Origin of the sequence: Roseibium sp. AS2, assembly GCF_038900065.1 — a bacterium.
Classification (GTDB): Bacteria; Pseudomonadota; Alphaproteobacteria; order Rhizobiales; family Stappiaceae; genus Roseibium.
Map to the genome: position 1 here is coordinate 1 of NZ_JBBMQN010000006.1, position 56,759 is coordinate 56,759.

The following is a 56,759-nucleotide window of genomic DNA, read 5'->3' on the forward strand; positions in this document are numbered from 1 at the left end:
TGCCCCTGGAAGACATCAACAAGGGCTTCGACCTGATGCATGCCGGCGAATCGATCCGCTCCGTCGTGCTTTACTGAAGCGGGTATGAAATGGAAACCGTTTCCGAAAACAGATGCTTTGGTGGCATGCAGGCGGTGTACAAACACACCTCGAAGGTCTGTGCCTGCGACATGACCTTCGCGGTGTTCCTGCCTCCGCAGGTGTCCGAAGGACCGGTGCCGTGCCTGTGGTATCTTTCGGGACTGACCTGCAATCATGAAAACGCCATGACCAAGGCGGGCCTTCAGGCGCATGCCGCCGAACACGGCCTGGCACTGGTGTTTCCGGACACGAGCCCCCGTGGAGACGGCGTCGCGGATGACGAAGCCTATGATCTGGGGCAGGGAGCCGGCTTTTACGTCAATGCGACCAAGGCACCCTGGAATGCGCACTTCAAGATGTATGACTACATCGTCAGGGAGTTGCGCGACCTGGTCCAGGACACGTTTCCGGTCAATGGCCGTCACGGTATAACGGGGCATTCCATGGGAGGCCACGGGGCACTGATCATTGCCTTGCGCAATCCGGATCTTTACCAGTCGGTGTCGGCATTCGCGCCGATCACCAACCCGACGCAGTCCGCGTGGGGCCGCAAACAGCTGACGGCCTATCTGGGGGACGATGAGGCTGAATGGGCCGACTACGACGCAACCATATTGTTGCGCGAACGTGGCTGGAACGGCGAAATCCTCATCGATCAGGGTGCGGATGATCAATTCGTGAACCTGCTGCGCCCGCACGCCATTGCCGGAGTGGTCACCGAGACCTGCCAGCCCGCGGTGATCCGTTTGCAGGAACGCTACGACCATTCCTACTTTTTCGTATCGACATTTGGAGGCGACCACATTGCCTGGCATGCGGACAGGCTCTGCGGAAACGGCCAGGCTGCGGTCCCTGCCCGGGAGGCGGCGCAGTGAGGTTGAATGAAAGGATTGCACTCTCTTTAATTGTGCTGTCGTCGGTCTTGTGGCATTTTGGTCCGGCGCACGCGATTGAACCGGGAGACCCGGCGAAGGGCGAAAAAGTCTTTCGAAAGTGCAAGGCCTGCCATGCGGTTGGTGCCGATGCCAAGGCAAAGGTCGGGCCGGTCCTGAACGGTGTGGTCGGGCAGTCAGCGGCTGCAAAAAGCGGGTTCAAGTATTCCAAGGCGCTTTTGAAGGCTGCGGAACAGGATCAGCTGGTCTGGACTGTTGAAAATCTCAATGAATTTCTTACGAAGCCCAAAACTTTTCTGCCGGGAACGAAGATGAGTTTTGCAGGACTGCGCAAGGAAAAGGATCGTCAGAACATTGTCGCTTATCTCGCGACCTTCGAAGTGGAAGGAGGATCTTAGGACAGCTTTTGGAGGAGATGGCTGGATTTGACAGTTCGATTGAGTGCCGCGCGGTGGGAGTGACCGGTTCGGAATTCAAACAGAACGTCGACCCTGGTCAGGAGTTTGAATTGGACTTGTCTCGTTAAGGGAGGATTCGATGAGACGTTTACTCACTTCTGTCGCTATGCTTGTGCTGAGCGCCGGCACCGCATTCGCGGACGCGAATTTGCAAAAAATGATAGACGATCCAAACCAATGGGTCATCCAGACCGGCGACTACAAGAACCAGCGGTTCTCAAAGCTCGACCAGATCAACAAGGACAACGTCAAGGACCTGCAGGTTTCTTGGACGTTTTCAACGGGTGTCCTGCGCGGCCATGAAGGCTCTCCGCTGGTCATCGGCGACGTCATGTATGTGCACACGCCGTTCCCGAACACCGTTTACGCGCTCGATCTGAACGAAGACGGCAAGATCATCTGGAGATACGAGCCGAAACAGAATTCGGACGTCATTCCCGTCATGTGCTGTGACACGGTCAACCGTGGTGTGGCCTATGCCGACGGCAAGATCTTCCTGCACCAGGCGGACACCAAGTTGGTGGCCCTCGACGCCAAGACCGGTGAGGAACTCTGGTCTGTCGTAAACGGCGATCCGACGATTGGTGAAACCAACACGGCGACCGTGCTGCCCGTCAAGGACAAGGTCATCGTGGGGATTTCCGGCGGTGAATTCGGTGTTCGCGGCTCGCTGACGGCCTACAACACCGAGGACGGATCCCTCGCCTGGCGTGCCTATTCCATGGGCCCGGACAGCGATATTCTGGTCGACCCGGAAAAAACCACCCATCTCGGCAAGCCTGTCGGCAAGGATTCCGGCCTGAACACCTGGGAAGGCGATCAGTGGAAGATCGGAGGCGGCACCACATGGGGCTGGTATTCCTACGATCCGGACACAAACCTCGTCTATTACGGGACGGGCAACCCTTCGACCTGGAACCCTGCTCAGCGTCCCGGTGACAACCGCTGGTCCATGACGATCATGGCCCGCGACGTCGACACGGGCATTGCAAGCTGGTTCTACCAGATGACACCGCACGACGAATGGGACTACGACGGGATCAATGAAATGATCCTGACGGAGCAGGAATTCAACGGTGAAAACCGCAAGCTCCTGACCCATTTCGACCGGAACGGTTTCGGCTATACGCTGGACCGCGTCACGGGCGAGCTTCTTGTCGCCGAAAAGTATGACCCGACGGTCAACTGGGCCACGGAAGTCGTCATGGATCCGGACTCCGACCAGTACGGCCGTCCGCAGGTGGTGTCGCAATATTCGACCGAGCAGAACGGCGAAGACGTCAACTCCACCGGCATCTGCCCGGCCGCGCTCGGGTCCAAGGACCAGCAGCCTGCCTCCTACTCGCCGGAAACCGGTCTGTTCTACGTGCCGACGAACCACGTCTGCATGGATTACGAGCCGTTCCGCGTGAGCTACACCGCAGGACAGCCCTATGTGGGTGCGACCCTTGCAATGTACCCGCCGAGCGACAGCCATGGTGGCATGGGTAACTTCATTGCCTGGGACAACACCAAGGGTGAAATCGTCTGGTCCATTCCGGAGCAGTTCTCTGTCTGGTCCGGTGCTCTGGCAACCTCCGGCGACATCGTGTTCTACGGCACGCTGGAAGGCTACCTGAAGGCTGTGGATGCGAAGACCGGTGAAGAGCTTTATCGCTTCAAGACCCCGTCGGGCATCATCGGCAACGTCATGACCTACACGCATAACGACAAGCAGTATGTCGCTATCCTGTCGGGTGTTGGCGGTTGGGCCGGCATCGGCCTCGCGGCCGGGCTCACCAACCCGAACGACGGCCTTGGCGCTGTCGGCGGCTATGCGGCGTTGAGCGACTACACCGCACTGGGTGGTCAGCTGACGGTCTTTGCGCTCCCGAACTGATCGGTTTGGAACGACAACTGAACCGGCGCAGTCAACTCAGGTTGCGCCGGTTCGCGTCGAAGGCGGTGAATACCGCCGGACTGAATTCCCGGTTCTGCACAGCCCGGCAGCGCGGATTGCCGGCGGACCGGTTCTCAAAGGACAGGCGATGAGTAATATCAGACTGATCTGTGTAACTGCTGTGTTTGCAGCCACGGTTTCAATCGGGGCCCATGCAGTGGCGGAGCAGGCCTATGACGAGGCCCTGGTCGCGGTGGCCTATTCCGAAGATGGCATTTACTACACGGAAGATGACATCCCCACGTACAATGTGCAGGAAGACGGCACGATCGACTGGCCGACCTATTCCGGTTTCCGCCGGTATCATTCCGAATGCCACGTCTGTCACGGGCCCGAGGGCGAAGGCTCGACTTATGCGCCGGCCTTGAAGAAGTCCGCGCTCGACATGGACTATTACGACTTTCTCGAAGTCGTGACCAATGGCCGGAAAAAGGTCAACGCATCCGAGAATTCGGTGATGCCCGCGTTCGGCACCAATCCCAATGTGATGTGCTACATCAACGACATCTATGTCTATCTGAAAGCCAGGGGAACCGACGCGGTCGCACGCGGACGCCCGCGCAAGAAGGAAGCCAAGTCGGACGTGATCCGAGAGGAAGAAAATGCGTGTCTCGGTGGCTGATCTCCAGCGCCGGTTGTCGGTCCTGAACAAATGCGGCAAGGCTGCCGGGGCGGTCCGGCCGCGCTGGAAGCAGGTCGCCCGGGCCGTATCGTGGCCGCTCGCTGCGGCGCTCGTCCTGGGGTGGGGCGGGGCGGCCGGCGCCCAGACATCGGATCTCGTTTCCCAGACGGAGCTTCGTGTCTGCGCGGACCCGGCCAATCTTCCGCTTTCCGACAAGGCGGGCGCCGGATACGAGAACCGTCTGGCTGACCTGGTTGCGGCCAGGCTCGAACGGCCCGTCGCATATACCTGGTATCCGATGGCGACAGGGTTTGTCCGCAACACTTTGCGGGCGAACCTGTGCGACGTGATCATGGGGTATGCTCAGGGCCATGAGCTCGTCCTGAATACCAATCACTACATGACATCCGCCTATACGTTGATCGTCCCCGGCAGCAGCGGCCTGTCGGAGGTGAAAACGCTTGCGGATCCGAAGCTCAAGGGCAAGCGGATCGGGATCATTGCCGGGTCGCCACCCGCGTCCCACATGGCGCGCAACGGTTTGATCGCCGCCGCGAAACCCTACCACCTGATGGTGGACAGACGGCACGAATCCCCCGCGCTCGACATGCTTTCCGATCTTGAGCAAGGCGAGATCGATGCGGCGATCCTGTGGGGGCCGATCGGAGGTCCGCTGGTCAAGCAGGGGCATCCCGACTTCAAGGTCACGCCGCTGATCGCCGAAACCCTGCCGCCACGTCTGGTGTTCCGCATCACCATGGGGGTCCGCCAGGGCGAAAAGGTCTGGCAACGCCGGCTCAATTCCCTGATCCGCAGAAACAAGGATGACATCAACGATCTCCTGCAGACGGCCGGCGTGCCGCTGCTGAACGACATGGGAACGGCGCCTTACGGGGAAGAGTAGCTATGGGATCCATCCCGTCTGCAGGTCCGTTGCGCGAGGGGACGCTGCGTGCCGCTTTCATCGTCACTGCCTTGGCGCTATTGCCGGCGCCGCTGTTCGCGCAAGGCGTTCCCGAGCCGGAAGACTACCGGGAAGAACCTTACCGGGGGCCGGTTCCGGAGACGCTGAGCGGCGGCGCGGTCGTTTCCAGCGAAGAGGCGCACGCGCTCTGGCAGGCGGGCGCCACCGCCTTCATCGATGTTCTGCCGCGCGCCCCGAAACCGGAGAATCTGCCCGCGGGAACAATCTGGCGTGACAAGCAACGCCTGTCGATACCCGGAAGCCTGTGGCTGCCCAACGTCGGCTATGGACGGATCGCCGGAAAGACGGCGGACTATTTCCGCTCCGGCCTCGAAAAGGCCACCGGTGACGACACCGCGCATCCGGTGTTGTTTTTCTGTCTCGATGAATGCTGGATGTCCTGGAACGCGGCCAGACGCGCGCTGGAGTACGGCTACGAGACGGTCTACTGGTATCCGGAAGGAACCGACGGCTGGACGTTCGAGGATTTCCCGGTGACAGAGCTCAAGCCCGAACCGGAACAGTAGTGACCCTCTCGAGCGTGGCAACCCCACCGCTCAATAGTCAGCCAGATCGCGTTCCACTTCGGAAGCCGTGCCGTCGGTATCCGTCAGTCTTGCCCGGACGCGCCTTGTGCCTGCGGGAACCGAAACGGTGACCTGCGGGTTTTCGCTCAAGGAAATGCTGCCGGTCATCGTGGCAAAGGGCGCACCGTTCAGGTCGATGTCCAGGGTCTCGACATAGCGCATCGGAATGTAGAGTAGGGAGATCTGATCCCTTTGCATGCCCGAATGGCTCGGGTGGCTGATCTTCACATCCAGCGCGAGGCCGGCCGGCGGGCCCGCGCGGTAGGCCTTGACGAGGCTTGCGGCTCTGGTGCGCGGCCTGATGACGAGCTCCATCTGTCCAAGGGTCGCGAGCGCTTCGTCCGGATCGGTGCCCGGAGGCGCGGAGCACGCGCCCTGACCGGAGGTCTTCACGAATGTCTCGGCGACAAAAAGCTGACCGTTGTCGAGTTCGGCCACCGCATGGACGGGGGTCGGACCGTTGAAGCGCATGGTCGCGGCAAACTCGAAGGCGGTCTGCGGCCGGGTGAAGCTCAACAGGGCGGAGACCGGCATCGGGTTTTCATCCAGGATCAGATAAAGCTCCCTGAACGCATGTCCTTCCGGCGCGGCCAGCCGAACGGTGACACCGGTGCGGGCATCGTCGTAGGTGCGATAGGGCGTGTCGATGCTGATCACCTCGTCGGAAACCGCGAGAAACCGGTCTCCGAACAGCTCCGAGCGCAGCGCCGGCCAGGTGTCCTCGATTGCAGCGGCGGGTGCGGGCAGCAGGGCGGCAACAAGGGCGACGGCCATTCGGACCGGCCGGTTCATTCGATGCCCTGGGGGTCCTGACATGGCACATATCCTCCCGGAAATTCATGGATAAATCGTCCGACGGCGCGCGGACCGTCGCCGGTCTCTATGTCACCGACGACTTCAATGGTCGCCGGATCGATCAGGCTGACCGTGTTTGAAAACCAGTTGGTCGAGACGATCAGAGTGCCGTCCGGCGTGGCGTCGATGCCTTCCGGCGCCTCGCCGACTTCCAGCAATCCCGCGCGTTCGAAATCGGATAGCCGGTAGATGCTCACGGTGTCCGCATACTGGTCGGTCGTGAAGGCGTGCCCGCCGGCAAAGGCGATCCCGTAGGGGCGGTCGCCGACCGCCACCGTGGCGACAACCGCAGCGGACCGGGGATCGATGATGGTGACGGTATCCGAGCCGACATTCGCCACGTGAATGCGCCCCTGTGGATCCACAGCGATGCCGAAGGGGCGCTCCCCCACGTTGACGCGGGCACGCAGGGTCATGGCTGGCAGATCGAAGATCGAAACCTGGTCTGAATCCCGGTCGGCCGAGGCGATCCAGCTGCCGTCTCCGGCAACGATCAGCCCGGCCGGAGCGCCGCCTGTTTCCAGTTCGCCGGTCATCGCAAGGTTATCGGCATCGAGCACGAAGATGCGGGCGTTGTACCAGTCGGAGACGAAAACGAGGCCGGAGCGCGGGGCGGCCGCTATGCCCACCGGGCCGCCTGGCACGGTCGTTTCCGCCAGGACCTCGCAGGTCGCCAGGGAAAACCGGCGAACGGTCTTGCTTTCCGGGCTGACGGTATAAAAGGCGTTGAGCGCGGAGCTGACAGCAATGCCGGCGGGTTGCCCGGCCACCGGAACCCGGCGGACCTCGCGGCGCCGGTCAAGATCCAGCACGCTGAGATCGGAACTGCTCTGATTGGTCACGAATGCAAAAGACCCCGCGAACGCCGGAACGCCCGCGGGGGAGGTGAGGAGGACACACAACAGGGCAACACCGAAACTGCGGCGCTCAGTTCCCCGGAAAACGCTTTTGAAGGGCATCGAGACCGGCCTTGTAGACTGCTGTCACCGCCGCGATCGCGGCTTCGTCGTTCAGGTTTTCCGGCGGATCGTTGTTGGGGTAACCGCGATAGAAAGCGCCGCGCCACTCGACCAGGGAACCGCCGTTTGCGCCCGGCTTGACGGTCAGGTGGGAGGAGTAGTTGGTGACGGGCAGAACCTCCACCTTCACGTCGGTGATCCGGTAGGAATAGCTCATCTTCTCGTCGCTGAATTTGTAGAGCACTTCGGAGAGCGTTGGCCCGCCGTCCTGTCCGAGCGTAAGCACCCGCGTCGCGTCGATGTCGTTGCCGCCCGCGCCGGTCGTGCTGAACACCGCGGGATGCCAGCTCATGTCCTGAAAGTTGCCGACCACCGCCCAGACTTCGGCGGGCGGTGCGGCGACCTCTTGCGTGAGCGTGACCTTCTGGCGTGTGGGGCCGTGTGCCTGCGCGCTCTGGAACGCGAACGAGGACAGAAACAGAAAGGCGAGGATCCGAAGAGCAGTGTGCATTGTCGGTCTATTCCTTGAAGAAGGCGGTTTTCAGGATGTAATTCATGCCGCGGCTCCAGGACCGGTCGGTGTTGGTTCGGACATCGACCGCCCTGGCATACAGAACCTTGCCCGTCCCGGCATCGCGCAGGAACAGGTTCATCGAGATGATCAGGTTCGAGATCTTGTGGACGGCGCCCACGAGCGCGAAGTCGGCACCGAGCGCCTTGGCCATGCGCACATCGCAACCGTAGCAATTTCCGGGATTGGCGATGCTGTCGAGTTTGTCCGCGACCGGTGCAATATCGACCAGGATCATGCCCTCATTGCGAAACCGGTTGACGACAAGCTGTTCGAGAAGCGCGAGCCGCCGTGTCTCGTCGTCCCTTTCGCCGTTGAAGGCACCTTCCGTCGACATGTCGACGAAGCCGAGCCCCAGAAACGCGACCTTGCTGCCGCGCGGCAGTCCTTCCGCCAGCGCGCTGGCGTTGAGTAAAAGGACGACCGTGAGCACAATGAAAAGCTTCATCCGATTATAGTATGTCGCTCAAATTGCACGGCAATAGATCCTAAAGTATCGATTTGTTTCCCGTGGCGGCTTTGGCACACTCTCGAGAACCGGGAGGATCGGATACGTCCATGTTACAGTCCTTGATTGTGATTTCTGTGTACTGTCTTGTTTTCACTTTCGGATTTTTTCCTTTCGCAAAAATCCAGGCCGCCATGGCTCTCGACGTGACTGTCGGTGTTCTTCGGGTTGATTATCCCGAGCTGGCGCCCGTCTCGCGCTACGACCGCAAGCCGGAGGATCTGGGGTTCGCCGGTGCCGGGCTCGGCAACGAGGACAATCAGACGACCGGTTCCTTCCTGGGGCACGCATTCTCGATGGAAACCGCGACGTCCGCCCCCGGCGACATCGAGGAGGCGGTCGGCTCGTTCATCGGCAACGGCTTGAAAATTATCGTGGTGATCGGGCGTGGCGAGGATGTCCTGAAGGTGGCGGATCTCGCCGGCCCGGATGTCCTTGTTTTCAACGCGAGCGCTCCGGAAACCAGCCTGCGGGACCGGGACTGCCGGGCGAACGTGCTTCATGTCGCACCCAGCCGGGTCATGCTCGCGGATGCGCTGGCCCAGTTCCTGGTGTGGAAGAAATGGCCGCGCTGGTTCCTGGTCGAGGGCTCCAATCCCCGCGACGTGAAACTCGCGGAAGCCTATCGCCGGGCAGCGAAGAAATTCGGTGCGAGGATCGTCGAGGAGCGGGTGTTCGAGGACACAGGCGGATCGCGCCGGGCCGACAGCGGCCATGTGCTGGTGCAGCGCCAGATACCGGTCTTCACCCAGGAGGCCGACGAGCACGATGTCATCGTCGCGGCGGACGAGAGCGACGTGTTCGCGCTCTACCTTCCCTTCCATGCCTGGACGCCGCGTCCGGTCGCCGGATCCGGCGGACTGCGCCCGGTGACCTTTCACGCCGCCCATGAAGCCTGGGGAGCGACCCAGTTCCAGCGCCGGTTCGAAAAACAGAGCGGCCGGTACATCCAGCCGGAAGATTACAATGCCTGGGTCGCGCTGCGCGTCATCGGCGAAGCGGTCACGCGTGCGCAAAGCGACGATCCGCAAATCCTGAAGGACTATATACTGAGCGACGCTTTCGAACTCGCGGCCTTCAAGGGTCAGAAGGTCACCTTTCGGGCCTGGAACGGACAGATGCGCCAGCCGGTTCTTCTCACCGACAGCAAGATCACGGTCAGCGTGTCCCCGCAGGACGGCTATCTGCACCACCGGTCCCCCCTGGACAGTCTCGGCATCGATGAAGCGGAATCCGCCTGTGAGGCATTCAACAATTGAGAGACCGGAAATGATGCGGCACCTTCGAAAATTTTCGCCAACACCTTCCCTTTTTGGCCGCATGGCGCCTGCGCTCCTGCTGGCCGGCAGTCTTCTGGTTTCCGGTCCGGCGGTCGCGAACAAGGTGTTCGTGAGCAACGAGCGCGGCAACACGGTGACCGTCGTCGACAGCGCAACCTGGGAACAGATCGCCGAATTCCCCGCCGGCAACCGGCCAAGGGGCATCGGCATCAGCCCGGACGGCAAGCATCTTTACGTGTGCGCGTCCGACGACGACACCATCAAGGTGTTCGATACCGATACCTACGAATTCCTGTGGTCCCTGCCGTCCGGTCCCGACCCGGAACTGTTCGTCATCAGCCCGGACGGAAGCACGCTGTATGTCTCCAACGAGGACGACAACCTGGTCACCGTCGTCGATACCGCCAAAAAGACGGTGGTCGCGGAGGTTCCCGTCGGTGTCGAACCCGAGGGCATGGCGGTCAGCCCCGATGTGCGGTTTGTGGTCAACACGTCCGAGACGACGAACATGGCGCATTTCATCGCCACCGAAGACTACCAGATCAAGCACAACGTGCTGGTGGACCAGCGCCCGCGCTACGCCCGTTTCACCAATGACGGCAAGACGCTTTACGTCAGTTCGGAAATCGGCGGAACGGTGTCCGTCATCGACATGCTTGGCGAGGCCGGTCCCGAACTGGTCAAGAAGATCGGGTTCGAGGTTGCCGGCGTCCAGCCCGAGTGGCTGCAGCCGGTCGGCATGCGGATCACGTCGGACAACAAGTGGCTGTTCGTGGCCCTCGGGCCGGCGAACCGGGTCGCGGTCATTGACGCCGCCAGCAACGAGGTGGTTCGCTATATACTTGTCGGCCAGCGTGTCTGGCAGCTCGAGTTCACACCGGGCGAACAATACCTGTTGACGACCAACGGCAACTCGAACGACATCACCGTGATCGATGTCGCCGAACAGGAAGCGGTAAAGTCGATCCAGGTCGGACAGCAGCCCTGGGGGGTCGTGGTCGCACCTGACTGATCCGGCGGTCAACGCAAAATGAAATTGGAAGGGTTCCAGATGCACAGGCAGCAAACTGCGGTCTCGAAAATACGGCGATTTCTCGCCGGACGGACGCACAGGCGGCGGATCCTCGGGGGCCTGCTGTGCGCGGGCCTTGCGCTTGCGCTGTCTCCCGCGACAAGGGTCTCTGCCTCGGACCTGCCTGTCCTTCGTGCCGCGGTTCTCAAGATCGGGACCGTCAACTGGGAACTGGACACCATCAAGCGGAATGGCTTCGACACCGAAAACGGGTTCGAGCTCTCCGTCGTGCCCTATGCCGACAATGGTGCGACACGGGTCGCTCTCGAAGGCGGCGAGGCCGACCTGGCGGTCGCCGACTGGATCTGGGTCGCCAGGCAGCGCGCTGCCGGCAAGGACTATGTGTTCGTTCCCTATTCCAGGGCCGTCGGCGGGCTGGTGGTGCCCGGGGACAGCACGGCGACGACCTTGAAGGACCTGCGCGGCCAAAAGATAGGTATCGCCGGCGGGCCGGTCGACAAAAGCTGGCTCATCCTGCAAGCCTACGCGCAGAAGGAATATGGTTTTGATCTGGCCGCCGAGACCGAACAGGTGTTCGGTGCGCCGCCGCTGATCTTCAAGGCCGGTCTGGGCGGCGACACGGCCGGGGCCATAAATTTCTGGCATTTCCTGGCCAAAATGAAGGCCGCCGGCATGCGGGAACTGATATCCGTCGAAACCGCCGCGACCGCACTCGGGCTTGATCCGGACATTCCGCTGCTTGGCTATGTGCTCAAGGAAAGCTATCTGCGCGAAAACCCGCAGATGGCCAGTGCACTTTATGGCGCGTCGCGGGCCGCGAAAGATCTGCTGGCAGGGGACGATGCTGCCTGGGAGGTTCTGCGGCCGCGCATGAACGCGAAGTCCGATGCGGCCTTCGAGGCGCTTCGCCGGGATTTCAGGGCGGGCATTCCGGCTCCAGGCAATATCGACGAGGACGGTGCGGCAACATTCTTCAGCCTGATGGTCAGTCTTGGCGGCGAGAAACTTGTCGGCGGCGCCCGGGAATTGCCGCCCGGCCTGTTCGCAGAACTCGAGTAGAAGCACTTGGCGACGCCGATCATCCGCGCGATTTCCCTGACGGCGTTCCTGTGCGCCTGGTTCCTCCTGGCAGCGATTGGCAACGACCCGACGGTCCTGCCGTCACCGGCTGCGCTGGTGCAGCCGTTCTGGCAGGAGCTGATGTCGGGAGAACTGGCCTATCATCTGACGATGACGGTTGCGCGGGTGATCGCCGCCTTCAGCATCGCCCTTGCAGTGGGCATCGTTCTCGGGTTCCTGATGGGAACGCGCCCCGAACTCGACAAATGGCTGGACCCGTGGCTGGTGGTGTTCCTGAACCTGCCCGCCCTCGTTCTGATCGTGCTGTGTTACCTGTGGATCGGTTTGAACGAGACCGCGGCGGTCGCGGCGGTCGCGCTCAACAAGATCCCCGGCGTAGCGACGATCATCCGCGAGGGCGCGCGGGCACTCGACCGGGAACTGAAATCGATGGCGACGGTCTTCCGTGTCCGTCCGGTCACCTATCTGCGCCACTTCGTGGTGCCGCAACTGGCGCCTTATATCGCGGGCGCGTCGCGTTCCGGCATTGCCGTGATCTGGAAGGTGGTCCTCGTTGTCGAGTTTCTCGGCCGCTCAAACGGCATCGGGTTTCAGATCCACCTGTATTTCCAGCTGTTCGACGTGGCCATGGTGCTGGTCTATTCGCTGAGCTTCATCGCCTTGATGCTGACAATCGAATGGCTGTTGCTGCAGCCCGTTGAAAAACGGGTCCAGGCATGGAGGCAGGCATGATCTCGGTCGATATCAGGACCAAGAATTTTGGCCCGACCCGGGTCCTGAAAGATGTCGCCTTTGAGCTGCAGCGCGGCCAGTGCCTTGCCATTCTGGGCAAGTCCGGGATCGGCAAATCCACCTTGTTGCGGCTCGTCGCCGGGATAGATCCCGATTTCGAGGGAACGGTCAGTCGACCGGAAGCCATGGCGATCGTGTTTCAGGAACCGACGCTTCTGCTCTGGCGCAGGGCGATCGACAATATCCTGATCATTCATCCCCGGCTCGAGGAAACGGCGGCGCGGGACATGCTTGCCAAGGTGGGGCTGGCGGACAAGGCGGACATGTATCCAAGGCAACTGTCGCTGGGTCAGCAACGGCGCCTGTCGCTTGCAAGGGCTTTTGCGGGGCGCCCGGAGCTGTTGATCCTGGACGAACCCTTCGCTTCGCTGGACAAGGCGACGGCGGCGGACATGATCGCCCTGACCAGGACGCTGATTTCGGAAGTGGCGCCGGCAACCCTGTTCGTCACCCACGAAAAGGACGAGGCCCGCCAGCTTGCGGACCGGACACTTGAACTTGCGGGCTCCCCGGCAACAGTGGTTCCCGATTGCAGGATAATGGAATTTGATAGGGAGGAAGCATCATGAAAATCAACCTGAAAGGCATTCTGGGCGCCGGTCTGGCCGCGTTTGTCCTGTCTCTACCGGTCCAGGCACACGAATTCGGGTTCGCAGGGATTCTGGACAAGACGAACCGGGAAGAGCTGCCCGACCTGACCCTGTCTTCGGGAAAACCGATTTCCGACGGTCCGCTCGTGCTGAAATCCGGGACCATGTACGAGATTGAAATCGTCTCCGACGGCAGTGCTGAACTGGCCCTCGAAGGGTCCGGGTTCTTCCGGGCGATCTGGGTCAACGAGGTCGTCGTCAACGGTCTCGAGATCCGCCCGTTCGGTCTGGAAAGTGTCGAGTTCGATGACGAGGGCACGATGGAGATCGAGTTTCTGGCGATCAAGCCCGGTCGCTATTTCCTGCGCCAGCCCGGTTCCACGGGTGAGAACCAGCGTGTCGAGATCACCATCCAGTAAACCGGGTGTCCGGGGGCATCAGAGCGCATGACGATTTTTTCGGTCCGCAATGTCAGCTACAGTTACGGACCGAAAAAGGCTCTGGATGATGTCACCATCGACCTTGAAGCAGGGCGGTTTTGCGCTCTGCTTGGTCCCAATGGCGCCGGCAAATCCACACTCTTCAATCTGCTGACCAGGCTGTTCGTGACGCGGGAAGGCTCGATCCGGATCGCGGGTCACGATCTTGCGCGCGAACCGCGCAAGGCCCTGGCCGCGCTCGGGGTGGTGTTTCAGCAGCCGACCCTGGATCTGGACATGTCGGTGGCGTGGAACCTGAAATATTTCGCCGCCCTGCAGGGCCTGTCCGGGGCCCATGCGAAAAAGCGCATCGACGCGGCCCTGGAGCGTTTGGACATGTCCGAGCGCGCAAGAGAGAAGGTCCGCGAGCTGAACGGCGGCCATCGCCGCCGCATGGAGATTGCCCGCGCGCTGATCCATGAACCGAAGGTCCTGCTGCTGGACGAGCCGACAGTCGGGCTCGATATCGAAAGCCGCATCGCGATCACCGACCATGTCCACGACCTTTCCCAGACCGGGCTGCTGGTCTTCTGGGCGACGCATCTCGTCGATGAAATCAGGCCGTCGGACGACGTCGTCGTCCTGCACCGGGGGCGCATCCTCAAGCATGAGCGGGCCGACAGCCTGTGCGCGGGCGGCCGCCTTCAGGACGCCTTCAAGGCCTTGACCAGCAGGCAACAGGCAGAGGTGGACGCCGGGTGAAGAGCTATCTCGCAGCGCTGCAAGCCATTGTCTTCCGCGAGGGCTGGCGGTTCATCAATCAGAGAAGCCGCTTTTTCGCCGCCCTGGTGCGGCCGATGGTGTGGCTGGTGGTGTTCGCGGCCGGTTTCAGGGCGGCCCTCGGCCTGTCCATTATCCCGCCGTACCAGACCTACATCACCTATGAGGTCTATATCGTGCCCGGCCTGTGCGGCATGATCCAGCTGTTCAACGCGATGCAATCTTCGCTGTCGCTGGTCTACGACCGCGAGATGGGCTCCATGCGCCTGTTGCTGACCAGCCCCTTGCCGCGCGGCTGGCTCCTGTTTTGCAAGATCCTGGCGGGAACCATTGTGTCCATTGTTCAGGTGTACGTGTTTCTTGCCCTGGCGGCTCTGTTCGGCATCGACATGCCGGCGATGGGCTATGTCTTTCTTTTCCCGGCGCTTGTCCTTTCAGGGCTCATGCTCGGTGCGCTGGGGCTGTTCATTTCCTCCACGATCCGGCAACTCGAGAATTTCGCCGGTGTCATGAACTTCGTGATCTTTCCGATGTTTTTCCTGTCGAGCGCGCTGTATCCGCTCTGGAAGATGGCCGAGAGCTCTCCCCTTCTCAGGGACATCTGCGCCTTCAATCCGTTCACCTATGCGGTCGAACTGATCAGGTTTTCGCTGTACGGGCAATTCAACGGCGCGGCGCTCATGTGGGTTGCCCTGTCCTTCGCCGTTTTCATGACAGGCGCGCTGATCGGCTACGACCCCGCCCGCGGCATGCTGCGGCACCGCGCGGCGGGGCCGAAGTAGGGTAGATAGTGGCCGGAATACGCTTCAGGCGCCGCCAAGCAACCGACGGACGCGCTCGGGTGTGCCTGGGGTCGTAAGCCGTTCGTCAAGCTCCCCGGGCAGGACCCAGTCGAGGGCCGCGGCGTCGTCGCCGGCCGCGGGTGTTCCCGAGGCATAGGCCCCGCAAAAAACGGTCAGGATGAAATGGGTGGCGACGCGGCCGTCCGCGTCCCGCTGAATGGAGTCGAAGGTTTCAACCGGGTCGCCAAGATGCGCGGTCACACCCGTTTCCTCAAGGAGTTCCCGCGCGGCCGCCTGAACAAGCGTTTCTCCGAGTTCGATCAATCCGCCCGGCAGGCTCCAGTGATCCTTGTAGGGCGGTTTACCGCGCCTGACCACAAGTGCGCAGCCGTCGCGGTGACACAGGACACTGACGGCGGCACGGGGGGCGTCGGGATAAAACCTGGACATGGCATCCTCGGCAATCTGACGGGGTTGCGATCGGTGCGAAGGCTGGCCGCCCCGGTTCGGGGAGACCTGATCTCAAGCTACTCTGTTCAGGCGAACAGCGCGTCGATTTCTGCCTGGGCGCCGTCGCCCTCGTGCTGGGAGGCTTCCGCTTCGACGTGACCGTGGATGATGGCCCCGGCAAAGGCGATCAGGGGCTTGATCTCGTGCGTCGCCCTGTGGGCGATTTCCGCCGCCACCTGGGTCGGGTCGGCGGCTGAGCGCAACTGGTCCTGAATGCTGCCGACCACGCCGTTGATCTCGGCGACATGCACTTCCAGATGTTCGCGCAAGTGAGCAGGGGCCGCATGATAGGCCCGGATGGCGAGGTTCTTGTCCTTGAAGGTCGAGTTTTCGAAATGGCCTTCGTAGTCGAGCGGCTCCCACTCGAGCACATCCGCCGTGCAATCGGGCATGTCAGGCAGCATCTCGAGAAGCATCATCACTTCGTTGAAGTGGTTGAGATAGTCTGTGGCAAGGCCGGTTTGGGCGTTTATGTTTGCCTCCTCCAGCAGTTCGGCTGCCAGCTCACCGGCGCCCAGAACCGGGTGCAAACATTCCATACCTGTCCCCCTGTCATTGACTTGTAAGCCAAGCTACTTCTTTTTTGTTTCCAATTGCCTAACCAGACTGCAGCAAAACTACGATGTTCCGGCATCCGTATTAAGACGGAGGAGCGAGCCATGTGCGGACGCCTTGCCCTGACGACACCGCCCGACGCGGTGCGCAGTTTTTTCGATTACGTGGATCGTCCCAACTTTCCGCCACGCTACAACATTGCGCCGACGCAGCCGCTCGCCATCGTGCGCCAGTCCCTGGACGGGACGCGCCGCTTTCACCTTGTGCGCTGGGGATTGATCCCTTCCTGGGTGAAGGATCCGTCCGCCTTCACCCTTCTGATCAATGCCCGCGCGGAGACCGCGTCGCACAAGCCATCCTTCCGCAATCCCATGCGCCATCATCGCTGTCTGGTGCCGGCTTCCGGCTTTTACGAGTGGCGGCGCACGCCGGAAGGCAAACAGCCGTTCTGGATCCATCCGGCCGACGGCGACATCATGGGGTTCGCCGGATTGTGGGAAACCTGGTCCGATCCGGACGGCGGCGACATGGACACGGGCGCCATCCTGACGATCGAGTCCAACCGGATGATGTCCGCGATCCATCACCGCATGCCGGTGATCCTGAAACGGGAAAATTTCGGCACCTGGCTGGATGTCGCCAATGTGGACCGGGGCGAGGCCGAGAAGCTGCTGGTGCCTGTCGAGGATGATTTCCTGGTGGCGCGTCCCGTTTCGACCCGGGTGAACAAGGTTGCCAACGACGACCCGGATGTGCTGCGGGAGATTGCCGCCGACGAGATGGCGGTCCCCCTCGGAAAACCAACGGACAAGGGTCGGCGGCAAAAGACGGCTGAGGACGACAGCCAGCTTGACCTTTTCTGACGTGACAAAAGCACAGTTTTGTCGTGCAAAAGCTTCGGTGCCGGGGTAGGGCAGTGACAACGATACCGGCAGGCAGCACCTGATGCCGGGACGCATTTCTGCCGGGAAGCATTCATGATTGACGACGACACGACGAAGTCCTCGGACGACGATATCGAAAACGTGGCACTTGCCGAGGCTTACAATCGCGGTCTCGGGTTGCAGAAGGCCGGAGACCTCGAAGGCGCCGAACGCGCTTTCCGGGAGGCGCTTGCGCTGGACCCGAAGGACACCGGCGGCGTCAGCATCCGGCTTGCAGCGATCGGGGCAGAGCAGGCACCTCAAAAAATGCCGGATGCCTATGTCGCAACCCTGTTCGACCAGCATGCGGACGTGTTCGACGAGATCCTGGTCGATGAACTCGGTTACTGCGTGCCGCTGCTGGTGCGCGAGATGATCGCCCGCCTGGAGGCCGGTCCGTTCGACCGGCTCCTGGACCTGGGCTGCGGCACCGGCCTGACGGGCCTTGCACTTGCCGACTGCACGGTCCATCGAACCGGGGTCGACCTGTCCGAGCGCATCGTGGAACTCGCCTTTGACCGGGAGGTCTACGATGACCTTTATCTCGGCGAGGCCGTCGAGTTCCTGGCGGAGTTCGAGGAAGACGATGGCGTTCGGCCGACCTGGGACCTGATCGCAGCCACCGATGTGTTGCCCTATCTGGGCGCCGTTGAACCGTTCCTGCAAGGGGCTGCCGACCGTCTGGTGCCGAACGGCTTTCTGGCCTTTTCGACCGAAACCCTGCCGGAGGAGGTCCTCCAGGGGCGGTCCTTCATGGTCGGACCGAAAAACCGGTTTGCGCAGGGCGAAAGCTACATCCGTTCAGCCCTTGCCGCCGCCGGCTTCGAGATCCTGGCCATGGACCCGATCACGGTACGCCACGAGGAAGGCCAGCCGGTCCCCGGCCATCTGGTCATGGCGAGGCTGCGCTCCGGATAACGAAATGGATCGGCACCGGGATCCCCCGCGGAACCATCCTGAAGAAGCATGCCGCGGGGTGTCCGGCATGTCCCGGAATTGCGCATCGCGCCTGAGCCGGGATCCGGTGTCTGCCGGATCCCGCTCCGTGTGACCGGCTACTCCGTCCGTTGCAGCCTGAGATAGGGTTCGCCGTCCGAGGTTCTCTTGACGGCGATGCCGTCAGCATCGATGAGACAGGACACGCGGCTGCGATAGGCGGAGAAGCTGTCGAACGTCACCACGTCGACAGCGGTGTCGAAATGCAGGGTCACCCGGTAGTGTCCGGCCGGACCGACCCTTGAGAGCGACAGGACCTCGCCCTCGAAGGGCTGCTTCATGTAGGAGCCCGCCACCCGGTCCCCCACGGCAATGGTCATCCGGTTGGGCCGCGAGGCGGTCGCGCTGGCGGTGTTCCAGTCCTTGAAACCATGTTGGGCGGACAGAAGTTCAAGCGCCTGGCTGTGAGACAGTGTCTGCCCTTTGGCGGCAAGGGCGGATCTCAGGCGTTTTGCCTGGCTCTTGAGCTGGGCAATGCTGGGAAGCGTCATGATGGTTACCTTTCCGGGAAAGGCAGGTACTCAGGCAATTGCCTGTCATGGAGCCCGCATTGCCATCAGCCTGCACATTCCGGTGAAGGTCGGCACGATCGCAGAATTGCCTGCGCGAGAGAATTCACCAGGGGCAGGGCCCGCGGGCGGCCGGCTCTCTCTAGCCAGCCAGATCAATAGGGGCGCGGCGATCCGCTGTCAACGGAACAAAAAAGAAGCCGCAACTGCGGCTTCAAGGAGAGGAGGTTATTTTGAAGGCCCGGCGGCGCTCCCGCCGGGCGCATCCCGGTTTGCGAAAACCGGGACATGTCACCGTTCCGAAAAATGCCGGAACAGGCTGCGGCAGCGGGCGTGCCCGATGCCGCCGGTCGCCGGGGAGGAGGGGGATCCCCGGAAAACGGGTCAGGAATGGACCAGCCGCTTCAGCAGCTCGATCTCCTGGGCAACGGCCGCCTCCTTCTTCGTCATCGCCTCGATCTTGCGGACCGCGTGCAGGACGGTGGTGTGGTCCCGGTTGCCGAACCGGCGTCCGATTTCCGGAAGCGACCTGCCGGTCATCACCTTGGCGATGTACATCGCGATCTGGCGTGGACGGACCAGAACCCGGGCCCGGCAGGCGGACAGGAGGTCGGCCTTGGTCACGCTGAAATGCTTGCACACCACTTGCTGGATATCTTCCACCTTGATGGAGCGCGGTTCGCCGATCCGCACCAGATCGTGCAGCGTCTTTTCGGCCAGGTCCATCGTCACCGGCTGTTTGGTCAGCTGGTTGTGGGCGAACAGCCTGTTGAGGGCACCTTCCAGATCCCGGGCCGACGAAATCACGTACCGCGCGATATGATCGGCGACGTCATCGGGCACGGAGAAACCCGGATGGGTCCGGCGGGCCGTCGAAATGCGCTTTTCCAGAATGTCGTGGCGCAGGGCATAGTCGGTCGCCTGTATGCTGACGACCTCTCCCTTCTGAACCCGGCTGCGCATTCTTTCGCAAAGCGTGTCGAGCTGCTCGGGGGGGCGGTCCGCTGCCATGATGATCTGGGACGGGGCTTCCATCAGCATTTCGAGGGTCTTGCTGAATTCATCCTGGGCCTGCTTGCCGTGCAGGAACTGAAGGTCGTCGACAAGGAGCAGGTCAATGGATCTCATGGCCTGGCGCAGAACCGGGAACGCGGGCGTACGCAGTGCCGGCACCAGGTGGTACATGAAGAATTCGGCGGACAGGTAGGCGACATGCCGCCCTGTCTTGCGCGCCTCGAGCGCCGCGGCCTGCAACAGGTGGGTCTTGCCGATGCCGGTCGAGGAATGGATATAAAGAATGTCCAGCGTGCCCTGATGGCCGGCCGCCATCTGGCGGACGGCTGCGCAGGCGAGACTGTTCGAAGCCCCCTCGGCAAAGGTGTCGAAGGTCAGTTTCGGATTGAGCGCCGCGCCATTCAGGAAATCCAGAGCGGCTTCCTCACCGGTGTCCGCGAGACAGGGGATCATGGAAGCGCCGGCGGCGCCGCCGAACTGGGGCGTGCTGGAAAACGGTCCGGGACGGCCGCTGATACGGCGCACCGTCATCGGCTTGGGTGAAATTCCGGCCTTGACCTGGCGGGGCCGCAAGGCGCCGCGCACCGTCAATTCAATGCGATTGATATCGACCTGTTCGCGTTTCCAGAGGCCGACAAGCTGTTTTTCGTAGTTGCTCTGGATCCAGTTTTTCAGAAAACGGGTCGGAACCGACAGGCGTACCGCATCACCTGTGGTCTCCTCGTGATTGACTCTGCCGAACCAGTTGGAAAAGGCGTCTTCACCGAGTTCTATCCTCAGTTCCTTCTTGACGCGATCCCATTGATCCGAACCGGCTAAGTTCTGAACCTGCATTGAGGCCTCCATTTGAGGGACCGGATGGTTCAGTCCCCCCACGTGCACTGTGTGTGAGCAGCGATCGTCCGCCTTCACTGCTCGTTTGCTTTTATCCGGCCTTCTGACCGTATGGCTTTTGACGCCTATGAGATCACGTTAACTTTTTACTTACCATATTTACAAATAGCTTATTCTTATGACTTCATAGACGTTTCGTATTGTAACATCTGTAGATGTTGGTCGCCTTTCATGTAAATTTTACATAGTAATTCTGACATTGCTCTGATGTCGGCGAATTGTGAGGGTTTTGATTGTGATGTTTTCCTTCCGATGATTTGGTTGTGCCTGAGGGCGTGTAAATAACGTTAGGAAAAAATTAACTTTTAAGAATATTTTTCTGCGAGTTTTCAAACGCTTGATGAAAAAATAGTAAAATCCGACGAGGCAAGAATTTTTTCGCTGGAAAATTGCATGGTATTTATTCCAAGTACGCGCCGGGCGCCCTAATCCCGCCACGGCCTGATTCCCGGCCTCAGCAAGGCTGTGAACCGATTCAGGAGCGTCAACACGCTGTGGAAGTCGCGGAAAACCCGGAAGGCGTTGCGGCGGTTTTGACCGATCGATCAAGTTTGAACGGCGCAGGCCGTCTTGCATAAACCGCTGGCGGATCAGAAAGCTGGAACGGGTTCCGAAAGCGAATGCTTCACTGTCATCAGGAAAGGCCGGTGCCGGCCGAAGCCGGGTCCGGCGCTTTTTTCTGGCAACATGTCAATTCCGACAATTGATTTGGAAGTGTCCCCGGCCCTTCGGCGCGGCACGTCGCGAAAGCACGGATTCAAGCCGCAAGTCAGCCAGTTCCCATAACAGACCTGAAGTAATTCGAGGTCATGTCAAGGATACCGAAGATACTTCACTTGGCAGGCCGGACAAGCTGAACGGATCGACCGGCAGACCGGGGGCGGCGGCCTTGCTTTCGCGAGGCCGCCGCCCCCGGTCTGGCCAATCAGGCTGCAGGCAGGATCACAGGACCCGGCCGGGGCTCAGGAGGCCCTTGGGATCGAAAGCGGTCTTGATCCGCTGCATCAGGTCGAGCTCGATCTCTGACTTTGCCTGCCTGAGCAGGTCTTTCTTGAGACGGCCGATCCCGTGCTCGGCCGAAATGCTGCCGCCGAAATCGCCGACGATGTCATGGACGATGGTGTTCATCTCGTCCCATTTGGCAAGGTAGGCGTCCTTGTCGGCGCCAACCGGCTGGCTGACATTGAAGTGAATGTTGCCATCGCCGATATGGCCGAACGGGACAGGGCGGGAGCCCGGAACGAAAGCCTCCACCGCCGCCATCGCCTTGTCGAGAAATTCGGGTATGGAGGCGACCGGAACGGAAACGTCATGCTTGATCGATCCGCCCTCCGGCTTCTGCACTTCCGACATGCCGTGGCGAATGTGCCAGAAGTCCTGCACCTGGGACAGGTTCTGCGCGAAGGCGGCATCCTCCACCAGCCCGTCCTCGAAGGCGTTGCCGAGAACGCTTTCCATGAGGTCGCGGACCGGAAAGGCATCCGAGCCGCTGGACAGTTCCATCAGGACGTACCAGGGATGCGACCCTTCAAGGGGATCGCGCGCGCCTTCCAGGTGTTTCAGACAGAATTCGACACCGACGCGCGGCATGATCTCGAACCCGGTCAGCACCGGTCCAGCCTCTGCCTTTGCCAGCGTGAACAGCTTCAGCGCCGCGTGCGGATCGGGCAGCCCGACAAAGGCGGCTTCCAGCTTCCTGGGCTTTGGAAAGAGTTTCAGCGAAGCGGCGGTAATGATCCCCAAAGTGCCTTCGCCACCGATAAACAATTGTTTCAAATCATAACCGGTATTGTCCTTGCGAAGGGTCCTGAGACCGTTCCAGATCTCTCCGTTCGGCAGCACGACTTCGAGCCCGAGCACCAGATCCCGGGTGTTGCCGTAGGCGAGGACGGCGGTGCCGCCGGCATTGGTCGAAATGTTGCCGCCGATCTGGCAGGACCCCTGCGCGCCGAGCGAAAGCGGGAACAGCCGCTCCGCCTTTTCTGCTTCGTTTTGCAGAGCCTCGAGGACCACGCCGGCCTCGGCGGTGATGGTGAAACCGACGGGATCGACATCGCGGATCCGGTTGAGGCGGGACAGCGACAACACGATTTCTTCCCCGGTTTCCTGCGGAATCTGGCCGCCGACGAGACCTGTGTTGCCGCCTTGCGGAACGATCTTGAGATCATTCTCATAGGCGTAGGTCATGACCTGCGCGACTTCTTGGGTGGTGCCGGGGCGCAGCACAACGGGCGTGACACCCTGGTACAGGTCGCGCCATTCTCTCAGGTAGGGCGCCTGGTCGTCCGGGTTGGTCAGAACGTTGGCCGCGCCGATCAGTTCGGCAAAACGGGCGGCGTGGGGAGAGCGCTCCATGAGCGGGGTCCTCGTGCAGATTAACGGAGAAATTCGGGCGCCAACATAGTGTCTCGATGGGCGCGCGTCGACGCTTCATTCCGTCGCCGGGTCTCTTGTAGGAACAAATCCCTTGTGCCATAGGATGCCAGCCCGTTCGGGTGGAACTGGAATCCTTTTCGGAGATGACGATGGCGGAAACGCGCGGACTGATGAACGGCAAACGTGGCCTGATCATGGGCGTGGCAAACAACAAGTCGATTGCCTGGGGTATTGCCAAAGCACTGGCCGACGCGGGAGCCGAACTGGCGCTTACCTATCAGGGCGATGCCCTGAAAAAACGCGTTGAACCGCTTGCCGATCAGCTTGGCGCTTTCGTTGCCGGACATTGCGACGTGACCGATTCCGCGTCCGTCGACGCAGTTTTCAAGAACCTGGAAGACAAGTGGGGCAAGATCGATTTCCTCGTTCATGCCGTCGCATTTTCGGACAAGGCCGAACTGACCGGCCGCTTCGTCGAAACGAGTTCCGACAACTTCGCCCGCACGATGGATATCTCCTGCTATTCCCTGGTGGCGGTGACGCAGCGCGCTGAAAAACTGATGACCGACGGCGGCTCCATTCTGACATTGACCTACTATGGCGCCGAGAAGGTCATGCCGCATTACAACGTCATGGGTGTTGCCAAGGCGGCTCTGGAAACGAGCGTGAAGTATCTCGCCATGGATCTCGGACCGCAGAACATTCGCGTCAACGCAATCTCCGCCGGACCGATCAAGACGCTGGCGGCATCCGGCATCGGCGATTTCCGGTACATTCTCAAGTGGAACGAGTACAATTCACCCTTGCGCAGGACGGTCACCATCGAAGAGGTCGGCGACGGTGCGCTGTTCCTCCTGTCCGATCTGGGCCGCGGTGTGACCGGCGAAATCCAGCATGTGGATTGCGGTTACAACATCGTCGGCATGAAGGCGGTCGACGCTCCGGATATCTCGGTCGTCAAGGACTGACGAGTGTTCCGGCGACGCCGCCGGCGCTCTGCTCTCACAGGTAAACCACATGACTTCCGTTCCGACCTCGCCGGATCCCGCCCTGCTGCCTAAAGTTGCTGTTCCGGATCTGATGATCTTCGTGCGGCACGGTCAGACCGACTGGAATTTTGAAGGTCGGATGCAGGGACGCAAGGACATTCCTCTGAACGCGACCGGGGAAGGCCAGGCAGCCGGCAATGGTGCCCGCCTGAAGGCCTATCTGGCCGGGCATGGCATCGATCCGCAAACGCTGGATTTTGTCGCCTCGCCACTCGGCCGGACCCGTTCCACGATGGAACTTCTGCGCGGTGCCCTGGGACTGGAGCCGGGGTCCTACCGGCTCGAGGACCTGCTGAAGGAGATTACCTTCGGCGCCTGGGAAGGCTTCACGCTGGAGGAACTGGCCGACGAGGAACAGGATCTGCTGCTGCAGCGCCGGGCCGACAAATGGGGCTTCGTTCCACCTGGCGGGGAAAGCTATGAAATGCTGACGGAGCGGATCGGCGGCTGGCTGAAATCCGTCGACAGGCCCGCCGTCGTGGTCTCTCATGGTGGCGTCTTCAGGGCCGTGCGTGGCCTGCTGGAAGGCCGGGACAAAGTCTCGGTGCCCAGGCTCGACGTCCCCCAGGACAAGGTTTTTGTCTGGCGGGACGGGCAGTTTACCGCCGTCTGAGGCGCCGGATTTCCATCTGCATGGGGCGCAGGTTCATGAGAACCGGCGCCGACGGGAAGCAGTGTCGGCGCAGGGTTCCCTTCAGACGCGGACACGTAAAGTTGACCGAATTACGGACGTGCGCCCTGATCGGGATCCGCCGGGTCATGCGTATGAATGCCAATGCAGACAGGGATCTCGCCGATCTGGTGGCTTGCCGGCGACCGGATGCGGTCGCGGGGATCCCGATCGACTGCCTTGGTACAGACTGCGAAACAGTTCAGGATGGAACCCGTGGCCGCGGACGATTTTTACAGCGAATTACCGAGTTTTTCAGATTTCAGCGCGGTCGGCGCCCTGGATGAATACCGGCCTGTGCCGGACGACTGGTATGTTCTGGCCGCCGACATCGTCCAGTCGACAGATGCGGTCGCGGCCGGACGGTACAAGGAAGTCAACATGGTCGGCGCGGCGGTCATCGCGGCTGTCCTGAACCGCATCGGCCGCGACAGGGTTCCCTTTGTCTTTGGCGGAGACGGGGCCACGCTGGTGGTGCCGGCACGTCACGTCGCGGCGGGCCGGGAGGCGCTCGCCGGCGTCGTTGACCTGGCGCGACAGGTGATGGAACTGGACCTGCGGGCGGCGGCCATACCGGTGTCTCATCTGCGCGAACTGGGCACCGACATCCGCGTGCGCAAGTACCGGCTCAGTCCCGGCAACCATCTTGCAATGATCCTGGGTGACGGGCTGGCTGTTGCCGACCGGATCCTGAAAGACCCTGCGCAGTCGGCTCCGTTTGTCATTCCCGTCAGCCAGTCGGCGCTGCCGCCGCTGGACGGGCTGTCCTGCAGATGGGAGCCGCTTCCCGCGCTCAAGGGGCACATCGTCTCGCTGATCCTCAAGCCCGCCGGCGAGATCCCCCTTCCGGACGTCATGGAGGAGATTGCCGGTGCCCTCGGGTTCGACCCGCTCGCGGACGGTTCCAGGACGCGCCTTGCGGAGAAGAGCCGGCTCAGGTTCAGGTTTCCCCCCGCGGGCGCGAGCCTGGAGATCCGTATGGGATCCGCGGACAATCGTGTGCGCGGATGGGCCAGAACGCTGATCCAGTCGGTGTTGTTCGTGGTGTCCTGTTCCACCGGATTGCGCATTGGCCCGTTCGATCCGAAACGGTATTTTCCCGAACTCAGCACGAACACGGACCACCGGAAGGTCGGTGACAGTCTGCAACTGGTTCTGGATCTGACACCCGAAGAGCTGTCCTCGTTGAAAAACCATCTCGAGGCGGCGTTCAGGGCGGGCGCGGTTGTTTACGGAATGCACGTTTCCGACAGTGCCCTGATGACCTGTTTCGTGGAGGACATCGGCAAGGGTCACCACATTCATTTCGTCGACGGTGCCGACGGCGGGCTGTCGCTCGCCGCCGCGCAATTCAAGACACACTCGTCCGAACTGGGCGTGGCTGCGGTCCCTCGCCCCGGACGGTGAGGACCAGGTCGTCCGCGGGTGGCGATAGCAGGAAATTCTGCTTCAGGATCAAGGCCGCCAACGCCTCTTGCGGCACGGCTCTGGAAATCAGGAACCCCTGGATGACATCGCAGCCGTTGCCCTTGAGCCAGTCGCGCTCGCCTTCGGTTTCCACGCCTTCCGCGAGCACGCTGATGTCCAGGCTCTTTGCAAGGTTGATAAGCGCGCTGGTGAATTTCTGAAGGCCGGGGTCGGTATCCACGCCCGACACGAAGCTGCGGTCGATCTTCACGCGGTCAACCTTCAGGTCGCGCAGACTGGAGATGCTCGAGTGGCCGGTTCCGAAATCGTCCAGCTCGATGAAGAAACCCAGTTCCGACAGCCGGGCGATATTGTCCTTGATCGGGTCGGCCGTGATCTCGTCGATCATGACGGCCTCCAGGATCTCGAGACTGACGCTGGACGGCTCCAGGCCCAGGCTCCTGACCTGAAAATGCAAGGCGTCGACAGCCTTGGCGCTTGCCAGCAGGCTGGCCGTCACGTTCAGCCCGAGATGGATGGGCTGGCGTGTTTTGCCGCGCAGGGCGACGGCAAGTTGCAGGGCGCGTTCACGGACAGTCGCGTCGATCGCCTCCAGGTAACCTGCTTCGACGGCCGCCGGCAGGAAAGAGCCGGGATAGCGGACAGTTCCGTTGTCTATCCAGCGGGCCAGGGCTTCCGCCCCGACCACTTCACCGGTGTGAATGTCCACCTGCGGCTGGTACCACGCGACGATGTCGCCATCGTTGAGCGCTTTCTGCAGTTCCTTGGCGGTTTCTCCGTTTTCCTCGAAGGCCGTCCGCATCTCCGACTTGAAGAGATCGTAGTTGCGCGGCCCCTTCTGCTTGGCGGAGCGCAGCGCAAGGGCGACATCGGTGAGAAACTGGTCCGTGATGCGTTCGCCCGGCTGACTGACCAGAAGGCCCGCGTTGCATTCGATGGAGGTCTTCTGGCCCTGCAGGTTCCGTTCCTTGCCGAGGTCCCGAATGATATTGGCCGCAAGCAGCTCGAAATCCTCGGTATGCTCGATATTGGGCCGCAGAAGCGTGAATTCCGTGCCGCCGGTTCTGGAGATCAGGTCATCGGGTTCGGCATACTGGATCAGCAACTGGGACACCTCCCGCAGGATCGAGTCGCCGGCACTGTCCCCGAAACGGTCATTGATCTTCTTGAACTGGCGCAAATCGAGGACCAGAAGCCCGGTCGTCATGTCAGGGACCGGCTCGATGCGCGAGCGAATGGTGTTCAGAAGCGCCCGGCGGTTCGGCAGGCCTGTGAGCGGATCGTGGAAGCCGAGATTTTCAAATTCTCGCAGCGTCCTGGCGGCAAGGCTGCGCGACAGCAGGACCGCGATCGCAAAGGCCACAATGATGACGAGGCCGCCAAAGATGCCGGCGAGCACGACATCCCACTGCGTCGCGGATCGTTGCAGCAGAAGATCCTCGTTGAGATAATCCAGGCTGGCATTCCAAAGCATCAGGGTTGCGCGCACGAGATCGGGATGCGCCTCGAACACACCGTCGGCGTCGATGTCCGAGCCGCCGGTGGCCGTGATGGTCGACGACAGCAATTTGCTGCCCTGCGACTGAAACACGAAATTGGCCTTGCGAAAGGCCTGCGCCACCCGTTGAAGCTCCGCCGCGTGTGTACCGGTCAGCGCATCCAGATATTGCTCGGTCTTGAGAGCGGCACCATCTGCGGAGGCCTTGAAGCGGCCTCCCTGGACGGGGATCAGCATCTTCTCCCAGATATTGATCTTCGAGCGTTTGACAAGCTTGCGGGCACTGTCTGTTATTTTCGAGGATTCGATGATGACCGAAAACAGCAAGGAGTTCACGAGATCCGGAAGCGTGGAACTCTCATAGGAGACGGCCATGTCCAGTTTCGCCAGGTGGGACACGGCTGTGCTGAGCTGCTGGGCGTAGCCCAGCGACGTTTTCACGTCCGGCTCGTTGGTGAAAATATCCAGCATCCGGGTGAGGCTCTCGGTCTGGGCGGGGCCACCGAAGCTGATCAGGTCACGGCGCAGCGGAACCGGAAGCGCGCTCAGTTCTCCCGAAACGGCTTTCTCTTCGACCAGGGGGGTGAGCGCCTGAATAAGGTTCAGGCCGCTCAGGCTCCGGTCGATGGCGTTGACGTCCTCGAATTTGTTGTAAAACCAGAGCGAGGCAAACAGCAGACAAGGCGCCAGAAGAAATACGATCAGTCCCGTCAGCCAACCGCGGATGCGCACTTGTGAACCCTCAAGATTATCTTTTCCTGCCAAACAAGTATCGGGAAAGGTTTAAAAAAAAGCAAATTCAACATCTTGCCCCGGATGCGCGGAAAATCTGGAAAAAAACCGGCCACAATATTTGGTTGATCGCGCCGGTTGAACCGAAATGCTCCGGGTCTTGGTATTACTGATCAATAAAAAATCCTTGGGAACCGGCGCTGCATGGTGATTTCTGCGGTGGCCCGCGCTGCGGACTTGAGCTTGCGGTCCCGATGGCGTATCGCTCGGCACCTGACAGCAAACTATCAAGCCTCGGAAGCCTTTCATGTCGCATAACAGTTTCGGACACCTGTTCCGGGTGACAACCTGGGGAGAGAGCCACGGTCCTGCGATCGGCTGCGTTATTGACGGCTGTCCGCCGCTTCTTCCGCTGACCGAGACCGATATTCAGGGCTACATGGACAAGCGCCGTCCGGGGCAGTCGCGGTTCACGACCCAGCGGCGGGAGCCGGACGAGGTCAAAATACTTTCCGGCGTCATGGTCGATGACGACGGTGTCCAGAAGACCACCGGAACACCGATATCATTGCTGGTCGAAAACACCGATCAACGCTCCAAGGACTATTCCCAGATCAAGGACCGGTTCCGTCCGGGCCATGCAGACTTCACCTACAATGCCAAATACGGCATCCGCGACTATCGCGGCGGCGGGCGTTCCTCCGCACGCGAAACGGCAATGCGCGTTGCCGCCGGTGCGGTGGCGCGCCAGGTTCTGCAGGGCGTGACCATCCGAGGTGCTCTGGTGCAGGTCGGCCCGCACCGGATCGACCGGGGCAACTGGGACTGGGCGGAAGTCGACAACAATCCCTTTTTTGCACCCGATGCCGCCGCCGCGGCGTTCTGGGCCGACTATCTGGACGGCGTGCGCAAGGCCGGTTCCTCGGTCGGCGCGGTGGTGGAGATCGTTGCCGAAGGCGTTCCCGCCGGCTGGGGCGCGCCGGTCTACGGCAAGCTCGACACCGACATCTCCGCGGCGATGATGTCCATCAATGCGGTCAAGGGCGTGGAGATCGGCAACGGCTTTGCGGCGGCCGGCCTGACCGGCGAGGAAAATGCCGATGAAATCCGCATCGACGATGTCGGCCAGCCGCTTTTCCTGACCAACAACGCCGGCGGTGTCCTCGGCGGCATTTCCAACGGCGATCCGCTGGTCGCGCGGTTCGCGGTCAAGCCGACCTCGTCGATCCTGACCGAGCGCAAGTCGATCACGCGGCAAGGCGAGGAAGTCGACGTGATGACCAAGGGCCGCCACGATCCCTGCGTCGGCATCCGCGCGGTCCCGGTGGGCGAAGCCATGATGGCCTGTGTTCTCGCCGATCATTTCCTGCGCCATCGCGGCCAGGTCGGGTAGGGGCATTTCCGGCGATTACATCTTGTTACAATTCCGGGGGGTGGTTGCCATGGACCTTTCCGGGAAAGCAACTAGTTTCAGGATCTGCACAATAGATTGTGCCGATCAGGGAGCCTTGAGATGAATGACATGACACCGGTCCGCCGCATGACGGCGAAGGACTTTCCCCAGGAACTGCTCGATCTTTACGATTTCTATGCGCACGGCAAGATTACCAAGCGCGAATTCATGACGGGCGCTGCGAAATTTGCGGTTGCCGGCGTGACGGCGGCCATGCTGCTGGATCAACTGTCGCCGGACTACGCGCTTGCCCAGCAGGTGGCCCCGGACGATGCGGACATTGTTACCGAACGCATGACCTATCCCTCGCCGAACGGACATGGCGAGGTCAACGGCTACCTGGTCAAGCCGGCCGGTGCGACCGGCAAACTGCCCGCCGTTCTCGTCGTACATGAGAACCGCGGTCTCAATCCCTATATCGAAGACGTTGCCCGCCGTCTCGGCAAGGCCGGCTTCATGGCGCTGGCGCCGGACGGATTGACGTCCGTCGGTGGTTATCCGGGCACGGACGACAAGGGGCGCGAACTTCAGCGCACCGTCGACGGCACCCTGCTCATGAACGACTTTTTCGCCGGTTTCGAGTTCTTGCTCAACCATGACGACAGCACCGGCAAGGTCGGCGCGGTCGGCTTCTGCTACGGCGGCGGTGTCGTCAATGCAATCGCGGTCGCCTATCCGGAACTGGCGGCGGGCGTGCCCTTCTACGGCCGTCAGCCGGACGCCGCGGACGTCGCGAAGATCGAGGCGGCCCTGTTGCTGCAGTACGCCGAACTGGACGAGCGGATCAATGCGGGCTGGCCGGCTTACGAGGAAGCGCTCAAGGCCAATGGCAAGGACTATGTGGCCCATGTCTATCCGGGCGTGAACCACGGCTTCCACAACGACACCACGCCGCGTTACGACGAGGAAACGGCCAAGCTTGCGGAAGAAAGAACGATCGCCTTCTTCAAGGAACACCTGACATAAACGGCGGACAAGACGCATTCGGGCCCGGGCGCTGACGCGTCCGGGCTAGACGAACTTGTAGGCACGGATGCGTTCGAGGATCTCTTCGGGATCGGCGGACAGCGTGTGCAGATTGATCGCGAGCAGTTCCCGGCCATGCTCGCGCGGCGTCCGCTTCCAGTTGCGCATCATGAACTTCTTCCAGAACGGGACGGACTGGGCCTTGATCACGGCATTGTCCAGCGAGCGGGTCAGCAGCACGTCCAGCCTGACGATTTCTACGTTGCGGACGGTGCTGCGTTTGACGTCGGTCATCCGGATGGCCGCCCAGTCGATGAAGCCTATGCGCTCGACATAGAGCCCGTCCTCATTGGCGCCGAGTTGGGGCTTGCCCTTCTCGATCATCGGATAGTGCCGGTAGGCAATCGCGATCGGTGCAATCCCGGCGATGGCCAGAAGCGGCATGCCGCCGAAAATGCCGATCGCTGCGAACAAGACACCCAGCAGCAGGCTGCCATAGACCAGAATTTCGCTCTGGCTACGATTGAAGCCAACCGTGAAGGGAACCGGCTCCGGTTTGCTAGGCTCCTCGTTTGTCTGTGCCGCTTTCCTGGCCACCATGTAAGATCACCTCGTCAGGGATCCTCAAGTGTCGAGGATCTCGGTTTCGTCAATCTTGATGTCGAACCCCTCCAGCCCGACATAGTGCCGCTCACGCGATGCCAGCAGGCGAATGGAGCTGACGCCCAGGTCCTTCAGGATCTGGGCACCGAGTCCAACCTCCCGCCATTGTTCCTGTCTGGCTTGCGCGGAGCTGTGCTCTTCGGCTTCGGCGGCGTCCAAGTCGGTTCTCGGACGTTTCGACTGCCGGGCGACCCCCACCGAGCCTTCCCGCAGATAGACGATGACACCCCGGCCGCGCTCGGCGAAATGCCGCATGATCTGATCGAGAGGCTGCGCCTCTCCGAACACGTCGTCGAGGACGGATTCCAGTTGCAGCCGGACGGGTACGCTGCGGCCGTCGAGAATGTCGCCATAGACGATGGCCACATGATGCATCGGGTCGTAGGGTGTCGAATAGGTGGTCGCATAGGCCGGCCCGAAAATCGTTTCGACGGGCTGTTCGTTCACCCGCTCGACCATGCGTTCGGTGCGCTGGCGCCACGCAATCAGGTCGGAGACCGACACCATTTTCAGATCGTGCTCGGCCGCGAATTCCGCGACCTGCTGACCGCGTTTCACAGTGCCGTCGTCGTTGACCAGCTCACTGATCACGCCAACCTGCTCCAGACCGGCCAGGCGGCACAGGTCGACGGCGGCCTCTGTGTGGCCGGAGCGCATCATGACGCCGCCTTCCTTGGCGACCAGCGGGAAGATGTGGCCGGGGCGAACGAGATCGTCGGCGCCGACATTCGGATTGGCCAGCGCGTGCACGGTCGCGCAGCGCTCCTCCGCGGAGATCCCTGTCGTGAGACCATGGCGGTAGTCGACCGAAATGGTGAAGGCGGTCGACAGCGGGGCGTCGTTTTCCGCCACCATCGGATCAAGCCTGAGCCTGCGCGCCTGGGCAGCGGTCATCGGCGCGCAGATGATCCCCGAGGTGTGGCGCACCATGAAGGCCATCTGCTCGGGGGCGATCTTGGCGGCGGCGACGATCAGGTCGCCTTCGTTCTCGCGGTCGTCATCGTCGGTCACGACAACCATTTCACCACGTTCGAATGCGCGGATTGCTTCAGCGACACGGGCCTGGGACACGGGATGCTCCTTGGTAGTGGACAGTCCGAGAAAATCGTTCGGGGTGACCCCGCCATTGGTGGCGATGGCGATTTTGCGGGCCATGTCCCGCGAGACCCAGACATTCGGGTCGTTGCACAGGGCTGTGACCGACGCAGGAGACAGGCTTGCGCGCCGCGCGAAGGCGCTGCGGCTTTCTCCGGTCTGCAAGAGCCATTGATCAAGTCTCATACCCGATCATATATGCGCGTTCGCATTCAGCCTCAAGAGAAGGCTGTCAAAAAATTCAGTATGGCTGAAAGATCAGGTGGGTTTCACGAATTCCACGGCCCGGGAGACGAAGGCCGGGGTCATCCAGCGCTGCTCCAGACCTTCGCTTGCGCACAGGCCGGTCAGGTCCTCGTCGAGGTAGGACGTGAAATAGGGCTCGTGAAATTGCTGCGGAAACACCGAAAGCAGGCCGTCATAATCCGGCATGTCCCCGGTCTGCAGACTGTCGACGAACAGAAAGGACCCGCCGGGTTTCAGGACCCGGGCCACCTCGGCGATCACCTGGCGCCGAACCTTGGGCGGCAGTTCGTGGAAAAGATAGACGCAGGAGACCACATCCACAGAACCGTCCGGAAAGGGCAGGGCCTCGGCCATGGCCGTCACAAACCGCGCGCGGCGCGTGGTCGTTCTTTCGCGGGCGACGTTGAGATAGGGCTCGGACAGGTCCAGTCCCGTGCCGGTCAGGCGTGGAAACGCGGCCAGTGCCGGACGCAGCAGCCCGCCGGTGCCGCAGGCAATGTCCAGATAGGCGACCTTGCGTTGGTCCTTGTGCCGGAGAATGCGCGCGAACGGCACCAGCGCGCGCCGGCGCATGGCAGCGGTGGCGCCGGAAAACAGCACATCCACCTGGAAATCATACAGCCGGGCGCTGTCTTCCGACAGCCAGCCGTCTGTCTGGAAATGGAAATTCTGGCGATAATAGCGCGGCAGGGCGGCGGCGAACCCGTCAGGCTCCGCATTGACCTCCTGGTGCGCGCCGGTGGCCCGGCGGCGGGCGACTTCCGGAACATCCTTGAAGAACGCGCGGCTGGTGGCAAGAAGTTCGCGCGGGCTCATGGTGCCGTCTGAAGGCATCGGATAGTGCCCGGCCTCGACGGCCTTGAGGTCTTCCGCGAACAGGGCCGCGATATCGGCGAGCATGCGCCTCTCGCCCGGTATCGGCCCGTCGGGCACGATCCGGGGCGTGTCGGGGAGATCCTGCTGCAGGCGCCTGTGCATGCGGCGCATGAGTTGCGAATGCGCGGTGTACAGCGCCACGCGGCTGCCCTGATGGAGCGCGTAGCGCGTTCTGAGGGCAAGACGCCCGAGCGAGGGCAGTTCCCGGTGTTTACCGGCAGGCCTGAAATCCCCGTCCGCCGCGCTCATGGCTCACTCCCGTGTCAGTACAGCAACCGCTTCTATATGGGGCGAGTAGTGGAACTGGTCCACCGGTGTGACGCTTTGCAGCACATAGCCGCCGTCGATCAGGATCCTGAGATCCCGCGCGAGCGTTGCCGGATTGCAGGAGACGGCGAGGATGGTCCTGACCTTCGAAAGCGCAAGTTGCTCGGCCTGGGCTTGCGCGCCGGCCCGGGGCGGATCGAAGACAACCGCGTCGAAGGCTTCCAGTTCGTCGCGCACAAGCGGGCGGCGGTAAAGGTCGCGCCGCTCGTAGGTGACCTTCTTCAGCCCCTGGGACTTGCGGAGGGCCTTGTCGAAGCCGGCAATGGCGGCCGCGTCGCCCTCGACGGCGTGGACATTGGCCGACCTGGCGAGGCGCAGCGCAAAGGTGCCGGCTCCGGAAAACAGGTCCGCCACCTTTTTTGCCTTGCCGGCGCCCGCCATGACCAGCCTGGAAAGGGTCTGCTCCGCCGCAAGTGTCGCCTGGGTGAAACCGCCCGGGGCGGCGACCAGTCCGATCCCGCCCATGTCGAGCAGGGGTGGACGGACCTCCAGGATCACTTCGCCGTTCACGGACAGGCGGGCGAGCCCAATGTCGACGGTCTTTTGCGAGAGTCCCGGGATCTTGCGTTCATAGCCCTTGTCGGCCTTGTCGATGGCCACATCCAGGCCGGTGGTCGTGCACAGCACCGTCAGGCGCAGCTCGCCCTTCTTGGGCAGCACCTCGGATGCAAGGGCCTTCAGTCCGGGCAGGGCGCTGACGATGGCCGGGTCCAGAACAGGGCATTCCTCGATATCCACCAGGCGGTGACTGGCCTTCTCGTGATACCCGAGCAGCGTATGGCGTCCGGCCCTTGTGGCCGTCAGCACCGCCCGCCGGCGTCCGCCCGCAGTCGCGGCAATGGTGTCGGACACCGCGAATTCTATTCCCCGGTCGCTGAGCGCGTTGGTCACAAGATCGCGCTTCCAGGCCAGATAGGGCTCTTCGGCCAGATGCTGCAGCGAACAGCCGCCGCAGGCGTCGTAATGCTTGCAGACCGGCTGTCTGCGATCCTTGGAGGGCGTCTCAATCACCGGGTCAAGCGCGCGGCCGTTTTCAACCCGCGCACGTACGACCTCGCCCGGCAGTGCGCCTGCGACGTAGATCGGGCCGGTGTCGGTCCGGGCGATGCCATCGCCGCGGTGACCGAGCTCGGAAACAGTCAGTTCTCTCTCACTCATGGCAGAGCGATAGCGCCAAGCGCAAGGATGAGCAAGCCGTTTGGCCCGAAGGAGCGGAAATGCATTAAGATAACCGCAAGTTGTCTGCCATAATAATTAACCGAGGGGAAAAACAGTTTTTACCTTGGGTTGTCAATCCTGTTGAGGAATCGACGTTGAAGTCGGGAAGATAAAAATCTAGCCTCGAATAAGTCGGGAAAAGAAAACAGAAACTTGTCTACCCGGCTTTTGGGAGGAAGTAATGAAGATTATCTTGACGACACTGGCCGCAGTCTCGCTGCTGGCCGGTAACGCACTTGCCCAAACAGCGGGCCTGCCGGACAATCTGGCGAAGCTTGGCGCCTTCAAGACAACGGGCGTCACGGATTTCACCGTTGTCGAACAGACCGGCGCCTTTGCCGACGGCATCAGGAAAAACCTGGAGCGGATCAAGCTGCCCGACGGGTTCAGGATCGAGCTTTACGCGGTCGTACCCGATGCACGTCACATGGCCGTCGGGCCTCAGGGGATCGTGACCTTCGTCGGCACCCGGAAGACCGAAGTCTGGGCGGTCACCGACCGCAACAAGGACCGGGTCGCGGATGAGGTCAAGAACTTTGCACCGTCCCTGACCAAGGCGATCCCGAACGGCCCCTGTTTCACCAGGGACGGGTTCCTGATCATCGCCGAGCAGAACCGCGTGTTGCTCTATCCGGCAGCCGAATTCTTCTATGAAAGCCCCGACGTGGTCGCCGTGCCGATCGTTCCGGCCGGTCAGTTGGTGCCGGTTGACGAGGAGAGCTACAACCACACCGCCAGGGTCTGCAAGATCGGCCCGGACGGCAAGGTCTATATCTCGCTCGGGCAGCCGTTCAACGTCTTCGCGCCGGAAAAGATGGAGCTTTACAACGAAACCGGGATCGGCGGCATGATCCGGATGAACATGGACGGGACCGACCGCGAGGTCTACACCCGCGGCATTCGCAACTCGGTCGGCCATGACTTCCATCCGGTGACCGGCGATCTGTGGTTCACCGACAACCAGGTTGACGGCATGGGGGACGACATCCCGCCGGGCGAGCTCAACCATCAGACCGAGGCCGGTCAGCATTTCGGCTTCCCCTGGTACGGCGGCGGCAGCGTCCGCACCAACGAGTACAAGGATAGCGAACCGCCGGCGGATGCCGTGTTTCCTGCCGTCGAAATGGTGGCTCATGCGGCCGATCTCGGCATGACCTTCTATACCGGCAAGATGTTCCCGGAGAAGTATAAGAACGCGATCTTCTCCGCCCAGCACGGGTCCTGGAACCGGACGACACCGGTCGGCGCACGCGTCATGGTGACCTTCATAGATGACGAGGGCAACGCGACCAGCGAGCCGTTCGCCGAAGGCTGGATCGACGAGAACGACGAGTATCTCGGCCGTCCGGTGGATGTCGCGCAGCTTCGCGACGGCTCCATTCTGGTCTCCGACGATCTGGCCGGTGCGATCTACCGCATCAGCTACGGCCAATGATGCGAGCTGCACTCCTGAGCCTCGGCGTGGTGTTCCTCGCCGGGGCCGTTCCGGCCGCCGAGTTTCCAAAGGGAGATGCGCAGGCCGGCAGGAAACAGGCGGGACAGTGCCGGACCTGTCACGGGCTCGACGGGTTTGCAAGAATTCCGATTGCGCCGCATATCGGCGGGGAGCCCGCTGACTACATTGCGCAGCAGCTCACGGCCTTTCGGGACGGAACGCGCACACATGAAATGATGAGTGTCGTGGCCAAAAGCCTCGACGATGAAAAGATCGCCGATGTCGCGGCCTGGTATGCCGGACACCGGATTGTCGCGACGCCGACCCGGGGCGAGGACGGCGCGCCGCCGGACTGTGTCTCCTGCCACGGCGTCGATGGCATTGCGGTTATCGAGGAAGCGCCCAATCTGGCCGGGGAATCCACGATCTATATCGACACGCAATTGAAAGCGTTCCGGACAGGCAAACGGGCCCATGAGATCATGAACGAGATTGCCGCCGGCATGAGCGATGCGGACATCCGGTCGGCTGCGGATTGGTACGGATCGGTGAAGATCGAAATCCTGCCCCCGGCGACACAGTGACCGGGCATCGGACTGGCCGGTCTTTCAGGTCCGGCCGGTCCTCTCCCCGCAAAGCAGCCATTCCGAATTGCCGTCGCCGCCCTTGACCGGGGAGGGGACAAGCGTGCCTGCCTGCCAGCCGGGCACGGTGCCGAGCCAGGCCTGAAGGTCTTCGGCAACCGTTTCAGCGACAGCAGCATCAACCAGCCCGCCCTTGCCGATCCTGTCCTTGCCGGCCTCGAACTGGGGTTTGACCAGAAAGAGGCCTTGTGCTCCCGGAGCTGCCAGCGCGAGAGCGGGCGGCAGGGCGAGTTTCAGGGAAATGAAGCTGACATCGGAGACCAGCAGCTGCGGATGGTCACCGTCGAGATCCGGCAGCGTCAGATCACGGGCATTGAGCCCTTCGCGAACCCTGACAAGGGCGTTCTGGCGCAGGCTGTCGTGCAACTGGCCATGGCCGACATCGATTGCATGAACCCTGGCGGCGCCACGTTCCAGGAGGACCTGCGTGAAACCGCCGGTCGAGGCGCCGATGTCGAGACAGATCCGCCCGGCCGGGTCGATGCCGAAGCGGGCAAGGCCCTCGATCAGCTTCAGCGCGGCCCGGCTGACATAGCCGGAGGCCGGGTCCTGAACGATGATGGCGGACGCGGGCGAGGTCTTGTGCGCCGGTTTGGTGCATAGGGCGCCGTCCACGGACACCGTACCGCGCAGGATCGCGTCCCGGGCCCGGGCCCGGCTTTGAAACTGGCCCGTGTCGACGAGATGCTGGTCAAGGCGTTGTTTCGGCATGGGTGAGGCGGTCAGAAGCAGCCGGCGATCGCCGAGATCAGGCGATCGACATAGACCCGCTCACCGGCATAGAACCACAGCGCCGCCGCCAGCGCGACGATCCCCGTCGCACCGGCTGCCAGTCCTATGAAAAGCGGTTTACCCATGCTCTCCGGCTCGCTTTCCGACCCGCTCCCAATCTATTTCAAGCCCGGTTTGCACTTATGAGGAAGCGGGGGCGTTCTCGATCAAGCGGCGCAGCTTCTGCAACGCGGTTTCCTCTGCCTCGCCGTAGGCGATGGTGCCGACAAACTTGTTGTCCGCATTCATCAGATAGACGGCGGCGGAATGGTCCATCGTATAGTCGCCATCGTCAAGGGGCACCCGCTTGGCGTAGACCCGGTAGGCCTTCAGCATGGCGTCGACCTGTTCGCGCGAACCGGTCAGAGGCGCAATCCGCTTGTCGAAGGCCCAGACATAGTCGCGCATCACGTCCGGCGTGTCCCGTTCCGGGTCGACCGTCACGAATGCATAGTTCAGCTTGCCGGCATCCGGACCGAGTTCCGCCATCCAGCCCTGCAGTTCCGACAAGGTGGTGGGACAGACATCCGGGCAGAAGGTGAAGCCGAAGAACATCACCGTCGGTTTGCCGGCAAATGTCTCTTCCGTCACCGTTTCACCCGAGCCGCTGACAAGTTCGAACGGGCCGCCGATGGACGCAAGTGGCTCGATCAGCGCACCTGAATTCTGGTTGCCCGCGGTTTGCTGGTAGACCAGCCATCCGGAAACGACGGCAAGGGCGGCAACCGCCGCCCAGGCCCCGTACCGGAAGAGTTTCAAACCAGACATGGGTCGTATCCTCTTCAGGGTGTGATCAATTGGTGCTGTGGTTCATGTGGCCGCCATCCGGGCTTTTTGCGCCCATCTTGGCAACCGGCAGCTCCACCGCAACGTCGCCTGCTTTTTCGAACGTGAGTACCACGGGCACGTTGGTGCCTTCCTCAAAAGACTCCTTCAGTCCCATGAACATGATATGGAGGCCACCGGGTTTCAGGGCAACGGTTTCCCCTGCCGGGATTTCGATGCCGTTCTCCAGTTCACGCATTTTCATGACGCCGTCGGTGACGGACATCTCGTGCAACTCCACCTTGGCGGCAACGTCGGAGCTGGCGGCGATCAGGCGGTCGGCGTCGGAGCCGCCATTGACGATCTCTATGAAACCGCCGCCTGCTTTCGCCTTCGGCGGGGTCGCGCGTGTCCATGCGTGGCTCAGCGTCAGGTCGCCGACGGTGGTGTCCTGCGCCAGCGCTGACAATGAAACAAGCGAAACGACCGCTGCTGCGGCGATGGATTTTAAGAGGCTCATGATGAGTATCCTTGATATCTGAGAACTTCGGGGTTTGTCAGATCAAGGAGAGCGGCGGTGCTCTGATGGCCCTGGTACGCTCGAATTGCCGGTGAAGAGTGGTTGTCGTGGCGGCTGCCTCAGCGCCGGCTCCGGAGAACGGGTCGGGATTCGTGGCAGCGGACAGCGTCAGAAGTCCCGGTCCGAACACGCAGCCGTGGCTGCAAACGGGACCGCACTGACAGGTGAGGGGATCGTGGGATGCCGGAGAGGTCCGCTCCAGGCCGGATGACTGGCACAGTCCGGTCAGACCGGTCGCGACGGCCGCATCCGGTGTGAGGGCGCTGGCAAGAATGAGAAGACACAGGCGCGCGGCGAAGGCAACAGCGGTCAGCGCCACCAGCGGGTGGCGCTCTTGCCGGAGCATTTGCAATCGTGTCATGCGCGGGGTCATGGAGCGGCTATAGGACGGATCCGATGCGATGTCGAGCGGCGAAACGGCACAGGCCCCGCCGCCCGTGCCATGCGGCCGGCAGCCGCTTAAGCCGTTGTGTCGCTGTCACGGACGGGCTGTGCGGTCTCGTCCGCCAATGCCTCGGAAGGATCGGTGCCGTCGTCCTCGGCGGTGTCGAAGTTGTAAATGTCGTCCTCGTAGGCCGGAAACTCCTCGGGCGGGATGACATATTCCTCCGTTTCCCAATCGAGCGGCTCAGGCGAGATGACCGAACCGACCTGGGCAGTGGAGGTGTATTCGAAGTCCGTCTTTTCCTCGGACGTGAGCGCCTGGTAGACGAAAATCCGGAAGACGATGAAGGCGACCATGACGATATTGGAGCCGATCACCATGACAAAGAGGCCGGACGGTCCGATCTGCCCCATGATGACGGACGCAAGCAGGGGCCCCACGATGGAACCGATGCCGAAGGAAAGCAGCATGCCGGACGAGGTTTCGACAAACGCTTCCGACGGTGCGTGGTCGAACGCATGGGCGACGGAAATCGCGTAGAGCGGCTGTGTCACCATGCCCAGGATGACGGCCAGGGCGATGGCGATGATGAAGGTGTTCGGCGAGAACAGAACGATCGCGAAAGACGCCGCGATTGCGGCCACACCCAGCCCGACCAGCACCAGGCGCCGGTCCATCCGGTCCGAGAGACGGCCGACCGGCCACTGGGCGATCACGCCGCCGCCGATGATGGCGGCCGCGTAGAAGGCGGACTGATTGGTCGACAGGCCGATCTGTGAGCCGTAGAGCGGTGACAGCGACAGCAGTCCGCCCTGCGTCGCGCCGATGAACAGAACGCCGACAAAGGCGGCGGGCGAGTTCTGGTAGAGCTGCTTCGGGCGGAAACGCACCAGGGTGATCGGCGCGGGCTGCGCCGATGTCGTCAGCGAGATCGGGATGACCGCGATGCTGACCGTGACGGAGGCGATCACGAAGGGCACGAACGAAGCGATGCTCATCGTCGCGATCGAGATCTGACCCATCATCAGGGCGGCAAACAGGATCACGATGTAGAACGACATGATCGTGCCGCGGTTTTCGTTGGTGGCGCTTTCGTTCAGCCAGCTCTCGACAATCATGTAGAACCCGGCAAGGCAGAAACCGGACACGATGCGGATCAGGAACCATGCGTAGGGATCGACGATCACCGGATGCATGATCGCGGAGGCCGACATCAGCGAAACCAGCGCGGCGAAGGCGCGAATATGGCCGGCACGCATGATGATCAGCGGTGCGCCGAGACAGCCCAGGACCAGGCCAATGAAGTAGGACGACGACATCGCACCGATCTCGAGATCGGAAAAATAGAACCGGTCGGCGGCAAGGGGCAGAAGCGTGGTCTGCAAACCGTGCCCGAAAATGAAGAGGGCGACGGAAATCAGGAGAGCGGACACGGAAAGAAGCGTCTGAGCCATGACGGCATCCTGGAAAAGACAACGGTCGACAGCCCTTTCCGGAGCTGCTCGTTGCGATGCATGGTATAAAACAATAGCGCCGTCGAAACGCGGCGCCATTGATGTTGCAATCCAGCATTTTCAGGTCTGGTGGCAGCTGTCAATCACCAAAAACCGCCGCTCCCCCGGCCACATCGGGCAGCGGGCGGGTCCGGGGGCCGCGCACAAGGCTCATGCGAGGCGGGGGGCGCTCACGGTGTGCTTGCCGAGGGCGGTGAACACCGTCTTCAGGATACCGTCGCGATCGAGCCCGGCCTGGGCGTACATGACATCCGGCTTGTTCTGGTCGATATAAATGTCCGGCAGGGCGAGCGTGCGCACTTTCAGGCCGTTGTCGAGCAGGCCCTCCTGCGCCAGGCGGGTCAGCACATGGCTGCCAAAGCCGCCGGCGGAGCCTTCCTCGATCGTCACCAGGACCTCGTGTTCGCGGGCGAGCCGCCGGATGAGGTCGATATCGAGCGGCTTGGCGAACCGGGCGTCGGCCACGGTCGTCGACAGGCCGGCCGCGTCGAGTTCCTCCGCCGCTTTCAGGCATTCGTTCATGCGGCCGCCAAAGCTCAGCAGCGCGACCTTTGTCCCCTCCCGGCGGATCAGGCCCTTGCCGATTTCCAGGATGCTGCCGCGCTCCGGCATTTCAAGGCCGACGCCCTCGCCGCGCGGGTAGCGGAAGGAAATCGGACCCTCGTCATAGGCCGCCGCCGTGGCCACCATGTGCCGCAATTCGACCTCGTCGGCCGCCGCCATCACCACGAATCCGGGCAGACAGGACAGGAACGCCGTGTCGAAGGCGCCCGCGTGGGTCGGCCCGTCGGCGCCCACCAGTCCGGCGCGGTCGATCGGAAAGCGGACCGGCAGTCCCTGAATCGCGACGTCGTGGATGACCTGGTCGTAGGCGCGCTGCAAAAAGGTGGAGTAGATGGCCGCGAAGGGTTTGAACCCCTCCGTCGCCAGTCCGGCGGCGAAGGTGACAGCGTGCTGTTCGGCAATGCCGACATCATAGGTGCGTTCCGGAAAGGCCTCGCCGAAAAGGTTCAGGCCGGTTCCGTCGGGCATGGCCGCCGTGATCGCAACGACCTTTTCGTCTGCTTCCGCTTCCTTGATCAGCGATGTCGCGAACACATTGGTGTAGCTCGGTGCATTGGCCTTCGGCTTGGCCTGCTTGCCGGTGATGACATCGAATTTGGCGACGCCGTGATACTTGTCCCTTGCCCCTTCCGCCGGTCCGTAACCCTTGCCCTTCTGGGTGACGGCGTGGATCAGCACAGGCCCGTCGTGGGTGTCGCGCACGTTTTTCAGAACAGGCAGCAGGTGCTCGAGATTGTGGCCGTCCACGGGGCCGACATAATAGAAGCCGAGTTCCTCGAACAGCGTTCCGCCGGTCCAGAATCCGCGCGCATATTCTTCCGCCCGCGCGGCTTTCTCGAAAACCGGCTTGGGCAGGTTCTTGGCAAGGGTTTTCGCAGCATCGCGCAGCGTCCGGTAGGTCGGGCCGGAAACAAGCTTGGCAAGATAGGCGGACATGGCGCCGACGGGCGGCGCGATCGACATGTCGTTGTCGTTCAGGATCACGATCAGACGGGAGCCGAGATGTCCGGCATTGTTCATCGCCTCATAGGCCATCCCGGCGGACATGGCGCCGTCACCGATGACGGCGATGACATTGTTGTCGCCGCCTTTCAGGTCCCGGGCTGCGGCCATGCCGAGTCCGGCGGAAATCGAGGTCGAGGAATGGGCAGCGCCGAACGGGTCGTAGATGCTTTCCGCTCTCTTGGTGAATCCGGACAGTCCGTTGCTCTGACGGAGGGTGCGGATCCGGTCACGGCGCTCGGTCAGGATCTTGTGCGGATAACACTGGTGACCGACGTCCCAGATGACCTTGTCTGCGGGCGTGTTGAAGACATAATGCAGCGCCACCGTCAGTTCGACGACCCCAAGTCCGGCTCCCAGATGTCCGCCCGTGATCGACACGGCATCGATCGTCTCGGCCCGCAATTCCTCGGCAAGCTGCTGCAACTGGGTTTCATCGAGTTCGCGCAGGTCGGCCGGCGACAAAACCTTGTCGAGAAGGGGGGTATCAGGCTTGGAAGACACTCTGCAGATTGCTCCACGAATTTGAATCTGGCGGGCAGGCATACACCAACCCGATATAGGGCGCAAATTCGCTGAGGGGAATGTGACGGAATGTTACCGGGAGGGCTCCCGTGCCGAAAGTGCGTCGGGATCGGCGCGATGACCAAAAAGGGCTAAATTTCTGGTTGGTGCTGCAGTATTTATGCAACTTTGCAAGAAATTGCTTTCAGTCACCCGTTTGGGTGATGCTTTGCGTACTGATCTATCTTAATTGAATGGGTGTGGTCGATGGGGCCACGTGCACAGTGATCAACTTGGGGTCGCATCTCGCGGCCCCTTTTTTTGTGCCTTGCGGCTTCCGAAGCGTTTTTTTCTGCAGTCATTGCGGGGCGGCGGGGGCGAACAGATCCCTGCGGAAACTCTCTAAAACAGCTGCGCCAGCCGGTGAACCAGCTTTGCAAGTTGAAGTTGCGTGTTGACGCCGGTTTTTTCATAGATGCGCCGCAAGTGGGTCTTGGCCGTATTCCGGGTGATGCGAAGATCGCTGACCGTGGCACTCATGGATCCGGTCATGGTCAGATGCCGAGCCAGATGAGCTTCCGATTGCGACAGGTCGAAATGGTCCTGCAGCCATTTTTCGAGGTCCTCCGGCACCTCCCGGGCCTCCGAAACCTTGAGGACGAAAAACGGGGCCGGTGTCTGCTCCGGCGCGGCGCGAGACGGGTACACGGTGCTGATTGAAATACGTTGGGGAAAGCTGTCCACTTCGTCAATGACGAGGGATCGCTGAAGCTGGGTGTGTGCGCAGGCGGGGGGGGGCTGCGGGACTGCTGCCGAGGTCAGGTCGGCAAGCGCCGTATCAAGCTTCATGCAGGAGGTTGTGAGCCTTTGACCATTTTCGGTCGCAGCCCCCATTCTGGCCAGGGCCTTCATGACGTTGCCGGACTGCGCCAGAATATCCCGGTCCGCGTTGATCAGGACAGCGGGTCCGTCCACTTGCGACAACAGCAGGCGTTGAAACGCGTGGTCCCGGCGTTCCCGTTCAAGCTGGAAACAGATGTTCAGGCCCGGGGTGAGCGCTTGAACGATCGTCCGGAAGGTTTCAGTGGCGACCGAGATGTCGATGGTGTTCGGATTGCGGCCTGTGAACAGGCAGCCGAACAGGATCGTGGAGGTGTCGGTGCGCCGGATCGGCGAAATCAATCCTGGCGCCACAAGCAGGCTGTCTTCCAGCCCCGGGCGCATTGCGGTGGCGTCACGGCCGGGTGTTCCGGCAGTTGTTTTGCCCGCCGGGTCGATGTTGCCACCCGGCCCGGCTGTTCTGCCCCTTGTCATGTTTGTCTTGCAGTAGGGATAGAAGAGAGACGCCTCCGAGAGCAGGAACTGAAGCGCGCTGCGCCCGCCTTCCATCTCGATCTGCTGCAGCATGTTGGCGAAATCGAAAGCCGGTTGCTGACCGCCGAATCGAGCGGCCGGCGCGCCTTGTCCGTCGAACTCGGCCAGAAAAGACCTGCAATTGAGGGTTTCGTCGATGAAGCCAAGAACCTGCGGCCAACCATCGGTTTGTAACGGGCACTCCAGGACGCGCATAAGTAGTTTTGACTGGTCTGTTTCGCTAAGTGCCGGCATATCTTTTTGTATCTACTAACCTTTACATACGTTTCTCTTCTCTTGATAAATTTACTAACAGTTTTCAGTTGGCAAGGCAACAGTAGCTTGACAGTTCAACTGGAGAATAAACTTCAGGCGAAGATGTCCCGCCACCGGGCGGACCGGTTCGGCCAGGTTGCTTTCGGCCCGTTGCAAGATGCGAGCTGGATGGAGACCGGGGCTGTTCGGGAACCTGCGAAGGAACACGTGGAACGCGACCGGACGGCAGGACCCCGGATCAGACGGCGACAGCCGTTTGTGGAATTCTGTCTTCGGGCGTCACCTGGTCGCAGAGAGCAGAGGATTTGCTGCACTGGCCCGTCTGTTGCACGGGCTTCCGAGGAAAATCCGCTACTGCGGATCGAGAGCCACTGTGCCACCGGCTTCACCGTTCTGGTCGAGCTGGATCTTCTCAACCTTGGCTTCGGCGGATTTCAGAAGCGTGTCACAGTGTTTGCGCAGCGCGTCGCCGCGCTCATACATGTCGATGCTGCGCTCCAGCGGCACATTGCCCTGTTCCAGCTCGCGCACGATTGTTTCCAACTGCTTGAGTGCGTCCTCGAAGGAGAGGCCGGAAATATCGGTCGCGGCATCGGTCATTTGCGGGGTCCCGTCTGTCAATTTGGCGTTCGATCCAACTACGCAAACTTGCGGGACGAAACGCGAACGTCAAGGCATCAAATGCAATTCGGACGCCTCATCCCCTTGGTTTTGGGGCGCGTCGGGCACATCGGCAGGCCTGCCCCGCCGGTGAAACGGCTGGATGCGCGGTTCCGGAGCCAGTCAGCCCGTCATCAGGGTCATGACGTGAGCGGCGACCGAACGGGCAAGTCCCTCAAGATCATAGCCGCCTTCCAGCAGGGAGATGAGATGTCCGTCGCTGTGTTTGTCGGCAACATCCATGAGCGCGCGCGTTGCCCAGGCAAAATCCGCCTCGACCAGATTGAGGCCGCCGAGGGGATCCCGGGCGTGGGCATCGAAACCGGCAGACACGATGACCAGTTCAGGCGCGAAATCCTGCAGCCGCGGCAGGATGACGACCTCGAAGGCCTCCCTGAAGCCGGCGCCGTCCTCGCCCGGGGCAAGCGGCGCGTTCACGATCGTGTTGGCCTCGCCGGTCTCGGACGCGGCGCCGGACCCGGGATAAAGCGGCATCTGGTGGGTGGAGCAATACATCACGCTCGGATCCTCCCAGAAGATGTCCTGGGTTCCATTGCCGTGGTGAACGTCGAAATCGACGATGGCCACCCGGTCCATGCCGTATTTCGCCTGGGCGTAGCGTGCCGCAACGGCCGCGTTGTTGAAAAAGCAGAACCCCATGGCCCGGTCTTTTTCCGCGTGATGACCCGGCGGGCGGGAAGCGGAAAAGGCGTTGCTGACCTTTTTCGTGAGCACTTCGTCGACCGCCCTGCAGGCGCCGCCGACACCGCGCAGGGCGGCTTCCCAGGTTCCCGGCGACATGGTGGTATCCGCATCGACACGGGCGGTGCCTTCTTCGGGCGCCAGCAGGTGTATCTGGTCGACGTAGCTCATCGGGTGCGCGCGCGCGATGTCCTCGACCGCGCCCATCGGCGCCATGTCACGGACCACGGGCTGGAACTTTTCATGTTCCAGGATCCGGTCGATGGCGCGAATCCGGTCGGGACGCTCGGGGTGGCCCACGGGTGTCAGGTGGTCGAGAAAGGCGGGATGATGCAGGATCAGCGTGGACAAGGAAGCGTTTCCGGAAGACTTGTTGTTTTCTGTATCTCTTGCCGTCATCAGACCGGTTGCCGCTGGTGCTGTCAATTGCTCCGAAAGACCGAGGGAGTCTGCGCGCGGTTTTCCTGCTTCCGGAGAGTTTTGCCCGGTGGCCTCAAATCAAAAAGCTCTGGAAAAAAAAAAGGGGGCCGGCTGTTCTAGCCGGCCCTTGCTGAGGTGCGAGCACCGCAATGCCCGAGGGGAGGTCCGCTGCATCTCAATTCTGATTATCAAACTACGTGATTCCAGTAGGGGAATGCGAGCATTTTACGGTAATGGTCGTGAGCCGGCTTGTTGAAAAGTTGTGAGATTTTGGCGAGCACCCGTATTTGTTGCATGGTGCGTTTAACCGGGAACCGGTTTAGGAATATCGATTTTATTTGGCCGCATCAGCGCAGGAATTGTCTGCAATTTCGTGGAATGCGGACCGGCCACACGGCCGCCTGCGAAGCGCTTCCGGGATCTGGAATGCTGTTTTTTAAGGACTTTTCGAGTGCTGCCCAGGAAAGCGGCACCAGGAACACCTTGGCTTCTAGTGCAGTCCCGATACACGTGGCCCGTCGTTTGTCAGTCTCTTGGAGCCGCAGCGCGCCGGAGCCGGTCGTTGATCGCCTCGCCAAGTCCAAAGCTGGGGATAAACTGCACCCGGATCGTGTCGGCTCCGCTGGAATCCAGGTGCCGCATGGCCTGAAACAGGTTTGCCGCCGCCTCCGTCAGGTCACCCGACGCGCTGAGATTGACTTCCGCACGGGCCTGCTGCGCTCCCGGCAGGGGGGACGGGCCGAAGGAGAGCAGGCCGTCCTCGGGGTCCGCTTGCTGTGCGTTCAGAAGCAATCGGGCGTTCGGAGCATAGTGGGACAACAGCATGCCGGGCGCGGCCGGGGCGTCCGGCTGTGCATCGGCCGCGGGAGATTTCAGGTCTGTGCCCAGAACCTTTTCGATGTCTTCCCGGGCAATGCCCCCCGGCCTCAACAGCCGGGGCGTTGCGTCGGTCAGGCCGACAATCGTGCTTTCTATGCCGACCGCGCAGGGGCCGGCATCGATGACAAAGCTGAGCGCTTCTCCCAGGTCGGAGATGACGTCTGCGGCGCGGGTCGGACTGATCCGGCCGGAGCGGTTGGCGCTCGGCGCCGCCAGCGGGCGTCCGGTCCGTGCCGACAGGAACCGCATCACGGCGCCATCGGGCACACGCAGGGCCACGGTCTCAAGACCCGCCGTCGCAAGATCGCAGATCGCGGACGACGTGCGCTTGGGAACGACCAGTGTCAGGGGACCCGGCCAGAAGGCATCCGCCAGTGCAAGGGCCCGGTCGTCGAACCGGCCATGCTCGCGGGCAGCCTCGAGCGTCGGCACATGCGAGATCAGCGGATTGAATTGGGGCCGGCCCTTGGCCGCGAAGATCCGTGCGCAGGCCGTTGGGTTGGTCGCATCCGCGGCAAGTCCGTAGACGGTCTCGGTCGGTACCGCCACCAGCTCGCCCGTCAGAAGCGCGGCGCAGACCGCCTCTGCTTCCGGATCGCTCTGCCAGTCCGGTGAATTGATGTCGAGTGTCCAACGCTGCATGCCGCGAGCCTTATCCAGCCGGTTCCCGCGGATTGACCTAAAAGACGATGACCTGCCGCTGCGACATGGGTTGACGTTAACGTCAACTGGTCTATTGTCCGTTCAAACCGCTGCCGATAGCGCCTTTTGCGGAGAAGCCGCGCCGCCGTCAAGCTCGGAACAGTGAAAACAGTCAATTGCCGGCATGCGCCAAGCCGGCTGGTTTGGGAGGACCTGAATGTATCGCGCCCCTGTCGATGAGATTGCCTTCACGTTGAAACACGTCTGCGGATTTGGAGATCTGCGGAAAAGCGACCGTTTTGCCGAACTCGGCGACGATCTTGTCGACGCCATCGTCACGGAGGCGGGCCGGTTCGCCGCCGACGAGATCGCACCACTCAACGCGGTGGCCGACAAACACGGCACTCAGCTTGCCGATGGCCGGGTGACGACGTCTCCCGGATGGCGCGAGGCCTATCGTGCCTGGATCGAGGGGGGCTGGAACGGCTTGACCGCCGATCCCGAATTCGGTGGCCAGGGGCTGCCGCAGATGCTGTCCGCCGCCGCGCTGGAAATGTGGAATTCAGGCTCCATGGCGTTTGCGATCGGACCGACCCTCACGATCGGCGCCGTCGAGGCGATGGAAAAGCATGCGTCGCCGGAGCTGAAGGCCAGATATCTGGAAAAGCTGGTTTCCGGCGAGTGGATGGGCACAATGAACCTGACCGAACCTCAGGCCGGTTCGGATCTCAATGCCCTGAAAGCAAAGGCGGAACGCCGGGACGACGGCACCTACCGTATTTTCGGGCAAAAGATTTTCATCACCTATGGCGACCACGACTTGACCGACAACATCGTTCACATGGTGCTGGCCCGTCTGCCGGATGCGCCTCCCGGAACCAGGGGCATCTCCCTGTTTCTGGTGCCCAAGTTTCTCGTCAATGACGACGGCTCTCTGGGTGCGCGCAACGATGTCCGGGTTGCCGGGGTCGAACACAAGATGGGCATTCACGGGTCGCCGACCTGCACCATGATCTATGGCGACGAAGGCGGTGCCGTCGGGTGGCTTGTCGGCGAGGAAAATCGCGGGTTGGCCTGCATGTTCACGATGATGAACAACGCGCGCCTTGCCGTCGGCATCCAGGGGCTCGGTGTTGCCGAACGCGCCTGTCAGGATGCGCTCGCCTATGCGCTCGACCGCAAGCAGGGACGGGCTGCGGGAGACAAGGGCGAGGGCATGAGCCCGATAGCCCGCCATCCCGACATCAAGCGCATGCTGCTCGGCATGAAAACGAGAACCCAGGTCGCCCGCGCGATCTGCTACTCCTGCGCCCATGCGATTGACATGGCGCATGCGGCCGAAGACCCGGACGCGGCAAAATTCTGGTTCGAACGGGCCAGTCTGCTGACGCCGATTGCCAAGGCGCTTTCGACCGATTTCGGCGTCGAGGTGGCTTCGCTCGGCATCCAGATCCATGGCGGCATGGGGTTCATCGAGGAGACCGGCGCGGCCCAGCACCTGCGCGATGCCCGCATCGCCCCGATCTACGAGGGAACCAACGGCATCCAGTCCATCGATCTTGTCATGCGCAAGCTGCCGCTCTCCGGCGGCGAGCATGTCAGGGGCTTTATCGCGGAGTTGAAGGACATAGCCGGGGAGGTGGCCGCCTCCAACCGCCCGGAATTCGGTGCGGCGGCGGAACGTCTGTTGGTGAGCATCGGCGATCTGGAAGAAACCACGGACTTCATGCTGAGCGCACAGTCGGAAGGGCGTGTCGCGGAGGCGCTGGCGGGGGCGACGCCCTATCTGCGCGTTGCCGGGCTTGCGCTTGGCGGCGCGTTGCTCGCCAGGGGGGCGTTGCGCTCCGGCGCGGAACCGGCAGGTAAACTTGCCGAACGCACGCTGCTGGCCCGGAATTTCTGTGAAACCACGCTCGGGGAAACGGCGGGTCTCAAGTCGGACATTCTCCTGTCTGCCGCTTCCGTGCTGGCCTTCGATGCGGAAGCCTCGGCGTCCTGACGTTTTGGCATTGTGAAATTCTGGCGTCCTGATCCGCCCACAGGAGTTGACTATGATCCGAATATCCCAGGAAAACGGCGTCCGGACCCTGCGTCTGGACCGCCAGGAGAAGAAGAACGCTCTGACGGGACAGATGTATACCGATCTGGCGGAGGCGCTTGAGAGCGGCAACTCGGATGACACCGTCCGCTGCCATCTGGTCTGCGGTCAGCCGGAAGTCTTCACCGCCGGCAACGATATCGGCGATTTCCTGCAATATGCCGGCAAGTCCGGTTTGGGCGAAACGCCCGTCGTCCGTTTCCTGCGCGCGCTGGTGAGGAACGAAAAGCCGCTGGTGGCCGCGCTCGACGGCATCACCATCGGCGTCGGCGCCACCTTGCTGATGCATTGCGACATGGTGTTCGCCAGTCCGCGCACGCTCATCCGCTCGCCCTTTGTCGATCTCGGCCTGGTGCCGGAGGCAGGCTCCAGCCTTCTCGGGCCGCAGCTCATGGGTCATGCGCGCGCCTTTGAACTGCTCTGCCTCGGCCGGGCGTTTTCGGCGCGAAAGGCGGAGATGGCCGGTCTGGTCAATGAAGTGGTCGAAGGCGATGTCGATGCCGCCGCTCTGGCCTGCGCCGAAGAGATCGCGGCGAAGCCGCCCGAAGCAATGGCGCTGTCGCGCAAGCTTCTGCGCGGCGATACGCAGAAGCTTTCCGAGCGGGTCGAAGAGGAAATCCGGATCTTCGCAAGCCGTCTGAGCGCGCCGGAGACAATGGCGGCGTTTCAGGCCTTCATGACGAAAAAGACCGCCTAGCATACGGACCGGGGAAACGTCATCGGTCCTGAGGGTGGCAAGCGCAGAGCCGGGAGGCGACGGCGCGAAAAAGACAATGCTTGCCGATGTCTCCGGCAGGCGGGGAATGACCGGCCGGCAAATTCGAGCGTTCCAAGGCATCACTCCAGAGGAGGAGAAAACATGTCCCTGAAGGGCAAGACCCTGTTCATCACCGGTGCCTCGCGCGGCATCGGCAAGGCAATCGCGCTGAGAGCGGCTCGCGACGGCGCCAACATCGCCGTTGCCGCCAAGACCGCCGAGCCGCATCCCAAGCTGGAAGGCACGATCTATACGGCGGCGAAGGAAATCGAGGCCGCCGGCGGCAAGGCGCTGCCGCTGGTTGTTGACGTGCGCGACGACGAAGCCGTGAAGGCTGCAATCGACAAGACCGCCGCACATTTCGGCGGCCTGGACATCCTGGTCAACAATGCCAGCGCCATCCAGTTGACGCCGCTCGCCCAGACCGACATGAAGCGCTTTGACCTGATGCACCAGATCAACACGCGCGGCACGCTGGCCTGTTCCAAACATGCGATCGAGCATCTGAAAAACGCCGGAAATCCGCACATTCTGATGCTGTCGCCACCGCTCGACATGCAGGAGAAATGGTTCGCGCCGTTCACGCCCTATTCGATCGCCAAATACGGCATGAGCCTGACCGTGCTCGGTCTGGCCGGTGAATTGCGGTCCAGCGGCATTGCCGTCAACGCGCTGTGGCCCCGCACGACCATCGCCACGGCGGCGATCAGGAACATCATCGGCGGCGACAAGCTGATGCAGCAGAGCCGGACACCGGATATCCTCGCCGATGCCGCCCATGAAATCTTCACGTCGCCGTCGAAGGAGCTATCAGGTCAGTTTCTGATCGATGATACTTTCCTGGCAAGCCGGGGCGTCACCGATTTCGACAAATACAGGGTCGATCCGCGCCAGGCACTGGCCCCGGACTTTTTCGTGCCGGAGGACAGCGCAGCGCCCTGCGATCTCGGACCGCTCAAAGGCTGAGCGCCGGCGCCAGAAAAACGGCTGGACAGGCTTGCATTGACGAGCCTGTTCATGCAATTTCCCCGGTGCCGATGAGGGCGGCAACCGGATCCGCGGAAAGCGCAAGCACCCTGACGACTGACGACATATGCCGGTTTTTCACCTGCGCCCGAAACCAGCGGATCGCCCGGGCTTTGCAACAGGAGAAAAGCCATGTCCGATGGACCTGCATTCACCCTCGATACCTGCAAGAACGCGGCCCGCCGCCTCAGAAAAGCCCATGCGGCCGGCGATCCGGAAGCCCATGCGCGCGTTGCAGCTCATGTCGCCGCTGGCAAGATGCTCAGACATGCCGACTTTCTGCATGTGATTGCCTGCGAAGAGGGCCACGACAGTTGGCCGAAACTGAAATTTGTGGTCGAAAGCGCGGCCATGAGCCGGGCCGAAAAGGCCGAACGGCTGAAGGTGGCGCTCTATCAGGGGCAGCACTGGATGACCGACAGGCTTCTGGCTGAGGATCCGACCCTGAAGGACGACAATCTCGGCCTGCAGGTTGCGCTTTACGATCTGGAAGCGGTGCGGACGGCTGTCGGCAGCGATCCCGGCGCGGCTGTCCGGCCTGTCGGCCTGCGCTCGCCGATCCTGCACCTGGCGTTTTCAAAGGAAATTCACCGCAGTCCCGAAAAAGAGGCCGACATGATGGCGATTGCCGGGCTGCTGGTTGCAAACGGTGCGGACGTCAATGACGGGTATCCGTTTCAGCCAGGTGACAAGGACCTGCTCCCCGCCCTTTATGGGGCGCTCTGTCATGCGGACAATTTCACGCTCGGCCGATGGCTTCTGGAAAAAGGCGCCGACCCCAATGACAGGGAAAGCCTCTATCATGCGACTGAACTGGACCACCCGCAGGCGCTTGAGTTGCTTCTGAGCCACGGCGCCCGTCCTGACGGCACCAATGCGCTGCCACGGGCGCTCGATTTCGAGGACGAAGTCAAGGTGCGGATGCTCCTGGAAGCCGGGGCCGATCCCAACATAACCGTACCGGACCAGCCGGGCGGCCTGCCGCTGAACACCATTCCCGCGCTCCATCAGGCTGTCCGGCGCGGCCGCCCGGCCGGGATCGTCGCGCTTCTTCTCAAGTTCGGCGCGGACGCGGGGGCGGTCTGGCAGGGCCACACGCCCTATGCGCTCGCGCGGATCTACGGCAACAAGGCCGCAGCGGATAGGCTGGAGGAGAAAGGGCACGCTTCGGCGCTCTCCGAAAGCGAGGCGATTCTCGCGGCCTGCGCCGACGGCACCGCCCGGCCGGGAAGCCTGGACCCTGCAAGCCTGGTCCCTGCCGCGCTGACCTGTGAAGACCGCGGCCTTCTGAGCGAACTGGCGGCGTTGCCCGGTCGACTCGACCATCTGAAGGCCCTCGTGGAAGCCGGTCTTGACCCCGACGCGGTCGATGGCATGGGACTGCCGCCCTTGCATATCGCTGGATGGCATGGACTGGTGCCGGAGCTGAGCTACTTTCTGTCGCTCGCCCCGGATCTTTCCAGGAAGAACCACTACGGCGGCGACGCGCTCGACACGGTAGTGCACGGTTCCGAATTCGCGCCGGCGCGCACCGACAGCGACCATGTCGCCTGCGCGCGGCTGCTGCTGGAGGCCGGCAGCGTTCTTCAACCGCACTATGTGACCCATTGCGGCAATCCGGACATGGCGGCGTTTCTGGAGGATTGGCAGGAGCAGTCCGGTCAGTCGTAAGCCGGTGTGGCGGGCGGGCCGAGGGTCCGCCCCTCCGAGCCCGCCGCCTTTGGCGGCGGGCTCGGCAGATCTGACAGGGGTGCGCTCCCAAACGGATCAAAAGGTTGGGGACTTGAGGCATCATGGCGGAATAAGCCCCAAAACCTGCATATGGTCGAAACCGGATTTTGAAAGGAGAATTCACTATGGAAGGTGCATTGGACCAGGTCAGCGTGTACGCACCGCTGCTGATCAACGCGGTCAAGGCGGTCGTCGTCCTGGCAATCGGGTGGTTTCTGGCGGGTTTCCTGTCGGCGTTGGTCAAGAGGCGGATCGTGAGCCATCCGCGCATCGACGATACCATCGGCGGTTTTGCCGCCTCGCTCGTGCGCTGGGTGGTTCTCCTGATCACCTTGATCGCCGTGTTGCAGTTGTTCGGCATCCAGGCAACAAGCCTCGTGGCCGTCCTCGGCGCCGGTACGCTGGCGATCGGTCTCGCCCTGCAGGGCACCCTGAGCGACATCGCCGCCGGGGTCATGCTGATCATCTTCCGGCCTTACAGGATCGGCCAGTTCGTCGACATCGGCGGCACCAGCGGAACCGTGAAAGACCTGAATATTTTCGTGACCGAACTGGTCACGCCGGACAATGTGCAGATCATCATGCCCAACGGCCAGGCCTGGGGAACGGTGTTGACCAACTACTCCGCCCATCCCACCCGCCGTCTCGATCTGACTTTCGGCATCGACTATGGCGACGACATCGACAAGGCGGTCCAGATCATTCTCGATGTCGCCAATGCCGACGCGCGTGTTCAAAAAGATCCCGAACCCTGGGTCCGGGTGACAAATCTCGGCGACAGTTCCGTCGATCTGGGTGTGCGCCTGTGGTGCAGTTCCGGCGACTACTGGGAACTGAAATTCCATATGCTGAAGGCGGTCAAGGAAGCCTTCGATGCGGGCGGCATTTCCATTCCCTATCCGCACGCAGTGGAAATCCAGAAAGCAGGCTGAGGCCTTGCGCACACGGGACGGGCATCGGGCCCGTCCCGGGACTACGCCGTCTCCATCTTCTGCCGCGACGCCTCGCCTGCGGTCTCGCCCGGCTCCGCGTCGTCTCCGGCTTCGCAGGCAGCCTCCGGTTCCGATGCCTCCGGGGGGGCTGAGCGCTCCTCGGCGGATTCGGCCGTCTCATTGCTTCCGGTCGTCTCATCGCTTCCGGCGGTTTCGGGCGTGGCGTCCGGGATCGGTTCCTCGCTCCCCGTGGTCTGCGTTTCCTCGTGCTCGCGCGGCACGATATCGGCGAAGAACGGCACAACGGGATCCTCGATCTCGGTGGTGTCGTCGTCGGTGTTCATGAACTGCCGCTTGCGCGCAAGGGCACCGACATGCTCGCGCAGGTCCTCATGCTGCTTCATCAGATCCTTGAAGTCCTGCGCCCCGAGGCTGAGCAACTGGCAATAGCCGAGCGCGACCACGTCCGCGCTGCGCCGGCCGCCCGTCATCAGCGCGATCTCGCCGAAAACGTCGCCCCGTCCCAGGCGGACGGCATGGGTCGGCGTGCGCACTTCGACCGCACCCGAGGCGATGAAATAGGCGGCATCGCCCCGGTCGCCCTTGCGGATCAGCTTTTCCCCCGGGGTTGCGAATTGCGGCCGCATCATGCGTCGGATCGCCTTCTTCTGTTTGGCCGGCAAATCGGCGAACAGCGGGTGGGCATTCACCAGTTCGCGTGTCTTCAGCCCCAGATCCAGTTTCGGGCGCGTGTTGCAGGCACGGCGGGCGCGTTCAACATCGCGCAACAGGTCGCGGTGCAATTCCGTCCCGATCAGCATCTGCGCCTTGGCATCGTCATAGGCGGTTTCCTCCAGGCGGACACCGGCCTTTCTGAGGAACTGCTCTTCCAGGGCGTCGGCATAGTCGGGATATTGAAGGCGCAGGGCGTCGATGGCCTGCAGGGTCTCTTCCTGACGGATGGCGAGCGTGTCGTGGAGAATGTCGCCGACGCGATCGCCGAGCAGCGGCCGGATGTCTTCGTTGCTGAACTCGATCAGCTCGTCCGCGAGGATCCGGTAGATCAGCAGGAACTCGAAACGGTCGGCAAGACGGATCGCAAGCGGCCGCGTGATCCGCAGCCGTCTTTGCAGGGCCTGGGCCAGGCGGAACGAGAAATCGAACTTCAGCGGCTGCCGTGTGGCCTTGTTGTAGCCTGACCGGCCGTCGCTGCGGGTCAGGTCGCCGGTCCGGCCCGTCAGCGTAAGGAAGCGCGACACCGACCGGCCCGAAATGGTTTTCTCGTGGAAGTGTTCCAGCACAAGCTGCTGTTCCCGGTCCGCCAGGGCAATCAGTCCGATGCGGACGCGGTCCCAGTCTTTCAGTTCCTCCAGCTTGTTGGTTTCCGCCGCCGCGGCACCAGCCCTGTCCTCATATTCGTTGAGCACCTGCGCGGTGGCGTGGGGCCCGATATGGTATTCTTTCGCGGCGCTCTCCAGCCCGTGGCGCACGTCCGACAGGGACAGCGCCTGGAACTGTGTCCGGAACGCCTCGTCGCGGGGGTTCAACTGATTGAGGCCCAGCAGACGGATCAGCGGCTTCAGGCTGGTGCCGTAGACAAGCAGGGTGAACAGCACGAACCCCGTCGCCAGCTTGGTGACGAAAACGGAGACTTCCTCCGACAGGGCCGCGTGCTCGGACACGCTCAGCGCCAGCGTCAGTGTCACGGCTCCGCGCATGCCGCCCCAAAGGATCACGGTCTTGAACTTGTTGTTGATCGATTGCCCCATCCTGAAAATGCTCAGAACCGGCAACAGTCCGAATATCACCACGGCCCGCGCTGCCAGCGCGGCAATGATGACGACCAGCAGCAGCAGGATGTCGACCGGCGTGAAACCTTCCACGAAACGCGGGATCAGGATGGCCGAGAGCAGAAAGATCAGCGATGC

The 56,759-nt window shown here is 62.0% G+C and carries 54 protein-coding genes (1 of these 54 running past the window's edge); 28 read left to right on the forward strand and 26 right to left on the reverse strand.

Annotation, left to right across the window (positions count from 1 at the left end):
• The first annotated feature begins 89 nt into the window (after window positions 1–89).
• From fghA to WNZ15_RS17940, 6 genes are all read left to right on the forward strand, one after another.
• Window positions 90–956, forward strand: coding sequence for an S-formylglutathione hydrolase (fghA, locus tag WNZ15_RS17915; RefSeq protein WP_342894382.1), 867 nt, complete (start codon window positions 90–92; stop codon window positions 954–956).
• Between the two features lie 2 nt (window positions 957–958).
• Complete coding sequence (locus WNZ15_RS17920; RefSeq protein WP_342894687.1) at window positions 959–1,372, forward strand: cytochrome c family protein; 414 nt, start codon at window positions 959–961, stop codon at window positions 1,370–1,372.
• 139 nt (window positions 1,373–1,511) lie between these two features.
• Complete coding sequence (gene xoxF5 / locus WNZ15_RS17925; RefSeq protein WP_342894383.1) at window positions 1,512–3,311, forward strand: lanthanide-dependent methanol dehydrogenase XoxF5; 1,800 nt, start codon at window positions 1,512–1,514, stop codon at window positions 3,309–3,311.
• Between the two features lie 148 nt (window positions 3,312–3,459).
• Complete coding sequence (locus WNZ15_RS17930) at window positions 3,460–3,993, forward strand: c-type cytochrome, methanol metabolism-related (RefSeq protein ID WP_342894384.1); 534 nt, start codon at window positions 3,460–3,462, stop codon at window positions 3,991–3,993.
• On the forward strand, window positions 3,974–4,897 hold the full coding sequence (locus WNZ15_RS17935) for a substrate-binding domain-containing protein (protein ID WP_342894385.1): 924 nt from the start codon (window positions 3,974–3,976) through the stop codon (window positions 4,895–4,897). The genes WNZ15_RS17930 and WNZ15_RS17935 overlap by 20 nt, the downstream gene beginning before the upstream one ends.
• 2 nt (window positions 4,898–4,899) lie before the next feature.
• Window positions 4,900–5,484 carry a PQQ-dependent catabolism-associated CXXCW motif protein gene (locus tag WNZ15_RS17940; protein ID WP_342894386.1) on the forward strand — a complete coding sequence of 195 codons (585 nt, stop codon included), beginning with the start codon at window positions 4,900–4,902 and terminating at the stop codon, window positions 5,482–5,484.
• Window positions 5,485–5,514: 30 nt separating this feature from the next.
• Here WNZ15_RS17940 and WNZ15_RS17945 read toward each other — a convergent pair whose 3' ends face one another.
• The 4 genes from WNZ15_RS17945 to WNZ15_RS17960 all read right to left on the reverse strand — a co-directional run bounded on the left by WNZ15_RS17945 (window position 5,515) and on the right by WNZ15_RS17960 (window position 8,377).
• A complete protein-coding gene (locus WNZ15_RS17945) occupies window positions 5,515–6,318 on the reverse strand; it encodes a quinoprotein dehydrogenase-associated SoxYZ-like carrier (RefSeq protein ID WP_342894387.1) in 804 nt (267 codons plus the stop codon).
• A 14-nt stretch (window positions 6,319–6,332) separates the two neighbouring features.
• Window positions 6,333–7,241, reverse strand: a complete 909-nt coding sequence (locus tag WNZ15_RS17950; RefSeq protein WP_342894388.1) for a YncE family protein — start codon at window positions 7,239–7,241, stop codon at window positions 6,333–6,335.
• Window positions 7,242–7,326: 85 nt separating this feature from the next.
• Window positions 7,327–7,869: an SRPBCC family protein gene (locus tag WNZ15_RS17955; RefSeq protein ID WP_342894389.1), complete on the reverse strand. Its 543-nt coding sequence runs from the start codon at window positions 7,867–7,869 to the stop codon at window positions 7,327–7,329.
• A gap of 7 nt (window positions 7,870–7,876) precedes the next feature.
• On the reverse strand, window positions 7,877–8,377 hold the full coding sequence (locus WNZ15_RS17960; protein WP_342894390.1) for a DUF3280 domain-containing protein: 501 nt from the start codon (window positions 8,375–8,377) through the stop codon (window positions 7,877–7,879).
• 194 nt (window positions 8,378–8,571) lie between these two features.
• Between WNZ15_RS17960 and WNZ15_RS17965 the strand changes: the two genes are divergently transcribed.
• From WNZ15_RS17965 to WNZ15_RS18000, 8 genes are all read left to right on the forward strand, one after another.
• Window positions 8,572–9,696: an ABC transporter substrate-binding protein gene (locus tag WNZ15_RS17965; protein ID WP_342894391.1), complete on the forward strand. Its 1,125-nt coding sequence runs from the start codon at window positions 8,572–8,574 to the stop codon at window positions 9,694–9,696.
• A 61-nt stretch (window positions 9,697–9,757) separates the two neighbouring features.
• Entirely contained in the window at window positions 9,758–10,729 is a 972-nt protein-coding gene (locus tag WNZ15_RS17970) for a PQQ-dependent catabolism-associated beta-propeller protein (protein WP_342894392.1), read from the forward strand.
• Between the two features lie 39 nt (window positions 10,730–10,768).
• Window positions 10,769–11,809, forward strand: a complete 1,041-nt coding sequence (locus WNZ15_RS17975) for an ABC transporter substrate-binding protein (RefSeq protein WP_342894393.1) — start codon at window positions 10,769–10,771, stop codon at window positions 11,807–11,809.
• Window positions 11,810–11,839: 30 nt separating this feature from the next.
• Complete coding sequence (locus WNZ15_RS17980) at window positions 11,840–12,562, forward strand: ABC transporter permease (protein ID WP_342894688.1); 723 nt, start codon at window positions 11,840–11,842, stop codon at window positions 12,560–12,562.
• On the forward strand, window positions 12,559–13,191 hold the full coding sequence (locus WNZ15_RS17985; protein WP_342894394.1) for an ATP-binding cassette domain-containing protein: 633 nt from the start codon (window positions 12,559–12,561) through the stop codon (window positions 13,189–13,191). The genes WNZ15_RS17980 and WNZ15_RS17985 overlap by 4 nt, the downstream gene beginning before the upstream one ends.
• A complete protein-coding gene (locus WNZ15_RS17990) occupies window positions 13,188–13,631 on the forward strand; it encodes a hypothetical protein (protein ID WP_342894395.1) in 444 nt (147 codons plus the stop codon). The genes WNZ15_RS17985 and WNZ15_RS17990 overlap by 4 nt, the downstream gene beginning before the upstream one ends.
• Before the next feature lie 27 nt (window positions 13,632–13,658).
• Window positions 13,659–14,393 carry an ABC transporter ATP-binding protein gene (locus WNZ15_RS17995; protein ID WP_342894396.1) on the forward strand — a complete coding sequence of 245 codons (735 nt, stop codon included), beginning with the start codon at window positions 13,659–13,661 and terminating at the stop codon, window positions 14,391–14,393.
• On the forward strand, window positions 14,390–15,193 hold the full coding sequence (locus WNZ15_RS18000; RefSeq protein WP_342894397.1) for an ABC transporter permease: 804 nt from the start codon (window positions 14,390–14,392) through the stop codon (window positions 15,191–15,193). The genes WNZ15_RS17995 and WNZ15_RS18000 overlap by 4 nt, the downstream gene beginning before the upstream one ends.
• A 24-nt stretch (window positions 15,194–15,217) precedes the next feature.
• Here WNZ15_RS18000 and WNZ15_RS18005 read toward each other — a convergent pair whose 3' ends face one another.
• Both WNZ15_RS18005 and WNZ15_RS18010 read right to left on the reverse strand, forming a co-directional pair.
• Complete coding sequence (locus WNZ15_RS18005) at window positions 15,218–15,643, reverse strand: NUDIX domain-containing protein (RefSeq protein ID WP_342894398.1); 426 nt, start codon at window positions 15,641–15,643, stop codon at window positions 15,218–15,220.
• A gap of 86 nt (window positions 15,644–15,729) precedes the next feature.
• A complete protein-coding gene (locus WNZ15_RS18010) occupies window positions 15,730–16,242 on the reverse strand; it encodes a hypothetical protein (RefSeq protein ID WP_342894399.1) in 513 nt (170 codons plus the stop codon).
• A gap of 120 nt (window positions 16,243–16,362) precedes the next feature.
• Between WNZ15_RS18010 and WNZ15_RS18015 the strand changes: the two genes are divergently transcribed.
• Window positions 16,363–17,121, forward strand: coding sequence for an SOS response-associated peptidase (locus WNZ15_RS18015; RefSeq protein WP_342894400.1), 759 nt, complete (start codon window positions 16,363–16,365; stop codon window positions 17,119–17,121).
• Window positions 17,122–17,235: 114 nt separating this feature from the next.
• Window positions 17,236–18,099 (forward strand): methyltransferase, encoded by an 864-nt coding sequence (locus WNZ15_RS18020; RefSeq protein WP_342894401.1) that lies wholly within the window; start codon window positions 17,236–17,238, stop codon window positions 18,097–18,099.
• Window positions 18,100–18,236: 137 nt separating this feature from the next.
• Here WNZ15_RS18020 and WNZ15_RS18025 read toward each other — a convergent pair whose 3' ends face one another.
• The 3 genes from WNZ15_RS18025 to WNZ15_RS18035 all read right to left on the reverse strand — a co-directional run bounded on the left by WNZ15_RS18025 (window position 18,237) and on the right by WNZ15_RS18035 (window position 22,949).
• Window positions 18,237–18,668: a glyoxalase superfamily protein gene (locus tag WNZ15_RS18025; RefSeq protein ID WP_342894402.1), complete on the reverse strand. Its 432-nt coding sequence runs from the start codon at window positions 18,666–18,668 to the stop codon at window positions 18,237–18,239.
• A gap of 402 nt (window positions 18,669–19,070) precedes the next feature.
• A complete protein-coding gene (gene dnaA / locus WNZ15_RS18030; protein WP_342894403.1) occupies window positions 19,071–20,534 on the reverse strand; it encodes a chromosomal replication initiator protein DnaA in 1,464 nt (487 codons plus the stop codon).
• Between the two features lie 1,002 nt (window positions 20,535–21,536).
• On the reverse strand, window positions 21,537–22,949 hold the full coding sequence (locus tag WNZ15_RS18035) for an FAD-binding oxidoreductase (RefSeq protein ID WP_342894404.1): 1,413 nt from the start codon (window positions 22,947–22,949) through the stop codon (window positions 21,537–21,539).
• Window positions 22,950–23,119: 170 nt separating this feature from the next.
• Here WNZ15_RS18035 and fabI point away from each other — a divergent pair, with 170 nt between their 5' ends.
• From fabI to WNZ15_RS18050, 3 genes are all read left to right on the forward strand, one after another.
• Window positions 23,120–23,938 (forward strand): enoyl-ACP reductase FabI, encoded by an 819-nt coding sequence (gene fabI, locus WNZ15_RS18040; protein ID WP_342894405.1) that lies wholly within the window; start codon window positions 23,120–23,122, stop codon window positions 23,936–23,938.
• Between the two features lie 49 nt (window positions 23,939–23,987).
• Entirely contained in the window at window positions 23,988–24,632 is a 645-nt protein-coding gene (locus tag WNZ15_RS18045) for a histidine phosphatase family protein (RefSeq protein ID WP_342894406.1), read from the forward strand.
• Window positions 24,633–24,896: 264 nt separating this feature from the next.
• Window positions 24,897–26,096 (forward strand): DUF3095 domain-containing protein, encoded by a 1,200-nt coding sequence (locus tag WNZ15_RS18050; protein ID WP_342894689.1) that lies wholly within the window; start codon window positions 24,897–24,899, stop codon window positions 26,094–26,096.
• Here the strand turns inward: WNZ15_RS18050 and WNZ15_RS18055 are convergent.
• Window positions 26,041–28,347, reverse strand: a complete 2,307-nt coding sequence (locus tag WNZ15_RS18055) for an EAL domain-containing protein (protein WP_342894407.1) — start codon at window positions 28,345–28,347, stop codon at window positions 26,041–26,043. The two genes, WNZ15_RS18050 and WNZ15_RS18055, sit on opposite strands and share 56 nt — an antisense overlap.
• Before the next feature lie 307 nt (window positions 28,348–28,654).
• Here WNZ15_RS18055 and aroC point away from each other — a divergent pair, with 307 nt between their 5' ends.
• Together aroC and yghX are read left to right on the forward strand one after the other, a co-directional pair.
• Window positions 28,655–29,740: a chorismate synthase gene (aroC, locus tag WNZ15_RS18060; protein WP_342894408.1), complete on the forward strand. Its 1,086-nt coding sequence runs from the start codon at window positions 28,655–28,657 to the stop codon at window positions 29,738–29,740.
• A 120-nt stretch (window positions 29,741–29,860) separates the two neighbouring features.
• Window positions 29,861–30,766, forward strand: a complete 906-nt coding sequence (gene yghX / locus WNZ15_RS18065; protein WP_342894409.1) for a YghX family hydrolase — start codon at window positions 29,861–29,863, stop codon at window positions 30,764–30,766.
• Window positions 30,767–30,811: 45 nt separating this feature from the next.
• Here the strand turns inward: yghX and WNZ15_RS18070 are convergent, their stop codons facing one another.
• The 4 genes from WNZ15_RS18070 to WNZ15_RS18085 all read right to left on the reverse strand — a co-directional run bounded on the left by WNZ15_RS18070 (window position 30,812) and on the right by WNZ15_RS18085 (window position 35,131).
• Window positions 30,812–31,366, reverse strand: a complete 555-nt coding sequence (locus WNZ15_RS18070) for a hypothetical protein (protein ID WP_342894410.1) — start codon at window positions 31,364–31,366, stop codon at window positions 30,812–30,814.
• Window positions 31,367–31,390: 24 nt separating this feature from the next.
• The gene (ribB, locus tag WNZ15_RS18075; RefSeq protein WP_342894411.1) at window positions 31,391–32,710 is read right to left on the reverse strand and encodes a 3,4-dihydroxy-2-butanone-4-phosphate synthase; all 1,320 of its coding nucleotides are present in this window, start codon (window positions 32,708–32,710) and stop codon (window positions 31,391–31,393) included.
• 72 nt (window positions 32,711–32,782) lie between these two features.
• Window positions 32,783–33,895 (reverse strand): class I SAM-dependent methyltransferase, encoded by a 1,113-nt coding sequence (locus tag WNZ15_RS18080; RefSeq protein WP_342894412.1) that lies wholly within the window; start codon window positions 33,893–33,895, stop codon window positions 32,783–32,785.
• A gap of 3 nt (window positions 33,896–33,898) precedes the next feature.
• The gene (locus tag WNZ15_RS18085; protein ID WP_342894413.1) at window positions 33,899–35,131 is read right to left on the reverse strand and encodes a class I SAM-dependent RNA methyltransferase; all 1,233 of its coding nucleotides are present in this window, start codon (window positions 35,129–35,131) and stop codon (window positions 33,899–33,901) included.
• A gap of 241 nt (window positions 35,132–35,372) precedes the next feature.
• Between WNZ15_RS18085 and WNZ15_RS18090 the strand changes: the two genes are divergently transcribed.
• The gene (locus WNZ15_RS18090) at window positions 35,373–36,626 is read left to right on the forward strand and encodes a PQQ-dependent sugar dehydrogenase (RefSeq protein WP_342894414.1); all 1,254 of its coding nucleotides are present in this window, start codon (window positions 35,373–35,375) and stop codon (window positions 36,624–36,626) included.
• Entirely contained in the window at window positions 36,623–37,210 is a 588-nt protein-coding gene (locus WNZ15_RS18095; RefSeq protein WP_342894415.1) for a c-type cytochrome, read from the forward strand. Before WNZ15_RS18090 ends, WNZ15_RS18095 begins: the two co-directional genes overlap by 4 nt.
• A gap of 24 nt (window positions 37,211–37,234) precedes the next feature.
• Here WNZ15_RS18095 and WNZ15_RS18100 read toward each other — a convergent pair whose 3' ends face one another.
• The 11 genes from WNZ15_RS18100 to WNZ15_RS18150 form a co-directional block, all read right to left on the reverse strand.
• A complete protein-coding gene (locus WNZ15_RS18100; protein ID WP_342894416.1) occupies window positions 37,235–37,981 on the reverse strand; it encodes a TlyA family RNA methyltransferase in 747 nt (248 codons plus the stop codon).
• An 11-nt stretch (window positions 37,982–37,992) separates the two neighbouring features.
• A complete protein-coding gene (locus WNZ15_RS18105; protein WP_342894417.1) occupies window positions 37,993–38,127 on the reverse strand; it encodes a hypothetical protein in 135 nt (44 codons plus the stop codon).
• A gap of 55 nt (window positions 38,128–38,182) precedes the next feature.
• Window positions 38,183–38,809 carry an SCO family protein gene (locus WNZ15_RS18110; RefSeq protein ID WP_342894418.1) on the reverse strand — a complete coding sequence of 209 codons (627 nt, stop codon included), beginning with the start codon at window positions 38,807–38,809 and terminating at the stop codon, window positions 38,183–38,185.
• Window positions 38,810–38,834: 25 nt separating this feature from the next.
• Window positions 38,835–39,326, reverse strand: coding sequence for a copper chaperone PCu(A)C (locus WNZ15_RS18115; protein WP_342894419.1), 492 nt, complete (start codon window positions 39,324–39,326; stop codon window positions 38,835–38,837).
• Between the two features lie 37 nt (window positions 39,327–39,363).
• Entirely contained in the window at window positions 39,364–39,747 is a 384-nt protein-coding gene (locus tag WNZ15_RS18120) for a hypothetical protein (RefSeq protein ID WP_342894420.1), read from the reverse strand.
• A 98-nt stretch (window positions 39,748–39,845) separates the two neighbouring features.
• Entirely contained in the window at window positions 39,846–41,225 is a 1,380-nt protein-coding gene (locus WNZ15_RS18125) for an MFS transporter (protein WP_342894421.1), read from the reverse strand.
• Between the two features lie 210 nt (window positions 41,226–41,435).
• Window positions 41,436–43,355: a 1-deoxy-D-xylulose-5-phosphate synthase gene (gene dxs, locus WNZ15_RS18130; RefSeq protein ID WP_342894422.1), complete on the reverse strand. Its 1,920-nt coding sequence runs from the start codon at window positions 43,353–43,355 to the stop codon at window positions 41,436–41,438.
• Between the two features lie 402 nt (window positions 43,356–43,757).
• A complete protein-coding gene (locus WNZ15_RS18135) occupies window positions 43,758–44,963 on the reverse strand; it encodes a helix-turn-helix transcriptional regulator (protein ID WP_342894423.1) in 1,206 nt (401 codons plus the stop codon).
• A gap of 372 nt (window positions 44,964–45,335) precedes the next feature.
• Entirely contained in the window at window positions 45,336–45,584 is a 249-nt protein-coding gene (locus tag WNZ15_RS18140) for an exodeoxyribonuclease VII small subunit (RefSeq protein ID WP_342894424.1), read from the reverse strand.
• 183 nt (window positions 45,585–45,767) lie between these two features.
• The gene (locus WNZ15_RS18145) at window positions 45,768–46,697 is read right to left on the reverse strand and encodes a histone deacetylase family protein (RefSeq protein ID WP_342894425.1); all 930 of its coding nucleotides are present in this window, start codon (window positions 46,695–46,697) and stop codon (window positions 45,768–45,770) included.
• 594 nt (window positions 46,698–47,291) lie between these two features.
• On the reverse strand, window positions 47,292–48,287 hold the full coding sequence (locus WNZ15_RS18150) for an L-threonylcarbamoyladenylate synthase (protein WP_342894426.1): 996 nt from the start codon (window positions 48,285–48,287) through the stop codon (window positions 47,292–47,294).
• Between the two features lie 217 nt (window positions 48,288–48,504).
• Here WNZ15_RS18150 and WNZ15_RS18155 point away from each other — a divergent pair, with 217 nt between their 5' ends.
• From WNZ15_RS18155 to WNZ15_RS18175, 5 genes are all read left to right on the forward strand, one after another.
• Window positions 48,505–50,286: an acyl-CoA dehydrogenase gene (locus tag WNZ15_RS18155; RefSeq protein WP_342894427.1), complete on the forward strand. Its 1,782-nt coding sequence runs from the start codon at window positions 48,505–48,507 to the stop codon at window positions 50,284–50,286.
• 52 nt (window positions 50,287–50,338) lie between these two features.
• Window positions 50,339–51,082, forward strand: a complete 744-nt coding sequence (locus WNZ15_RS18160; RefSeq protein WP_342894428.1) for a crotonase/enoyl-CoA hydratase family protein — start codon at window positions 50,339–50,341, stop codon at window positions 51,080–51,082.
• Between the two features lie 162 nt (window positions 51,083–51,244).
• Complete coding sequence (locus WNZ15_RS18165; RefSeq protein ID WP_342894429.1) at window positions 51,245–52,108, forward strand: NAD(P)-dependent oxidoreductase; 864 nt, start codon at window positions 51,245–51,247, stop codon at window positions 52,106–52,108.
• A 192-nt stretch (window positions 52,109–52,300) separates the two neighbouring features.
• Window positions 52,301–53,839 (forward strand): ankyrin repeat domain-containing protein, encoded by a 1,539-nt coding sequence (locus WNZ15_RS18170; protein WP_342894430.1) that lies wholly within the window; start codon window positions 52,301–52,303, stop codon window positions 53,837–53,839.
• A gap of 185 nt (window positions 53,840–54,024) precedes the next feature.
• Window positions 54,025–54,831: a mechanosensitive ion channel domain-containing protein gene (locus tag WNZ15_RS18175; protein ID WP_342894431.1), complete on the forward strand. Its 807-nt coding sequence runs from the start codon at window positions 54,025–54,027 to the stop codon at window positions 54,829–54,831.
• Window positions 54,832–54,872: 41 nt separating this feature from the next.
• Here WNZ15_RS18175 and WNZ15_RS18180 read toward each other — a convergent pair whose 3' ends face one another.
• A protein-coding gene (locus tag WNZ15_RS18180; RefSeq protein WP_342894432.1) for a cation:proton antiporter crosses the window boundary here: on the reverse strand, window positions 54,873–56,759 show its 3' portion. It continues 891 nt past the right edge of the window; only the last 1,887 of its 2,778 coding nucleotides appear in the window; its start codon lies beyond the right edge, outside the window; the stop codon is at window positions 54,873–54,875.

Bases quoted from the DNA above. Each gene is read 5' to 3' on its own strand.
- WNZ15_RS18135 (WP_342894423.1), bottom strand. From the start codon at position 44,963: ATGCCGGCACTTAGCGAAACAGACCAGTCAAAACTACTTATGCGCGTC.
- WNZ15_RS18080 (WP_342894412.1), bottom strand. From the start codon at position 33,895: ATGAGCGCGGCGGACGGGGATTTCAGGCCTGCCGGTAAACACCGGGAA.
- WNZ15_RS18010 (WP_342894399.1), bottom strand. From the start codon at position 16,242: ATGGAATGTTTGCACCCGGTTCTGGGCGCCGGTGAGCTGGCAGCCGAA.
- WNZ15_RS18035 (WP_342894404.1), bottom strand. From the start codon at position 22,949: ATGGAGCGCTCTCCCCACGCCGCCCGTTTTGCCGAACTGATCGGCGCG.
- xoxF5 (WP_342894383.1), top strand. From the start codon at position 1,512: ATGAGACGTTTACTCACTTCTGTCGCTATGCTTGTGCTGAGCGCCGGC.
- WNZ15_RS18095 (WP_342894415.1), top strand. From the start codon at position 36,623: ATGATGCGAGCTGCACTCCTGAGCCTCGGCGTGGTGTTCCTCGCCGGG.
- ribB (WP_342894411.1), bottom strand. From the start codon at position 32,710: ATGAGACTTGATCAATGGCTCTTGCAGACCGGAGAAAGCCGCAGCGCC.
- fabI (WP_342894405.1), top strand. From the start codon at position 23,120: ATGGCGGAAACGCGCGGACTGATGAACGGCAAACGTGGCCTGATCATG.
- WNZ15_RS18105 (WP_342894417.1), bottom strand. From the start codon at position 38,127: ATGGGTAAACCGCTTTTCATAGGACTGGCAGCCGGTGCGACGGGGATC.
- WNZ15_RS18090 (WP_342894414.1), top strand. From the start codon at position 35,373: ATGAAGATTATCTTGACGACACTGGCCGCAGTCTCGCTGCTGGCCGGT.
- WNZ15_RS18045 (WP_342894406.1), top strand. From the start codon at position 23,988: ATGACTTCCGTTCCGACCTCGCCGGATCCCGCCCTGCTGCCTAAAGTT.
- WNZ15_RS18050 (WP_342894689.1), top strand. From the start codon at position 24,897: ATGGAACCCGTGGCCGCGGACGATTTTTACAGCGAATTACCGAGTTTT.
- WNZ15_RS18085 (WP_342894413.1), bottom strand. From the start codon at position 35,131: ATGAGTGAGAGAGAACTGACTGTTTCCGAGCTCGGTCACCGCGGCGAT.
- fghA (WP_342894382.1), top strand. From the start codon at position 90: ATGGAAACCGTTTCCGAAAACAGATGCTTTGGTGGCATGCAGGCGGTG.
- WNZ15_RS17965 (WP_342894391.1), top strand. From the start codon at position 8,572: ATGGCTCTCGACGTGACTGTCGGTGTTCTTCGGGTTGATTATCCCGAG.
- WNZ15_RS17995 (WP_342894396.1), top strand. From the start codon at position 13,659: ATGACGATTTTTTCGGTCCGCAATGTCAGCTACAGTTACGGACCGAAA.
- WNZ15_RS18165 (WP_342894429.1), top strand. From the start codon at position 51,245: ATGTCCCTGAAGGGCAAGACCCTGTTCATCACCGGTGCCTCGCGCGGC.
- WNZ15_RS18110 (WP_342894418.1), bottom strand. From the start codon at position 38,809: ATGTCTGGTTTGAAACTCTTCCGGTACGGGGCCTGGGCGGCGGTTGCC.
- WNZ15_RS18015 (WP_342894400.1), top strand. From the start codon at position 16,363: ATGTGCGGACGCCTTGCCCTGACGACACCGCCCGACGCGGTGCGCAGT.
- WNZ15_RS17985 (WP_342894394.1), top strand. From the start codon at position 12,559: ATGATCTCGGTCGATATCAGGACCAAGAATTTTGGCCCGACCCGGGTC.
- WNZ15_RS17930 (WP_342894384.1), top strand. From the start codon at position 3,460: ATGAGTAATATCAGACTGATCTGTGTAACTGCTGTGTTTGCAGCCACG.
- WNZ15_RS18115 (WP_342894419.1), bottom strand. From the start codon at position 39,326: ATGAGCCTCTTAAAATCCATCGCCGCAGCAGCGGTCGTTTCGCTTGTT.
- WNZ15_RS18120 (WP_342894420.1), bottom strand. From the start codon at position 39,747: ATGACACGATTGCAAATGCTCCGGCAAGAGCGCCACCCGCTGGTGGCG.
- WNZ15_RS17945 (WP_342894387.1), bottom strand. From the start codon at position 6,318: ATGGCCGTCGCCCTTGTTGCCGCCCTGCTGCCCGCACCCGCCGCTGCA.
- WNZ15_RS18070 (WP_342894410.1), bottom strand. From the start codon at position 31,366: ATGGTGGCCAGGAAAGCGGCACAGACAAACGAGGAGCCTAGCAAACCG.
- WNZ15_RS17975 (WP_342894393.1), top strand. From the start codon at position 10,769: ATGCACAGGCAGCAAACTGCGGTCTCGAAAATACGGCGATTTCTCGCC.
- WNZ15_RS18100 (WP_342894416.1), bottom strand. From the start codon at position 37,981: ATGCCGAAACAACGCCTTGACCAGCATCTCGTCGACACGGGCCAGTTT.
- WNZ15_RS18140 (WP_342894424.1), bottom strand. From the start codon at position 45,584: ATGACCGATGCCGCGACCGATATTTCCGGCCTCTCCTTCGAGGACGCA.
- WNZ15_RS17960 (WP_342894390.1), bottom strand. From the start codon at position 8,377: ATGAAGCTTTTCATTGTGCTCACGGTCGTCCTTTTACTCAACGCCAGC.
- dnaA (WP_342894403.1), bottom strand. From the start codon at position 20,534: ATGCAGGTTCAGAACTTAGCCGGTTCGGATCAATGGGATCGCGTCAAG.
- aroC (WP_342894408.1), top strand. From the start codon at position 28,655: ATGTCGCATAACAGTTTCGGACACCTGTTCCGGGTGACAACCTGGGGA.
- WNZ15_RS18125 (WP_342894421.1), bottom strand. From the start codon at position 41,225: ATGGCTCAGACGCTTCTTTCCGTGTCCGCTCTCCTGATTTCCGTCGCC.
- WNZ15_RS17935 (WP_342894385.1), top strand. From the start codon at position 3,974: ATGCGTGTCTCGGTGGCTGATCTCCAGCGCCGGTTGTCGGTCCTGAAC.
- WNZ15_RS18155 (WP_342894427.1), top strand. From the start codon at position 48,505: ATGTATCGCGCCCCTGTCGATGAGATTGCCTTCACGTTGAAACACGTC.
- WNZ15_RS18150 (WP_342894426.1), bottom strand. From the start codon at position 48,287: ATGCAGCGTTGGACACTCGACATCAATTCACCGGACTGGCAGAGCGAT.
- WNZ15_RS18005 (WP_342894398.1), bottom strand. From the start codon at position 15,643: ATGTCCAGGTTTTATCCCGACGCCCCCCGTGCCGCCGTCAGTGTCCTG.
- WNZ15_RS17940 (WP_342894386.1), top strand. From the start codon at position 4,900: ATGGGATCCATCCCGTCTGCAGGTCCGTTGCGCGAGGGGACGCTGCGT.
- WNZ15_RS18170 (WP_342894430.1), top strand. From the start codon at position 52,301: ATGTCCGATGGACCTGCATTCACCCTCGATACCTGCAAGAACGCGGCC.
- WNZ15_RS18025 (WP_342894402.1), bottom strand. From the start codon at position 18,668: ATGACGCTTCCCAGCATTGCCCAGCTCAAGAGCCAGGCAAAACGCCTG.
- WNZ15_RS18160 (WP_342894428.1), top strand. From the start codon at position 50,339: ATGATCCGAATATCCCAGGAAAACGGCGTCCGGACCCTGCGTCTGGAC.
- WNZ15_RS18175 (WP_342894431.1), top strand. From the start codon at position 54,025: ATGGAAGGTGCATTGGACCAGGTCAGCGTGTACGCACCGCTGCTGATC.
- WNZ15_RS17990 (WP_342894395.1), top strand. From the start codon at position 13,188: ATGAAAATCAACCTGAAAGGCATTCTGGGCGCCGGTCTGGCCGCGTTT.
- WNZ15_RS18020 (WP_342894401.1), top strand. From the start codon at position 17,236: ATGATTGACGACGACACGACGAAGTCCTCGGACGACGATATCGAAAAC.
- WNZ15_RS17970 (WP_342894392.1), top strand. From the start codon at position 9,758: ATGGCGCCTGCGCTCCTGCTGGCCGGCAGTCTTCTGGTTTCCGGTCCG.
- WNZ15_RS17955 (WP_342894389.1), bottom strand. From the start codon at position 7,869: ATGCACACTGCTCTTCGGATCCTCGCCTTTCTGTTTCTGTCCTCGTTC.
- yghX (WP_342894409.1), top strand. From the start codon at position 29,861: ATGAATGACATGACACCGGTCCGCCGCATGACGGCGAAGGACTTTCCC.